At 66.5% G+C, this 57671-nt stretch carries 44 protein-coding genes (2 of these 44 only partly in view); 21 read left to right on the forward strand and 23 right to left on the reverse strand.

The window, feature by feature from the left end; all coding sequences use genetic code 11:
• Together AB3147_RS01285 and msuE are read right to left on the reverse strand one after the other, a co-directional pair.
• On the reverse strand, positions 1–250 hold the 5' end (the start) of the coding sequence (locus AB3147_RS01285; RefSeq protein ID WP_218342345.1) for a DUF1852 domain-containing protein. 737 nt of this gene lie to the left of the window's left edge; only the first 250 of its 987 coding nucleotides appear in the window; the start codon lies at positions 248–250; its stop codon lies off the left edge, out of view.
• A gap of 110 nt (positions 251–360) precedes the next feature.
• Positions 361–942: an FMN reductase gene (gene msuE / locus AB3147_RS01290; RefSeq protein ID WP_175123853.1), complete on the reverse strand. Its 582-nt coding sequence runs from the start codon at positions 940–942 to the stop codon at positions 361–363.
• A gap of 172 nt (positions 943–1114) precedes the next feature.
• On the opposite strand from msuE, the gene AB3147_RS01295 reads away from it, so the two are divergent.
• On the forward strand, positions 1115–2026 hold the full coding sequence (locus AB3147_RS01295; RefSeq protein ID WP_239216540.1) for a LysR family transcriptional regulator: 912 nt from the start codon (positions 1115–1117) through the stop codon (positions 2024–2026).
• Positions 2027–2242: 216 nt separating this feature from the next.
• Positions 2243–2926: a response regulator transcription factor gene (locus AB3147_RS01300; protein WP_239216539.1), complete on the forward strand. Its 684-nt coding sequence runs from the start codon at positions 2243–2245 to the stop codon at positions 2924–2926.
• A gap of 1 nt (position 2927) precedes the next feature.
• Here AB3147_RS01300 and AB3147_RS01305 read toward each other — a convergent pair whose 3' ends face one another.
• The 6 genes from AB3147_RS01305 to AB3147_RS01330 all read right to left on the reverse strand — a co-directional run bounded on the left by AB3147_RS01305 (position 2928) and on the right by AB3147_RS01330 (position 14156).
• On the reverse strand, positions 2928–8387 hold the full coding sequence (locus AB3147_RS01305) for a trifunctional serine/threonine-protein kinase/ATP-binding protein/sensor histidine kinase (RefSeq protein ID WP_367351266.1): 5460 nt from the start codon (positions 8385–8387) through the stop codon (positions 2928–2930).
• Between the two features lie 125 nt (positions 8388–8512).
• Positions 8513–10120, reverse strand: coding sequence for an MFS transporter (locus tag AB3147_RS01310; protein WP_367351267.1), 1608 nt, complete (start codon positions 10118–10120; stop codon positions 8513–8515).
• A gap of 71 nt (positions 10121–10191) precedes the next feature.
• Positions 10192–10890: a hydrolase gene (locus AB3147_RS01315; RefSeq protein ID WP_218342340.1), complete on the reverse strand. Its 699-nt coding sequence runs from the start codon at positions 10888–10890 to the stop codon at positions 10192–10194.
• A gap of 169 nt (positions 10891–11059) precedes the next feature.
• The gene (locus AB3147_RS01320) at positions 11060–11743 is read right to left on the reverse strand and encodes a YoaK family protein (protein WP_367351268.1); all 684 of its coding nucleotides are present in this window, start codon (positions 11741–11743) and stop codon (positions 11060–11062) included.
• 82 nt (positions 11744–11825) lie between these two features.
• The gene (locus AB3147_RS01325) at positions 11826–12254 is read right to left on the reverse strand and encodes a DoxX family protein (RefSeq protein WP_367351269.1); all 429 of its coding nucleotides are present in this window, start codon (positions 12252–12254) and stop codon (positions 11826–11828) included.
• Positions 12255–12266: 12 nt separating this feature from the next.
• Complete coding sequence (locus AB3147_RS01330) at positions 12267–14156, reverse strand: amidohydrolase (protein ID WP_367353507.1); 1890 nt, start codon at positions 14154–14156, stop codon at positions 12267–12269.
• A gap of 343 nt (positions 14157–14499) precedes the next feature.
• On the opposite strand from AB3147_RS01330, the gene AB3147_RS01335 reads away from it, so the two are divergent.
• The 5 genes from AB3147_RS01335 to AB3147_RS01355 all read left to right on the forward strand — a co-directional run bounded on the left by AB3147_RS01335 (position 14500) and on the right by AB3147_RS01355 (position 23299).
• Positions 14500–15609: a porin gene (locus AB3147_RS01335; RefSeq protein ID WP_175137106.1), complete on the forward strand. Its 1110-nt coding sequence runs from the start codon at positions 14500–14502 to the stop codon at positions 15607–15609.
• Between the two features lie 156 nt (positions 15610–15765).
• Positions 15766–17388: a methyl-accepting chemotaxis protein gene (locus tag AB3147_RS01340; RefSeq protein WP_367351270.1), complete on the forward strand. Its 1623-nt coding sequence runs from the start codon at positions 15766–15768 to the stop codon at positions 17386–17388.
• Between the two features lie 87 nt (positions 17389–17475).
• Positions 17476–18141 (forward strand): response regulator transcription factor, encoded by a 666-nt coding sequence (locus AB3147_RS01345; protein ID WP_279975800.1) that lies wholly within the window; start codon positions 17476–17478, stop codon positions 18139–18141.
• Entirely contained in the window at positions 18141–19523 is a 1383-nt protein-coding gene (locus AB3147_RS01350) for a sensor histidine kinase (RefSeq protein WP_367351271.1), read from the forward strand. The genes AB3147_RS01345 and AB3147_RS01350 overlap by 1 nt, the downstream gene beginning before the upstream one ends.
• A gap of 704 nt (positions 19524–20227) precedes the next feature.
• On the forward strand, positions 20228–23299 hold the full coding sequence (locus tag AB3147_RS01355) for an autotransporter outer membrane beta-barrel domain-containing protein (protein ID WP_367351272.1): 3072 nt from the start codon (positions 20228–20230) through the stop codon (positions 23297–23299).
• Positions 23300–23413: 114 nt separating this feature from the next.
• Here the strand turns inward: AB3147_RS01355 and AB3147_RS01360 are convergent, their stop codons facing one another.
• Both AB3147_RS01360 and AB3147_RS01365 read right to left on the reverse strand, forming a co-directional pair.
• Complete coding sequence (locus tag AB3147_RS01360) at positions 23414–24394, reverse strand: MerR family transcriptional regulator (protein WP_367351273.1); 981 nt, start codon at positions 24392–24394, stop codon at positions 23414–23416.
• Between the two features lie 48 nt (positions 24395–24442).
• Positions 24443–24568, reverse strand: coding sequence for a hypothetical protein (locus AB3147_RS01365; RefSeq protein ID WP_263597313.1), 126 nt, complete (start codon positions 24566–24568; stop codon positions 24443–24445).
• Here AB3147_RS01365 and AB3147_RS01370 point away from each other — a divergent pair.
• Positions 24567–25022, forward strand: a complete 456-nt coding sequence (locus tag AB3147_RS01370; protein WP_056565359.1) for a fasciclin domain-containing protein — start codon at positions 24567–24569, stop codon at positions 25020–25022. The two genes, AB3147_RS01365 and AB3147_RS01370, sit on opposite strands and share 2 nt — an antisense overlap.
• A 195-nt stretch (positions 25023–25217) precedes the next feature.
• Here AB3147_RS01370 and AB3147_RS01375 read toward each other — a convergent pair whose 3' ends face one another.
• The gene (locus tag AB3147_RS01375) at positions 25218–26030 is read right to left on the reverse strand and encodes a hypothetical protein (RefSeq protein WP_343738114.1); all 813 of its coding nucleotides are present in this window, start codon (positions 26028–26030) and stop codon (positions 25218–25220) included.
• 220 nt (positions 26031–26250) lie between these two features.
• Between AB3147_RS01375 and AB3147_RS01380 the strand changes: the two genes are divergently transcribed.
• Positions 26251–27288, forward strand: coding sequence for an alpha/beta fold hydrolase (locus AB3147_RS01380; RefSeq protein ID WP_367351274.1), 1038 nt, complete (start codon positions 26251–26253; stop codon positions 27286–27288).
• A gap of 46 nt (positions 27289–27334) precedes the next feature.
• On the opposite strand, the gene AB3147_RS01385 is transcribed toward AB3147_RS01380, so the two are convergent.
• Positions 27335–28132 carry an alpha/beta fold hydrolase gene (locus tag AB3147_RS01385; protein ID WP_343738113.1) on the reverse strand — a complete coding sequence of 266 codons (798 nt, stop codon included), beginning with the start codon at positions 28130–28132 and terminating at the stop codon, positions 27335–27337.
• Between the two features lie 724 nt (positions 28133–28856).
• Here AB3147_RS01385 and AB3147_RS01390 point away from each other — a divergent pair.
• A complete protein-coding gene (locus tag AB3147_RS01390) occupies positions 28857–29336 on the forward strand; it encodes a DUF2501 domain-containing protein (RefSeq protein ID WP_367351275.1) in 480 nt (159 codons plus the stop codon).
• A gap of 41 nt (positions 29337–29377) precedes the next feature.
• Here AB3147_RS01390 and nhaR read toward each other — a convergent pair whose 3' ends face one another.
• Positions 29378–30286, reverse strand: coding sequence for a transcriptional activator NhaR (gene nhaR / locus AB3147_RS01395; RefSeq protein WP_367351276.1), 909 nt, complete (start codon positions 30284–30286; stop codon positions 29378–29380).
• 148 nt (positions 30287–30434) lie between these two features.
• Between nhaR and AB3147_RS01400 the strand changes: the two genes are divergently transcribed.
• The 3 genes from AB3147_RS01400 to AB3147_RS01410 all read left to right on the forward strand — a co-directional run bounded on the left by AB3147_RS01400 (position 30435) and on the right by AB3147_RS01410 (position 32754).
• Positions 30435–31427 carry a TerC family protein gene (locus AB3147_RS01400; protein ID WP_367351277.1) on the forward strand — a complete coding sequence of 331 codons (993 nt, stop codon included), beginning with the start codon at positions 30435–30437 and terminating at the stop codon, positions 31425–31427.
• 14 nt (positions 31428–31441) lie between these two features.
• On the forward strand, positions 31442–31861 hold the full coding sequence (locus AB3147_RS01405) for a universal stress protein (protein ID WP_175123803.1): 420 nt from the start codon (positions 31442–31444) through the stop codon (positions 31859–31861).
• Positions 31862–31977: 116 nt separating this feature from the next.
• Complete coding sequence (locus tag AB3147_RS01410; protein ID WP_175185614.1) at positions 31978–32754, forward strand: fused MFS/spermidine synthase; 777 nt, start codon at positions 31978–31980, stop codon at positions 32752–32754.
• A gap of 13 nt (positions 32755–32767) precedes the next feature.
• Here the strand turns inward: AB3147_RS01410 and AB3147_RS01415 are convergent, their stop codons facing one another.
• The 7 genes from AB3147_RS01415 to AB3147_RS01445 all read right to left on the reverse strand — a co-directional run bounded on the left by AB3147_RS01415 (position 32768) and on the right by AB3147_RS01445 (position 45970).
• Complete coding sequence (locus AB3147_RS01415; RefSeq protein ID WP_367351278.1) at positions 32768–34093, reverse strand: hypothetical protein; 1326 nt, start codon at positions 34091–34093, stop codon at positions 32768–32770.
• Positions 34094–34126: 33 nt separating this feature from the next.
• The gene (locus tag AB3147_RS01420; RefSeq protein ID WP_367351279.1) at positions 34127–35791 is read right to left on the reverse strand and encodes a CHAT domain-containing protein; all 1665 of its coding nucleotides are present in this window, start codon (positions 35789–35791) and stop codon (positions 34127–34129) included.
• Positions 35792–35817: 26 nt separating this feature from the next.
• On the reverse strand, positions 35818–38637 hold the full coding sequence (locus AB3147_RS01425; protein ID WP_367351280.1) for a PAS domain-containing protein: 2820 nt from the start codon (positions 38635–38637) through the stop codon (positions 35818–35820).
• A 22-nt stretch (positions 38638–38659) separates the two neighbouring features.
• Positions 38660–40684 carry a C1 family peptidase gene (locus tag AB3147_RS01430; protein ID WP_367351281.1) on the reverse strand — a complete coding sequence of 675 codons (2025 nt, stop codon included), beginning with the start codon at positions 40682–40684 and terminating at the stop codon, positions 38660–38662.
• Between the two features lie 26 nt (positions 40685–40710).
• Complete coding sequence (locus AB3147_RS01435) at positions 40711–42165, reverse strand: peptidoglycan recognition protein family protein (RefSeq protein ID WP_239215255.1); 1455 nt, start codon at positions 42163–42165, stop codon at positions 40711–40713.
• Positions 42166–42382: 217 nt separating this feature from the next.
• Positions 42383–44650: an FdhF/YdeP family oxidoreductase gene (locus AB3147_RS01440; protein ID WP_367351282.1), complete on the reverse strand. Its 2268-nt coding sequence runs from the start codon at positions 44648–44650 to the stop codon at positions 42383–42385.
• A gap of 15 nt (positions 44651–44665) precedes the next feature.
• On the reverse strand, positions 44666–45970 hold the full coding sequence (locus AB3147_RS01445; protein WP_367351283.1) for a chloride channel protein: 1305 nt from the start codon (positions 45968–45970) through the stop codon (positions 44666–44668).
• Between the two features lie 295 nt (positions 45971–46265).
• Between AB3147_RS01445 and AB3147_RS01450 the strand changes: the two genes are divergently transcribed.
• From AB3147_RS01450 to AB3147_RS01460, 3 genes are read left to right on the forward strand one after another with little or no spacing between them, the layout of a single operon-like run.
• Positions 46266–46943 carry a CsgG/HfaB family protein gene (locus tag AB3147_RS01450; RefSeq protein ID WP_175123795.1) on the forward strand — a complete coding sequence of 226 codons (678 nt, stop codon included), beginning with the start codon at positions 46266–46268 and terminating at the stop codon, positions 46941–46943.
• Between the two features lie 11 nt (positions 46944–46954).
• On the forward strand, positions 46955–47536 hold the full coding sequence (locus tag AB3147_RS01455; protein WP_367351284.1) for a DUF4810 domain-containing protein: 582 nt from the start codon (positions 46955–46957) through the stop codon (positions 47534–47536).
• A complete protein-coding gene (locus AB3147_RS01460) occupies positions 47536–48192 on the forward strand; it encodes a DUF799 domain-containing protein (RefSeq protein ID WP_175123793.1) in 657 nt (218 codons plus the stop codon). Before AB3147_RS01455 ends, AB3147_RS01460 begins: the two co-directional genes overlap by 1 nt.
• Positions 48193–48265: 73 nt before the next feature.
• Here AB3147_RS01460 and AB3147_RS01465 read toward each other — a convergent pair whose 3' ends face one another.
• Both AB3147_RS01465 and dkgB read right to left on the reverse strand, forming a co-directional pair.
• Positions 48266–49375, reverse strand: coding sequence for an alkene reductase (locus AB3147_RS01465; protein ID WP_367351285.1), 1110 nt, complete (start codon positions 49373–49375; stop codon positions 48266–48268).
• Between the two features lie 48 nt (positions 49376–49423).
• Positions 49424–50227, reverse strand: coding sequence for a 2,5-didehydrogluconate reductase DkgB (gene dkgB / locus AB3147_RS01470; RefSeq protein ID WP_367351286.1), 804 nt, complete (start codon positions 50225–50227; stop codon positions 49424–49426).
• A 122-nt stretch (positions 50228–50349) separates the two neighbouring features.
• Here dkgB and AB3147_RS01475 point away from each other — a divergent pair, with 122 nt between their 5' ends.
• Both AB3147_RS01475 and AB3147_RS01480 read left to right on the forward strand, forming a co-directional pair.
• Positions 50350–51252: a LysR substrate-binding domain-containing protein gene (locus AB3147_RS01475; protein ID WP_367351287.1), complete on the forward strand. Its 903-nt coding sequence runs from the start codon at positions 50350–50352 to the stop codon at positions 51250–51252.
• A 97-nt stretch (positions 51253–51349) separates the two neighbouring features.
• Complete coding sequence (locus AB3147_RS01480; protein WP_367351288.1) at positions 51350–52261, forward strand: DUF4261 domain-containing protein; 912 nt, start codon at positions 51350–51352, stop codon at positions 52259–52261.
• 120 nt (positions 52262–52381) lie between these two features.
• On the opposite strand, the gene AB3147_RS01485 is transcribed toward AB3147_RS01480, so the two are convergent.
• Positions 52382–55075, reverse strand: coding sequence for a LuxR C-terminal-related transcriptional regulator (locus AB3147_RS01485; RefSeq protein WP_367351289.1), 2694 nt, complete (start codon positions 55073–55075; stop codon positions 52382–52384).
• A 180-nt stretch (positions 55076–55255) separates the two neighbouring features.
• On the opposite strand from AB3147_RS01485, the gene AB3147_RS01490 reads away from it, so the two are divergent.
• The 3 genes in view from AB3147_RS01490 to AB3147_RS01500 are tightly spaced (each overlapping or abutting the next) and all read left to right on the forward strand, a layout consistent with a single transcriptional unit that may run on beyond the window.
• Positions 55256–56482, forward strand: coding sequence for an ABC transporter substrate-binding protein (locus tag AB3147_RS01490; protein ID WP_175185624.1), 1227 nt, complete (start codon positions 55256–55258; stop codon positions 56480–56482).
• A complete protein-coding gene (locus AB3147_RS01495; protein ID WP_367351290.1) occupies positions 56479–57591 on the forward strand; it encodes an alcohol dehydrogenase in 1113 nt (370 codons plus the stop codon). Before AB3147_RS01490 ends, AB3147_RS01495 begins: the two co-directional genes overlap by 4 nt.
• Positions 57588–57671, forward strand: the 5' portion of a protein-coding gene (locus tag AB3147_RS01500) for an aldehyde dehydrogenase family protein (RefSeq protein WP_367351291.1). It continues 1338 nt past the right edge of the window; the window shows 84 of its 1422 coding nt (coding positions 1–84); its start codon is at positions 57588–57590; the stop codon falls past the right edge of the window. Before AB3147_RS01495 ends, AB3147_RS01500 begins: the two co-directional genes overlap by 4 nt.

Below are 57671 nucleotides of genomic sequence, written 5' to 3' on the forward strand. Positions count from 1 at the left end.
TTGCGCCCAGCGTCATCTCGGCGGTGATGATGTCAAGCTCAACGGAATAACGATCGCCCGTGGGGTTGTCCCAATGCGCCAGGTCATTGAAACGGCTGTCGATCATCTTCAGCGTGTTGCGCAGATTCTGCTCGCGGCTTTCGCCTCGGGCCAGATTGGCGAAGTTGGTCGTGATGCGCGTGCTGTCCGACGGCTGATAGTTTTCATCGAAGCGAAGGCTTTTGATGCTGAAGGTGAAGTCTTTGTTCATGATGGTCGGATGCAAAAGTGCTGCGATAAGCGTGAATTCAGGGTGAACGGGGCCGGCGTTCGCGGAGGCGTTTCTGCGCGGCTTGCTGTGAAAGCCGCTGGGCCTGGGCTTCAGGCCGCGATGGCTTCCACGGCCGCGGCAGATCGCATCTGCCGGGTCAGTTCGACCAGCGGCAGTGCGCGTTGGACGGCCAGTCCGGCACGCTCAATCAGCGCGTCGTTCTTAAGCCGGTAGTCGACGAAGTCCTCGTCGGTGGCGTAGATGCCGAGCGGCAGCGTGCGCGCCTGAAAGAAGCTGAACAACGGCCGCAACTGGTGGTCGATGATCAGCGCATGGCGTTGGCTGCCGCCGGTGGCGGCCAGGAGGACCGGCTTGTCGATCAGCGCGTCCTGATGAATGAAATCGAAGAAATGCTTGAACAGGCCGGTATAAGAGCCGCGATAGACGGGCGTTGCCACCACCAGGACATCGGCTTGCTCCACCGCGGTCAACTCGCGCTCGACCGAGTCGGGCAAGTTCGAGCGCCACGTCGCGCCGGCAAGCTGCGGGGCGATCCGGCCCATTTCGACCAGGCGGGGTTCGCAGGGAATTTCATTGGCGATCAGCGTCAGCAGTTCCTCTGCCAGGGCGGTGGTCCTGGAGGGACGTTGCATGCCGCCGGAAACGGCGACCAAGCGTAGGGGGTGTGTCATCTTTGCTTCCATGAAGCCAATCGGCGCGGAGGGAGTCGACTTGCCATGGAACGTGCGTGTTGATCTGGTCAACGTGCGGAACACAGCGGCAAACAAGAACGCAATGCTAAATATCAAAATCCATGACGTAAAATGGTTTTATTTCACAAATCCATGAATCTAGATCATAAGAATGCTTGAACGTATCCATCTGAGCATCGTCCAGCAGGTCGAAAAACAGGGTTCGTTGACGGCCGCGGCTGGCGTGCTGAACCTGACCCAGTCGGCGCTGAGCCACAGCATGAAGAAGCTGGAGGTGCAGCTCGGCACCGATATCTGGCTGCGTGAGGGAAGACGTTTGCGCCTGACGCAGGCGGGCCAATATCTGCTGGCGGTGGCGAACCGGGTGCTGCCGCAGCTGGACCTGGCCGAAGAGCGGCTGGGCCAGTTTGCCCAGGGCGAACGCGGCGCGCTGCGCATCGGCATGGAATGCCACCCATGCTATCAGTGGCTGCTCAAGGTGGTGGCGCCGTATCTGGCCGCGTGGCCGGACGTGGATGTGGACGTCAAACAGAAGTTCCAATTCGGCGGCATTGGCGCGCTCTTCGGCTACGAGATCGACCTGCTGGTCACCCCCGATCCGCTGTTCAAGCCGGGGCTGAAGTTCGAACCCGTGTTTGATTACGAGCAGGTGCTGGTCGTGGCCAAGGGCCATCCGCTGGCGTCGGTTTCCTACGTGAAGCCCGAGCAACTGACGCAGGAAGTGCTCATCAGCTATCCCGTCGATATCGAACGGCTGGACATCTACAACCAGTTCCTCTTGAAGGCCGGCGTCACGCCCAAGCGGCACAAGGCGATCGAGACCACCGACATCATGCTGCAGATGGTGGCCAGCGGCCGCGGCGTGGCCGCGCTGCCGCGTTGGCTGGTCGAGGAGTACGCCGTCAAGATGGATCTGGTGCCGGTGCGCTTGGGTCCGCGCGGTATTCCCAAGCAGATCTTCCTGGGGTCGCGCGAGGCGGACGACGCCCTGGATTACCAGCGGGCGTTTATCGAGATGGCGCGTCAGCCTGCCGCAGCGAAGGCCGTCACGCCGGACATCTAACGGGGACACATGAGCGGGTGGGCTTGGCATCCCTTCATCTCCTTAGCGAAAAGAAGAAGTGAGGCTCCTGGCGGGAAAATCTGCAGGGCGGCTCCGGCCGCCCGCAGTTAAAGGGGACAAATCTCAACGCTTAAACTCGCAGCATTTGTATCTGGTGGCTGCCCTATGAGGCATGCGACGCAAGCATTGCGCCGCGCCCCGCAAGGAGTCATAGCGTTGAACATTCAAAAATCCGGCGCGCCCTCTGCGATTGTGTACATCGTGGACGATCACGCCGAGGTCAGCGACTCGCTGTTTCGCTTGCTGTCGTCCATCGGGATCTACGCCGAAACCTTCGACTCGATCAGTGCCTTTCAGGCGGCGGCGCGGCCGCCGGTGCCTTCCTGTCTGATTCTGGATCTGCAATTGTCGGATGGTGACGGCCTGGCATTGCAGGCGCGTATGCGTGAACTGGGCGATCACATTCCCATCGTGGTGGTCACGGGCTTTGGCGATATCCGCCAGACAGTCAAGGCCATGAAGGCCGGCGCCATCGATTTCCTGGAAAAGCCCATTTCCGAGCAGCGGCTGCTGGATTCCGTGCACCGCGCACTGGAGTCGGACGTCGCACGCCGCGCAAAGGAGCAGGAGTTCGAAAAGGTCATGGCGCTTTATCGCTCGTTGACCGCGCGCGAGCAGCAGGTGATCGAGTTGATCGCGTCCGGCTGCCTGAACAAGGAAGTCGCCGAGCAGTTGGGGATCAGCGAAGTGACGGTCAAGGCGCACCGGGCCAGCGCGTACCGGAAGATGCAGGCGCGCAGCTTTGCCCAGCTGGTGCAGATGATCATGAAGGTCAATCCGCGCGTCGCCGCGCACGCGCCGGCCTCGCGCGACGATGCCGAGGCGGGCGACGGCGAATGACTCAAGCCTGCGCGGGCAGCGAAAAATAGAACACCGCGCCCGCCGGGCTGTTGGGCCGCGCCCACATCTGGCCGTGATGCAGCTGGATGATCTCGCGGCAGATGGCAAGACCCATTCCCAGGCCCTTTGTCTTGGTGGTGAAGAAGGGATCGAACAGTTTCTTCACCGACGCCGCGTCGATGCCGCTGCCGGTATCCAGCACCTCCACAAGCACTTCGTCGTCTGAGGTAAGCCGGGTGACGACAGTCAGTTGCCGCGCAGAGGGCTCGTGCTTCATGGCGTCGACCGCGTTGACATACAGGTTGAGCAGGACCTGCTGCAGCTGAACGCGGTCCCCGGACGTGTGCAGCGCTCCATCAGCCAGGTCCAGGATCACTTGGACGTCGCTGCAATCGAGCTCGCTGCGCAGCAGCGTCAGCGTTTCCTTCACGAGCCCGTTCAGTTCGATCGGACCAAAGGCCGCCGGCGCCTTCTTGATCAGCGCGCGTACCCCCGAAATGATTGAACCGGCACGTTGGCCGCTGCGTACGATGCGGCGCAGGGACTCGGCGACTTCTTCGGTGTTGGGCGGGGTGCGCGCAATCCAGTTCAGCGCGGCCTGCGCTTCTGTCAACACGGCCGACACCGGCTGGCTGACATCGTGCGCGATGGATGCCGTCATCGCGCTGACGGTAGTCATGCGCGTGACGTGCGCGAGATCCGATTGAATCTGCTGCATCTTGGCCTCTGCCGCCTTGCGTTCGGACAGGTCCAGGACAAACGACACGCCCTGGTTGTCGTCGGCGGCGAACCGGGCGGAGCCCAGCAGCACGGGCACGCGGCGGCCATCCTTGCGGATCAGTTCGGTCTCGACCGGCTCGGCGGTCTCGCGCAGCAACAGTTCATGCAGCGACACAGCGCCGCTGCGTGACACCAGCGCCGTCCATCGCAGCCGGCCCGCGCCCACGTCCTCGCGGTCGTAGCCGGTCATGGACAGGAACAGGTCATTGGCTTCCAGCACTTGTCCGTCGTCGCGCCAGAACCAGATGCCGATGATGTTGGCTTCGACCAACCGCTGTATCCGGGCCTCGCGCTGCGCCAGATCGCGATACAGGCGCGCGCGTTCGATGGCAATGGCGGCTTGCGATGCCAGCAGGCGCAGCACGGCGGTCCGGTGCGGCGCGAATACGCCGCGCGCCAGGGTGTTTTCCAGGTACAGCACGCCGATGGATTTGGACTGGGTGGTCAACGACAGGCACAACACGGACGGCAGCCGCGCGGCGCGCACGTACGGGTCGCCGGTGAACGCGCCCGTCGCCCACGCGTCGTCGAGGACGATGGTCTCGCCGGTCCGCCAGCCGTAGTTCACGATCTGCTGCGGCAGACCGGCTTCGTCCAGCGATTGGGCGCGCTGGCTGATCGTCACGGAATCGCCGGATGTGGTCGCGATGGCGCGGGCATACAGTTCGCCGTCGGATTGCAAGACAAGCACGCCACGCGTGGCGCCGGCTTGTTCCAGCGCGATCTTCATCAGCTTGTCCAGCAAGGTCTGCAAGTCCAGCGCGCTGGCCAGCGCGCGGGAGATGTCGATGACGGTGGCCAGATCCAGGCTTTCTACCGGGGTTTCGATGGTGGAGCCCTGCGCGGCGCTGCGGCGGTCCACGAACAGCGTGGGATACAGGGCGTCGATCTGCCTGACCTTGCCCGACGCGCCCCAGTGCTGGTAGCACGCGCGTGCATGTTGCAGATACGTGTGCGCAATGCGCTGCTGGCCGCGGCCCTCGAAAAAGCGCGCGGCGCATTCATTGGCCAGTCCTTCGACGTGCACGAGGCCGTGGTCGCTGGCGCAGTGGATGGCGTCGTCGTAGCGTTGCATCGCGTCCAGCACGTCGCCATTCAGTCGCGCGACTTCGGCGTCGATCAGCAGTTGCTGGCTCTGGAAGTTGGACGGGCTGGATGCGGCCCACGGACGGAGCTTCTCAAGATGGACCTTTACGGCGGCCAGCGCCGCGGCGCGTTCCGAAGGACACGCCGGTACGGGACACCAGGCGCGGGCCAACGCGGAATAGAAGTGGAATTCCATCTCCTCGATGAACGCCAGCGACGTCCAGACGAACGCGGAGGCTTCCTGGCTGGCGCGCACGGCGCTGGTGAAATCGCCAGCGAAAACCCGGGCCTGAAGCTTGCGCAGGTAGTGCCAGCAGGCCGTGACGTTCCGGCCGGGCTCGGCCTGGATCTTCCGTTCGAATTCAGCCTCGCTGAAACCGGCGTCGTCCAGCGTGCCGAATTGCGTCGTGAGACCCTGCAGCATCTTGGTCAGCTGAAGCTGCGACGTATACCGGTCCAGGACTTCAAGACCCGCCTTGCGCGCGAAGGCGAGGCCGCGGCTGGCGTCGGCGCGGATGGTGTTCAGCGCGCCGCCGGTGGCCAGCATGTGCGTGACCATACTGTTCAGCGCGAAGGACGCATAGGTCCAGTCGCCCTGCAGGCTGGCCAGTTCGAAGGCGGTTTGCAGCAGGTCGCGCGCCTGGCTGACGGGCTGCGACCACGGCACGATCTGGCCGCCGAACACCTGATAGACCCGCGCGCTGAAACGGACCTGTCCGCGCTGCTGGACCAGATCGACGCCCAGCTTGCCGAAGGCGTAGCCGTCTGCGTAGTCGCCGGTGCGCGCGGCCAGGATCATGCCCAGCCACGCGTAACCCAGGCTGGATGCATCCGTATTGCCATGGCGCAGGCTCAGGTTGGCCATGCGCAGAATGACGCGCTCGCGCAGATTCGCAAAGAGCGTCCAGGCCGGGGGCAGCAGCGCGGTCAGGACGCCCATCGTGCCTTCCGCGTCGGCGTCCTGCATCTCTGGGAGGCCGAGCAGGGCAGCCGCAGGCCGGCCGTCGCGCAGCGTATTGAACTCGGCGTACTCGCTGGAGACGGCTTCATCGGACGGGCTATCCGTCCAGTCGATGCCGGCGCGGCGCAGGTAGTGCAGCCCGGCGTCAATGGCCTCGTGCCGCTCGCCTAGCGCCATGAATACTTCCACGCGCAACTGTGTCACGCGGGCCAGTTCCGGCAATGGCCCCTCGCGCTCTCCCAGCCGGGCCAGCCGATGCTTGGCGCTCGCCACCGCGCCCCTGCGGAACTCGCATTCCGCGCGGGTGATCTCGATGGTGAAGGCCAGCGCCGGTTGATGCTGCCTGCCGTCGTCGGACAGGAACGCCGAGGCGGCCTCCAGATATCGGATGGCCGCGGAATAGTCGGCGGTGTCCTTGGCCAGCGCGCCGGCCAGGGCGTTCAGATGGGCAAGCCGGACGCGTTCTTCCTGGCTGTGCACCAGTTGCCATGCCCGGTTGAACTGGTCGACCAGTTCAAATGCCTGCGCCTTCAGTTGTTCAGGTTCGAGGTCCTGCGCAAGCCGCCGGCCGATCGCCAGGTGCGTGGCCGCGCGCTGCCGTTCGGGAATCAGCGCATAGCTGGCCGCCTGCACGCGGTCGTGCGGAAAGCGGCACACGTCGCCGGTCCGGAACACGAGGCTCTGCCGCTCGCATTCGCGCATGGCGCTGGCCACGTCGAGTCGCGGCCAGTCCAGCGCGAGCGCAAGCTTGTCGAGCGACGTGTCATGTCCCAGGCAGGCCATGTGTTGAATGGCTTCGCGGCTGTCCGCCGGCAACCGCTCGACCTGCTGGATGATGATGCCGACCACGTTGTCGGTATAGGCCTGTTCGCGGATGGCGTCCGCATCCCAGATCCAGCGCTGGCGGCGCGGGTCGTAGTGCAGCAGTCCCTCGGCCGCAAGCGTGGCCAGGAAGCGAAGCATGAAGCACGGATTGCCGGCCGTCTTGGCCTGCACCAGGCTGACCAGCGGATCGATCCACGGCGACTTGCTTTGCAGCGCATCGGCGATCAGGCGGGCGGAATCGCGCTCGTGCAGGTTGGTGAGCGCAATCTCGGTCAGGGGAATCGTGTTGGCGCGCAGGCTGTCAATGAAGGCGGCGAGCGCGTGGCGCGGCGTTATGTCTTCGGCGCGGTACACGCCCACGACCAGGATGTTCTGCAGATCCATCTGCGCCAGCTGTTCAATGACGCGCAGCGTGGCGGCGTCGGTCGACTGCAGGTCGTCCAGGAACAGGATCAGCGGATGGCCTGGCGACGAGAACGCGCAGAACAGATGCTGAAAGGCCAGGCGCAACCGCGCCTTGGCGTCGCCTTCGGCCAGCAGGCCCGACGCGTCCGGCACGATCATCGCCAGTTCGGGAATCAACGCGAGCAAGCTGTCGCCGCCCGCGGAGACCACCACGCGCAGCTTTTCGCGCCACTCGCCCAGATCGCTCTCGTTCTTGGCAAGCACGGCCTGAAGCAGGCCTCGCGCCGCCTCGACCAGCGCGGCGTAGGGACCGGCGTGGCTGTGAGGATCGCCCTTGCCCTTGGCGAGCAGGGTGTACTGGCTGCCGACGACGCGATGCAGTTCTTCGATGAGGATGGACTTGCCGACGCCCGGTTCGCCGGAGATCAGCACCACTTCGGCGCGGCCCGATCCCGCCACCCGGCCCATGGCGCCGAGCAGGATGTCCAGCTCGGTGCCCCGGCCGTACAGCGTGGCCGGCACGCGCACGCGCCCGGGGTGATCGTAGCGGCCCAGCACGAAGTCCGGGGCGGCGCTGGGGCCGGCCGTCAGCGTGGTCAGGCAGCACTGCAGATCCGCGGCAAGCCCTTCCGCCGTCTGGTACCGGTCGTCCGCCGATTTCTCGAGCAGCTTCATGACGATGGCCGAGAGCTCGGCGCAGATGCCGGGGTTGCGTTCGGCGGGCGCCACGGGCAGGCGCGCCGTATGGCTGTGCAGCCAGGTCAGCGCCGATTCGGCTTGGAACGGAAGCTCGCCGGTCAAGGCTTCGTAGAAGACGACGCCCAGCGAATACAGATCGGATCGCGCGTCGGCGCGGTGGCCGGAGCGGCCGGACTGTTCGGGGGCCATGTAGGCCGGGGTGCCGACGATGTCGCCCGGCGTTGAGGCGGGCGCCGTCTGATAGGCGCCGAGTGGCGTGGAAAACGAAAAGCCGGTCAGGTGAGCGGCGCCGTCCTGCTCGTTGAACAGAATGTGCGCCGGCTTGAGATTCCGATGGATCAGCCCGGCGCTGTGCATCTTGCCCAGCGACATCGACACCGCGATGGCGAAGCGGAGAAATGCCGGGGCGGGCATCGCCCGCGAGTGGTGCATGGCCAGCGGTTGTCCGCCGGGATCCTGCAGGTACAGGACGGTGGAGCCGCCGACGCGCGCCAGCTCGGTCGGCACGGCCGCCCAGGCCGGATGCAGGTAGTCGCGCAGGCCGTATTCCTGTTCCAGGAGGTGCCGCGCGCACTCCGAGCTGTCGTTCGGCCTGAGCCAGACGGCCAGCTTCGAGGCGCCGCGCCCGAAGACCCGGTCGCCATCCACCCACAGAACCTCGAAGCGGGCTCCGTTGACTGCCTCGAAGCGAGGAGCGCTATCCATGTCACACCTAAGCCGCGGCCTCTCGGCGCGCGGCATCAAAATCCCTGTCGGCGCAATTCTAGTCAGGAATCATGCTTCGCTTGTAACGGTGTGTGCGGGCAGCGCCGGTCTCATCCTGCTGCCCGTTATTGCGGGATGGGGGCGACGAAGTGCGACACCCGCGGCGGGGTGTCGCCGATGTGGAAGGCGCGCACTTCCGCCTGCTGGTCCTCGTCGGCGTGGGTGACACGCTCGTGCTGGCGCAGGTGCTCCAGCCACGACATCACCAGAAAGTATTCCAGGTAGCGGCCGGGCTGGGCGGCGTCTTCAAAAATGCCCCATGCATACGCGCCGTCGCGGCGGCGTTCGGCGCCGGCATGCTGCATGGCCTGCACGAAGTCCGCGCCGCGTGCCGGATCGATCAGGTATTCCACGGTAATCATCACCGGGCCGCGATCATGCGTGACGTGCTGGCCGATCAGGGGCTCGGGCCAGTGCATCGACGGTGCGAGGTCCAGGTCGGCGCCCAACTGCAGCTTGGCCTTGCGGGTCAGCAGCATCGCCACGACCGAGCCCGCGGCCGCGATCAGCAGGGCCGTGGGAACGCCGGCGCGCACGGCGGTCTGCCCCCAGATCATGCTGCCGACGGTCATCGAGCCGAAGAACACCGTGACGAAGATCGCCAGCCCGCGTGCGCGCACCCAGTCGGGCAGCGCCACCTGGGCGGACACGTTGAGCGAGGTCAGCACCATGATCCACGACGCGCCCGCCAGAAAGCTGAACGCGCCGGCCACCACGGGATGCGGCACCACCGCAAACACCACCAGCGTAAGCGCCGTGCCCAGCGTGCCGGCCATGACGCTGCGGTCCGGGCCCAGCTTCTTGCGCAGCGGCGGCAGCACCATCGCACCGATCACGGCGCCCGCACCGACGCAGCCCAGGATGATGCCGTAGAGCAAGGCGCCACCCTGCAACACCTGACGCACGATGACCGGCAGCAAGGCCCAGTAGGCGCTGGCGAACAGGAAGAACGCGACGGCACGGACCAGCGTGGATTTGAGCGGCTTGCTGTGCAGCGCGAAACGCAGGCCAGCACGCATGGCATGAAACAGCTGCTCGCGCGGCAGGCGTTTTTCAGCGGCCGCGGGCGGCTTCCACCAGATCAGTGCGGCCACAACCACGATGAAGCTGACCGCGTTCACAAAAAACGGAATCGCCACGCCCAGGCTGGTGATCAGTACGCCGGCCAGCGCCGGACCAATGGCGCGGCTGACGTTGATGCCCACGCTGTTGGTGGCGATGGCCTGCTGCAGCGAAGGACGCGGCACCAGGCTGGGGACGATGGCCTGCCAGGCCGGCGCCGACAACGCGGTGCCGATGCCCATCAGCAGCGTGAAGCCCAACAGCACCCACGGCGTGGTCAGACCAAACCAGACGACCAGGCCCAGCGCCAGCGCGATGAAGCCCATCGCGATCTGCACCATCAGCAACAGCTTGCGGCGGTCCATCGTGTCGGCCAGCGCGCCGGCCAGGAGCGACAGCAGGAAGACCGGCAGCGCGCCCGCCGTCTGCACCAATGCCACGAACATCGGCGACGGCGACAGCGAGGTCATGAGCCAGCCCGCGCCCACGTCGTGCATCCAGGTGCCGATGTTCGACAGGACGGTAGCCACCCAGATCACCGTGAAGGCGGAGTAGGCGAAGGGAGAGGAAGGCGGGGCTGGGTCAGCGGGTCGGATGTCGGCGGTCGTCATGGCGGGCAGGCTGCGGAAGAAAGCAAAAAGGCCCGCGGCCGCTGCGAGAGCGGCTGCGGGCCCGTGGGGCATCAGCGGGCGATGACGGGCGCGGCGACGGGCGCGATGGCGTCGTGGGCGGTCTGCGTGCGCTGGCCGGCCTTGTGCACCATGGTGTAGGCGTAGTCCACGCCCATGCCGTAGGCGCCCGAGTGTTCCTTGACGATTTCCATCACGGCATCGTAGGAGTCACGGTGGGCCCAGTCGCGCTGCCATTCCAGCAGCACTTGCTGCCACGTCACCGGCACGACGCCAGCCTGAATCATGCGTTGCATGGCCATGTCATGCGCTTCCTTGGACGTGCCGCCCGACGCGTCCGAAACCATGTAGATCTCGTACTCGCCTTCCAGCATGGCGCACAGGGCGAACGTGGTGTTGCAGACTTCGGTCCACAGGCCGGCGACAACAACCTTCTTGCGGCCATTGGCGGCCAGCGCGTCACGTACCTTCTGGTCGTCCCACGAGTTCATCGAGGTGCGTTCCAGGACCTTCTGGTTGGGGAACACGTCCAGCAGTTCGGGGTAGGTGTAGCCCGAGAACGACTCGGTTTCGACGGTGGTGATGGTGGTCGGAACGCCGAAGACCTTGGCGGCCTTGGCCAGGCCGACGGTGTTGTTCTTCAGCGTCTGGCGGTCGATCGACTGCACGCCGAAGGCCATTTGCGGCTGGTGATCGATGAAGATGATCTGGCTGTTCTGCGGGGTCAGGACTTCGAGCTTTGCTTGGGACATGAAAATCACCTGGAAGATTGAATCAGAGGGGGGACGCATAGCGCCTGGCTGCATGAAGATGCCTCATTCGCCCGCTGTGCCGCGAGCTTTAACGAGAACGTCAGGATATGGGAAACGTTCGCATTTCGACATTGTTCGAAGGTATGGCGCGTCCCCCCTTCAGGTAGGGTCAGGCGGGGGCGCGCTTGATGCCCAGGGTGGCCAGGGCGGCGACGACGGGCGGCAGGACGAAACACCACATGAGCGACGCCCAGTACAACAACGCGGCGATGGCGCAGCCGGACGCAAAGGCCGCCAGGGCGGGCAGCATCTTGCGCAGGCGGCCGACGGCGGCCGTGCGGGCCTCGCCCGACACGCCCTTGCAGAGGTCGGCAAGGTCGATCATCACCTGCGTGGTGGTGCCGGTCATCAGCGTGGACGGCGGCGCGCTGCCCAGGTGCATGCGCTGGATCGCATTCTGGATGCCCATGGCCGCGACCAGCAGCATGCCGCCCATCACGGCAAAGGGCGCGTCGCTGTCGGAAAACGGGCCGTAGGCGATGAGGACGGCGGCCGCCGCAGCCAGCAGCAGCACCTTCGCGCACATGAGTTTCGACATGGCCGTGTCCGCGGCCGCGAGGCCGGACGCAAAGAGGCGCGTCAGGACGACGACGACACAGAAGAGCGGCAAGGCCAGGAGCTTGGCAAAGGCGCCGGTCGTGCCGTGGACGAAGGCGGCGCCCAGCGTGACGAAGTTGCCGGTCACGTGCGCCGTGAACAGGCCATTCAACGCCAGGAACCCCGCCGTATCGACGTATCCCGCGTTAAAGCCCAGGAGGCCGGTGAATCGGGGAGATACGGGTGTCTGTTCCATGATGTGCAAGGTAAGCGTGGAAGACGCAGTGCCCGTTGGACCGGCGGTGCGGCCAGCGCGGCGGGCACTGCGAAAGAGGTCGTTACCGCCGTTCGTTCAGGTCCTGCCAGATCACCAGCAGGAATCCGCCGACCAGCCCAAGGTGCTCGTAGAACGAGTTGGCGGCGAAGAAGCGCGCCTGGCCGGGCGGCATTTCCCAGAACTGCAGGGCGACGAAGGTGGCGAGGAGCGTGAAGATCGCCAGCGCCAGGGCGCCGATCCAGCGGTGCCAGCCGGTCAGGATCATGAGCGAGGCGATGATCTCCAGCGCGATCACGACCACGGCGAAGAACGGCGCGGGCGTGAGCCCGAAATGGGTCATTTCCGCGATGGCGCCCGGAAAGTCGGTCAGCTTGACCAGCCCGCCCTGCAGATACGCGGCGCACAAGCCCAGATAGGCGACAAAGCGGGCAACGCGGCCCCCAAGAACGGGGCGCGCGATGCCGGCCAGCGAGGTTGAAATGCTCGACATGGATTCAGTCCCTTACACGGCCCAGCACGAGCAGCCCAGCGCGCCGAAGAACGACTTCTGGTCGGAGGCCGGCACGCTGGACGCCCACGCATTGGCGTGGCTGTGGCCATGCAGGCCGCACGCGCTGGCGCAACCGCACGCGGCGGCAAAGCGCTTGTAGTCCAGCGAGTTGCGGCCCGCGCCTTCCGGGTCGCCCCAGGCGGCATAGCCGCCGAACAGGCGCGTGGGCGACCAGTCGGGCATGGCGGGCGGCGGCGCGTTCTCGTCGAGCTTGGCGAAGTCGCCCGCGCCGTAGACCACGCGCCCGCCGACCACGGTCAGGTCGGACGTCAGGAACGAAATCTCTTCGTCCGCCACCGTGAAGTAGTCCTGGGACGGGACCATCAGATCGGCGAATTGGCCCACCTGGATGCGGCCGCGCTTGCCTTCGTCGTTGGAGAACCACGCGACGTTCTCGGTCCACATGCGCAGCGCCGTCTCGCGGTCCAGCAGGTTTTCGTGCGGATACAGCGGCATGCCGCCCACGGTCTTGCCCGTGGTCATCCACGACAGCGAGATCCACGGGTTGTAGGACGCGACGCGCGTGGCGTCCGTACCGGCGGACGTCTTCACGCCCTTTTGCAGGATGCGCTTGACCGGGGGCGTGGCCTGCGCGGCCTTCGCGCCGTAGCGCTCGACAAAGTATTCGCCCTGGTAAGCCATGCGGTGCTGCACGGCAATGCCGCCGCCCAGCGCGGCGATCCGGTCGATCGACTTGTCCGAGATCGTCTCGGCGTGATCGAAGAACCAGTTGATGCCGGTGAGCGGCGTGTCGCGATGCACTTTCTCGAAGACGTCCAGCGCCCGCGAGATGGTTTCGTCGTACGTGGCGTGCAGGCGCCAGGGCCATTTGTTCTGGACCAGGACGCGCACGACCTCTTCCAGCTCGCCTTCCATTTCCGGCGGCATGTCCGGGCGTTCGACGCGGAAGTCCTCGAAGTCGGCGGCCGAGAACACCAGCATTTCACCCGCGCCGTTATGGCGGAAATAATCGTCGCCCTGCTTGTACTTGACCGAAGACGTCCAGTTCAGGAAGTCTTCCTTCTCGTGCTTGGGCTTTTGCGTGAAGAGGTTGTAGGCGAGGCGAACGGTCAACTGGTTGTCGTCGGCCAGCTTCTGGATGACGGCGTAATCGTCCGGATAGTTCTGATAGCCGCCGCCGGCGTCGATGACGCCCGTGACGCCCAGCCGGTTCAGCTCGCGCATGAATTGGCGCGTGGAGTTCAGCTGGTAGTCGAACGGCAGCTTCGGGCCCTTGGCCAGCGTGGAATACAGGATCGTGGCATTGGGCTTGGCCAGCAGCAGGCCCGTCGGATTGCCGTTCGAATCGCGGATGATCTGACCGCCTTCGGGGTCGGGCGTGTCCCGGGTGTAACCCACCACGCGCAGCGCCGCGGCGTTCAGCAGCGCGCGGTCGTACAGATGCAGCAGGAACACGGGGGTGTCCGGCGCAACCGCATTGATTTCCTCGATGGTCGGCAGGCGCTTTTCAATGAACTGGTGCTCGGTGAATCCGCCCACCACGCGCACCCATTGGGGCGCGGGCGTGTTGGCGACCTGGCGGCGCAGCATCTCCATGGCGTCCGCCAGGGACCGCACGCCGTCCCAGCGCAGCTCCATGTTGTAGTTCAGGCCGCCGCGCACGACGTGGGTGTGGTTGTCGTAGAGCCCGGGCAGGACGCTCTTCTTTTTCAGGTCCACCAGCCGGGTGTTCGATCCCGCCAGGCGCAGGACTTCCCGGTCGCTGCCCACCGCGACGAACTTGCCGGCCTTCACGGCGACGGCGCCCGCTTCCGGATTGGCGCGGTCCAGCGTGGTGAAACGGCCGTTGTAGAAGATCACTTCCGGGGGGCCGTCCGCCAGCGGCGTGCCGGTTTGGGACTGCGACCCGGCATTCGCCCGGCCTGCCCACATGCTGTTGAGCGCAAACGCTGAAGCCAGCGAAGACGCCGCTCCCAGGACTTGTCGACGCGAAGCCATGCCACTCTCCTCGATTAATTTCGCGGTGGCTAGGTTTTCATGGCGCCCGCCGGGGCGCAATCCGACATTAGGTTCGTCACCCTATACCATCGACGAATGGCGCTGGCACGGCATGCACGCGTATCGTCTTTCGGTTTGCGTGCTGCCTTGCAGTTCCGGGGTCGCTCGTATCCCGTGCCCATGGGTTCATCGCGCAGGATTCCCACGGAAAGCACAGGAGCATGAGATGAAGGTTGGCCGCGACGCGCGCAAACGGGTTCTGGTTGGTGGATGCGCGGTGGCCGCGCTGTGTGGCGCCGTGGGCAGCGCGACGGCGCAGTCATCCGTCACGCTATACGGCCGGCTGAACACCGCACTGGAATACGCCTGGATCAGCGGCGGCGACAATGCCGGCTCCGGCTCGCGCATGACGAACAACCGGTCGGTTTTCGGCCTGCGCGGCGAAGAGGACCTGGGCAATGGTCTCTCGGCAATCTTCCAGATCGAAAGCGGCATCGCGCTCAACACCGGGCAAGGCGAGATCGCCAGCCGGAACACGCGCCTCGGGCTGGCATCGCCCTACGGCACGTTCTTCCTGGGCAATTGGCACACGGCCTACACCGAGTCGACCATGAAAATGGACCCGTACTACCCGATGACGGCCGGGTACATGGCGCTGATGGGCAACGGTTCGGCCTCCAGCTCGGGCAACGTCGAGAACACCAGTTCGTTTGACCGGCGCCAGAAGAACTCGCTGCATTTCCGCTCGGCCGACTGGCATGGCCTGAGCGCGGGCTTCACTTGGGGTCTGCCGCAGGAGCGCATGACGACGCCGCGCAATCCCCAGCTCTTCTCGTGGTCCGCGGCCTACAAGGAAGGTCCGCTGGCGCTGGTGGCGGCCTATGAGCTGCACAGGAACTACCAGATGGCCGATTCGCACGACGATGCCATCAAGCTGGGCGCCTCGTATTCGTTCCCGACCACCACGATCAACCTCGTCGTCGAGCAGCTGCGCTACCAGACGCCCACCGGCGATCTGCGCCGCAAGGGTTACTACGTGTCGCTGGTGCAGAAGCTGGGTTCAGGCAGCCTCAACGCGTCCGTCGGCTACGCCGCCAACGGCACCGGGCCGTCCACGCAACAGGTGGGCTATGTCCGTAGCGGCGAGAACACCGGCGCGGTCCAATACACGCTCGGCTACGAGCAGCCCTTGTCCAAGCGCACGTCCGTGTATGCGTACTACTCGAAGATCAAGAACCGTTCGAACGCGGCCTACGATTTCGCCATCAATGAACTTGGCGTGACTGCCGGCGCCAGCCCGCAGACCATTGCGCTGGGGTTGCGGCACAGCTTCTAGCCTTGGCGAGGCTTAACGATTCATTAATTGTTGCATCGCTATAGTCGCGCTCGTCAGCCGGCGCGGCGCCCGTCAGTGGGGCCAGCGCTGCAATAGCGCGAGTAGTCATGAGCCGGTTGCCGATCACAACAAAGGCGAATGATGAATCTTGCAACCATGAAAGTGAGGTCTCGCCTCGCTATCGGTTTCCTCTTGCTTATCCTGGCGCTGCTGGTGCTTGGGGGCCTGTCCCTGTATGCCGTGCGGACGCTGGACAAGTCGATGTCCGACATCGTCAACGTGAACAACCAGCAGTTGAAGCTGGCGTTGCAGATGCGCGAGCTGGTGCAGGGCCGGGCCATCGTGGTGCGCAACATCGTGCTGTACACGGACCCGCAAGCCGTGGCAAATGAGATCAGCCGATCGGAAGACATGGCGACGCGCTATCGCCAAGCCAGCGAACAGCTTGCAAAGATGTTTGCCGAGGACGAAGGGACGCTGCCCGCCGAGACCGATCTGCTGGCCGCCGCGCAGCGTGCGCAGCAGGAAGCGACGCCCATCTACATGCGCGCCCTTGAAGCGGGACGGCAGAACAATGCGCAGGAAGCCGCCCGGATTCTGCGTGAAGAGCTGCGCGCCAAGCAGGACGCCTGGCTCGACCAGTTGATGGCGCTAGCCAACCTGGAAGCCAAACTCAGTGACGAATCGGCCGCAGAGGCCGCGCAGACGTCAGCGCGCCTGCGCAATGCAATCGTCGTGATCATGGCGATCGCCGTACTGGCCGGTGTGCTGTCGGCCTGGCTGATCACGCGCAGCATCCTGCGTCAGCTTGGCGGCGAGCCTGCCGATGCGCAGAAGCTGGCGGGCGCCATTGCAAGCGGCGATCTCACCACGGCGCTCACGCTGGACGGACGCGACAGGTCGAGCCTGATGTATTCGCTGGAGACGATGCGCATGCAACTGGCGACGACGGTGGGGACCATCATCAGCGCGGCGGAGTCCATCTCGACGGCGTCCGCCCAGATTGCAGAAGGCAACGCCGACCTGTCGCAGCGTACCGAGGAACAGGCCGCGTCGCTGGAGGAAACGGCCGCCAGCATCGAGGAAATGACCTCGACCGTGCGGATGAACCAGGACAACGCGGCCAGCGGCAGCAGTCTCGCCGTGGATTGCAGCCAGCTCACGGTTGAGGCGGGCCACGTGGTGGGCCAGGTGGTGGACGCGATCGGTGCGATCTCGACCGATGCCGAGCGCGTCGGCGAGATCGTCTCGGTGATCGACAGCATCGCGTTCCAGACGAACATTCTTGCGCTGAATGCGGCGGTGGAAGCCGCGCGGGCCGGCGAACAGGGCCGCGGCTTCGCAGTGGTGGCCACCGAAGTGCGCGCGCTGGCGCAACGCAGCGCGACGGCAGCAAAAGAGATCAAGGGCCTGATCGAGAATTCCAAGCGCGCGGTGCAAGGCGGCGAGTCGCTGGCGGCCACGGCGGGCGACCAGATGCAGAAGGTGCTGGACGCGGTGGCGCGCCTGAAAGAGGTGACGGTGGAAATCGCCTCGGCCTCGGCGGAGCAGACCAGCGGCATCGAACAGGTGAACGTGGCGGTGTCGCAGATGGACACGATGACGCAGCAGAACGCCGCGCTGGTCGAGGAATCGGCCGCGGCGGCAGGCGCAATGGCCACGCAGGCGAAGGAGCTGCTGCAGGCCGTGGCGCGCTTCAAGACGGAACGGCGAACCACTGCAGCGCATCCGGGCGCGCGCTACGAGCCGCTGGCGCTGGCCGCGCCCGGGCACGCCTGAGCCGGCGGCAGACCTTTATGATGCGGCATGCGCGGCAAGCCCGCCGCGCCGCGCAGAGGCTGCCAACGCCCACACAGGGGAACTGACATGCGGGTGCTGTTGGTCGAGGACGACGCGATGTTCGCGGACGCACTGACGCTGGCCCTCGAGGAGCTGGACTTTGCGGTGACGCTGGTGCAGGAAGTCGACGCCGCCAAGGTGCTGCTTCTGGAGCATGCCTTCACGATCGTGCTGCTCGATATCGGTCTGCATCGCGGGTCGGGGCTGGACGTGCTGCGCTTTCTGCGCCGGCGTGGCGACGCGGTGCCGGTGATCCTGATCACCGCGCGGGATGCCTTGAGCGACCGCATCAAGGGGCTGGATCTGGGCGCCGACGATTACGTCATCAAGCCGTTCGAGCCCACAGAGCTCTTTGCACGCATGCGCGCGCTGCTCCGGCGCAGCGGCGTGGCGGGCGACAAGGTGCTGGCCTGGCGTCATGTGAAGCTGGACCCGGGGCGCCGCGAGGCCTTTGTCGACGAGGCACCGACGCGCCTGTCCGAGCAGGAGTTCCGCACGCTGGAGATGCTGCTCAGGCATCCCGACCGGCTGGTGTCCACCGAAGAACTGCGCGCGCATCTCTACGGCGCCGACCGGCCCGGCGAAAGCAATACGATCGCCGTGTTCATTCACGCCCTGCGGCGCAAGCTGGGCAAGGACGCCATCGAGAACGTGCACGGCCAAGGCTATCGCCTCGCCCGGGACAGCAGCTGATGCGCCGGGTCACGAATTCGATGCGGGCGCAGATTCTGCTGGGCATCTTCAGCGCGCTGCTGGTGTCTTGGCTGGTGCAGTTCGGTCTGTACTGGAACAGCCTGACGCGGACCGAGTCCGGGGCGCGCGATCATGAGCTGAGGGCGGTAGTCGACAGCGTTGCGTTCTTTCTGGCGATGGTGCCGGTGACGCAGGACATCACCCGCGACCTGCCGGTGCCCCCCTTCCTGTTGCGCCAGTCCATCGGCAAGACCGAGATCCAGGTCTGGGACCGCGTGACGAACCGGCTGGTGCTGGCGTCGACGGACGCGCCGCGCACGCAGATGGCGCAGGTCGATTCCATCGGGTTCTCGTGCGTCCTCTTCGGCGGCGACACCTGGCGCGTTTATGCGGGACTGGACGAGACGGCCCGCTTCGAGATCGTTGCCGCGACGCCGACGCGCGCGTTCTACGCGGGGCTTGCCGACCGCTTCGAGTTGGGCTCGATCATCACGCTGCTGATGTTTGCGGGGATCGGCAGCGTCACGATGTTCGTGGTCTGCCGTTCGACGCGCAAGCTTGGCCGCGCCGGCCGGGAGATCGCGCAGGCCAGCGTGACCGACGGCGTGACGGTTGACGAACGCGCGGTGCCCGCCGAAGTGGGACCCCTGATACGCGCCATCAACGAGCGGCAGCGGCGGGTGCTGACGCTCGTCGAGAACGAGCGGCGATTCATCGGCGACGCCGCCCACGAGCTGCGCACGCCGTTGGCGGTGCTGGCCGTGTACGCGGACACGGCATATCGGGTCAACGATCCCGTCAAAGCGAAGATGCTGATGCAGAAGATCGCCGAGACGACCCGCCGCAGCGCGCGCATCGTCGAGCAGCTGCTGGACCTGGCGCGCACCGACAGGAACGACATCGTGCTCGAACCCGTGAATCTCGCTTCCGTCGTGGGCTTTGTCCTGCGGGACATGCAGGCGTCGTTTGTCCATCGCGGCCAGCAGCTCACCGTGGATGCCGTCCCGGGCCAGATCCTGGGTCAGGTCGACGCGCTGGGCATCCTGGTGCGCAACCTGCTGGACAACGCAGGCCGGTACAGCGGCGACGGCAGTTCGATCCGGGTAGCGGTGGAGCGGGCGGCCGACAGCGTCACGTTGGCGGTGTCGGACAACGGCCCGGGCATCGCACGGCCGCTGCGCGAGCGCATCTTCGACCCCTTCTACCGCGGGCCCGGTGCGCCAAGCCACGGCAGCGGATTGGGGCTGGCCCTGGTGGCAAGGATCGCCCGCTCGCACAATGCGCGCGTCACGTTGGAAGACGGCGCCGAGGGGCGTGGCGTGTGCTTAAGCGTGACGTTTCCGCTGCCGGACGCCGGGGCCGCCGCCTCACCCGCGGAATAGGCGGGTGGAGAGAACATGGATACGCCCGACTGCCGCAGTGAGACACGGCCACCGTTCGACGGGCTGCGCGCTTATCTGCGAGCCGTCCAAAGCCGGGACGACTTGCAGCGGATCCGGCAGCTTGAGCAGCGAAATGGTGGACTGAAGCGGTCCGTGGAACGCTTGATGGCGGGGCACGGCGTTGCCACGCGGTGTCCTGAATGCGGCTCCAGAACCGTGAGAATCCGTACAGCTTCTTCACCAGCGGCATTAATCAGCCGACTGAAACGCATTTTTAGCTTGGGCACGCAGCGCCGGCCGGATTAATCAAAAAAGTAATGGTCGACCGATCCGTCGTGTCATTTTGTTTCCGAAACGTATGTGAATCGCGTTCCGGTAATTGGCACAGGCAGGACGAAGGATGGTATCCAGATCAAACGTTATGCCGCGCAGAGATGGTATCCAATCAACGAATATAAATACTTTGGATAACCCGTCCGTCGTGGTTTCTACAAATATCGGTCGTATGCCGTAGACCTATTTTGATAATTAACGGGTTATAACCCCGTTTATTAACGGGGACGTAAAAAGAACCGTTATACAGTGCCTCCTTTTTTCGAGAGCTGACCCTAGATTCACGCCGGCTGCATTATTACTTGCCGATACTTTTTAAACATATCGGCAATGTGTGAAAGGAAGCTCGATTAATCCGGAGGATTGAAGTTTTGGCATACGGCACAAAGAAGTGGCTGACGGCGACGCTCGCCCTGAGCGCGTCCTACGTGGGGAACGTCACCGCTGCGGATCTGACCATCGGGTCAGGTAATACGCAGGTGTTTGACGGGTCGGCCAACTTTCCCGGCGGCATTGATGTCAACGGCGGCACGGCGGTTATCGGCGGCAATGGCGGCGGTGCGGGCGTGGCGATCGGCGGCAACGTCAATGCCATGTCGAACGGCACGGTGGCGGGTTTCGGGTCGATTGGTGGCGACTTGAACGTGACGGGAGATTCCCGCGTTGCGCCGGGATACTGGGTGGACACGCCGACGGGCGTCTCCAACGGCAATCTCGTGGTGAACGGCAATCTGTCGATCAACAACGGCGTCTTTGATTTCGAAACCGGCTACGCCGGACTGCCCATCACGCAACCCGGCACGGGCGACAACATCAAGGTGGGCGGCAACGTTGCCCTGAACAACGCGACGCTGAACGTGAAGGTCAGCACGCACGGGGTCAACGCGGGCTTTTACCGCATCATGTCGTACGGCGGCACGTTGAGTGGCGGCCTGACGCTGGGCACGGTCTCCGGCGACTCGGCGCCGGCCGCGACGATCCAGACGTTGACGGGCGACAAGCACATCAACCTGGTCCTGGGTCCCAGCACCACCAATCTGTGGAACGGCAATGGCGCGGCCTCCGCGGCCACTGCGGGCGGCGGCAGCGGCACGTGGACCGCGGCGAGCGGCAACTGGAGCAGCCCGACCAACGCCACGGGCGCCCTGCCCAGCGGCGGCTACGCGATCTTCACGGGCGCGGCGGGCACGGTCACCGTGGACGGCAGCGCCGGTCCGGTGCGTGCGTCGGGCTTGCAGTTCGCCACGGATCGCTATCGCCTGCAAGGCGCGCCGATCACGCTGGCGGGCACGGGCGGCAACCCGCCCGTCATCGTCGTCGGCGACGGCACGTATGCGGCGGGCCAGTTCGTCGACATCATCGACAACCCGCTGCAAGGCACGGAAGGCTTTGTGAAGACGGGCGTCGGCTCGATCATCCTGAACGGCGACAGCAGCAACCTGACGGGCCCCATCTTCATCGCCGACGGCGCGCTGGAGATCAACGGCAAGCTGAACGGCCCGATGGACATCGGCCGCGAGGTGGTGCTGGCAGGCGTCGGCCAAGTCGGCAGCACGACGCTGTACCCGACGGCGGTGATTTCGCCGGGTAACGACGGCACGCCGATGGGCACGCTGACGGTCAACGGCAATCTCAACTTCGGCCAGGACACGATCTATCGCGTGCACGCCGATCCGACCAGCACGCTGAGCGACCGCATCCATGTGACCGGCGTCGCCACGCTGGACGGCACGGTCGCGCATGTGGGGCCCAATGGCAACTACGCGCCGCGCACGACGTACAACATCCTGACCGCGGACGGCGGCATTCAAGGCCGGTTCACGGGCGTGTCGAGCAACTACGCGTTCCTGACGCCGTCGCTCAGCTATGACGCGAAGAATGCTTTCATGACGCTCTCGCGTAACGACGTGCCGATCGGCAGCGTGGGCGGTTCGGAGAACGAAACGAACGTGGGCGGTGCGCTGGATCAGGAAGCGCCGCCTGCGAGCGGCAATGGGTCGGCCTCGGCGGGCAATGGTTCCGCATCGACGGGCAATGGCTCGGCGTCGGCGGGCGACGGCTCTGTATCGGCGGGCAACGGATCCGCATCGGCGGGCAACGGATCCGCATCGACGGGCGATGGCTCGGCATCGGCGGGCAACGGATCCGCATCGACGGGCGATGGCTCGGCATCGACGGGGAACGGCTCGGCATCGACGGGCAACGGCTCGGCATCGACCGGCAACGGTTCCGCAACGACGGGCAGTGGCTCGGCGGCGACAGGCACCGGCAACGGCAATGAATCCGCCCCGGTCGTCACCACGCCCGTCACGCCCGGCGCCGACTCGTCGCTGATCGCCAGCGGCAATAGCGCAGGCAAGACGACGGGTGCAAGCCAGGTGACGGCGGCCGTGCTGGCCATGTCTCCCGCGCAAGCGCGCGCGGCCCTGAAGCAACTGTCCGGCGAAGCGTACGCCAGCACCGGCAGCGTGCTGCAGGCCCAGGGCGACGCGGTGACCACCCTGCCGCTGTCGCATCTGCGCGGCAACCTCGACGCGCCGATGCGCGCGGGCCGGCCGACGGCGCAGCTGGGCGCGTCGTCGTCCGACGCCTTGCCGCAAAGCGGCGCATCGCCGATCTGGGCGCAGGCCTTCGGCAACTGGAGCACCTTCCGTGGCGACGGCAATGCATCCACCGTGCATCAGTCCGCGGGCGGTCTCTTTGTCGGCGGCGACGGCGACGTGGGCGGCGGTTGGCGTCTGGGCGGCGCGGTCGGGTACACCGGCAGCCACAACTCGATCTCCGACGTGTCGTCGCGCATGAGCGTGGACAGCTACACGGCCACGGTCTTCGGCGGCAAGAATTTCGAAGCCGGTCCCGGACATGTGCGCTTCATGGTGGGCGCGGCCTACACCTGGCACGAGATCGATTCCAAGCGCAATATTGCGGCCGGCAGCCTGAACCAGCGCCTCGAGTCGTCGTATAACGCGTCGTCGACGCAGGTGTTCACGGAACTGGGCTACAAGCTGCCGCTGGGCGACGCCTACGCCATCGAACCCTTTGCCGGCGTGGCATGGAACCAGGTCCGCACGCGCGATTTCCAGGAAACGGGCGGCAGCGCGGCCCTGCGCGGCGAGGGCAGCAAGGACGATGTGACGAGCACCACGCTGGGCTTGCGCGGCGCCATGCTGATCGGCACGGATGACGCGCCGGGCCGCCTGACGGCAACGGTGGGCTGGCGCCATGCGATGGGCGATGTCAAACCCACGCAGAAGCTGGCTTTCGAGGGCGGCAGCACCTTCACGGTGTCGGGCGTTCCCATTGCGCAGAACGCGGCCGTGCTGGGCCTGGGCGCAGAAGTGGCGATCACGCGCAACACGACGGCTGGCGTGGCGTACGACGCGCAGTTTGGCGGCGGCAATCGCCAGCAGTCGGGCATGTTCAAGCTGATGACGCGCTTCTAAGGTGCAGGGAGCGCGGCCGGTTCAATGCCGATGCCTGAACGGCAACGGGCTGGAATCCGGGTTCGTTCCTTTGCATGCGCGACGCGCTGAGGGCAGGGTGTTACGGCCCTGCCCTCAGCGCGTTTTCTTTTGGGTTTCCGTCTTCGGCATCCCGGCGGGCAACGGCAGCCCTTCGGCTCTGGCCAGGCGTTCCATCGCAACCTCCAGGATGGCGCGTGCCTGCCCGGCTGCGCGTCCGAGTTCGCTGTGCAGTTGCGCGTCGTCTTCGTTGCGGGACGCGCACTGGACGCTATAGCGTTCAAAGCTGCCCACCATCAGCAACAGGTCGGCCAGGTGCTTCGGGCATTCGCAGGCAAGGCCGCTACCGGAAGCCATGATGGTCAGGAGCGCATGCTCGTCAAAGCGCAGCTCCAGCGTCGGATGCTGCGGTGCGGTCGGCAGCCGCTCGCCCGCCAGCGCGGACCGGCACAACTGCAGCAGCTCGCCGGTGTCGGCGGGAACGCGGGCGGCCAGGCAGCCGTGCGCGCGCAACGCGCGGATGGTCGCGCTGGCGCAGAACCGGTACAGCACCACGACGGCCGCTTGGCCGCATGCTTGCGCAGCGGCCACGATCAGCGGCAAGGCGCTCTCGTGCAACTCGGACTGTTCGATCACCAGAACCTCGACGCCGGTGTCCTGCGGCGTGAGCGCGACCTGTTCAAGGTGGGGCCAGCTATGTTGGACGATCACGTCCAGGCCATCGCGTCCGCTGCCGGCAATGCGCCGCGCCAGGTTGGCGCCGACCACGCCCAGCCTCAACGGCCCGTGCGCCTTGGGCTGGTGCGCGGCGGCGCCCGCCAGTTCCTGCAACTGATCCACGGACATGGGTGCAAGCACGCCGATGGCGTGACCTTGATCGACCAGCTGCTTGAGCAGGCTGAGCCGTCGCACCTGCTCGGCGGAATAGAGCCGCTGGCCACGCGCCGAGCGTTCCGCGCCCGACAGGTTGTAGCGGCGTTCCCAGACGCGCAGGGTTTCGGGCGACAGTCCCGCCAGCCGCGCCGCCACGCCGCTGCGGTAGGTGATGCGGCCGTCATCCGGTTGCTTGGATTCCATGGTTTTAGTTGACCCGATATTGAACCGATAAGTTTGAATAGTAGCGGTTCAAAACATGGACGAGAAGCCGTCCGACGCGTAAATTTTCTCCTCAAGCGGTTCACTTTCGATCTCAACGCCGCTTTGCGCAAACCCCGCTTTTCGCGGATGTTCACGGGACAAGGAGTCAATCATGAAACGTCTTCTGGCAGGTATTTCGCTCACCCTGGCGCTGGGCACGGCGCAGGCCGCCGACATCGTCGACACCGCCAAATCCGCGGGGTCGTTCAACACCCTGGTGACCGCCGTGCAGGCCGCCGGATTGGTGGACACGCTGAAGGGCCCGGGGCCGTTCACCGTGTTTGCGCCGACCGATGAGGCTTTCGCCAAGGTGCCGAAGGACAAGCTCGACGCGCTGTTGAAGGACAAGGCGGCGCTGACCAAGGTCCTGACCTATCACGTCGTGCCGGGCAAGGTCATGGCCAAGGACGTGAAGGCAGGCCAGGTGAAGACCGTTCAAGGCAGCCCGCTGACGGTGACGGTCAATGGCGGGACGGTCATGGTGGATAACGCGAAGGTCGTGAAGACGGACGTGGTGGCGGATAACGGCGTTATCCACGTCATCGACACCGTGCTGATGCCGAAGTAATTGGGCTGCAACGAAAGGGCTGCAATGCGCGGCCTGCAATGCGCAGGCTGCAACGATGTCGGCCTTGGTAGGCCACCGTGACGGTGCGTGGCCTACCTTTTTTGCTTTAGTCCGTATGCCGGTCCAGCGACATCGTCAGCCGGATATTGGGGCGTATCAGACGACAGCGTGGATCGCGCTGCAAGCGCTAACGGTTCAGGCCGGCGGGTACGGGCGGACGGTTGCATCCGCCTCGCGCTTGCGATGCGCGAAGTTCAGCGTCACCATCAGCCCCGCCACCATCGAAAACAGGTGCTTGAGCGTGTGGCCGCTGAGGAACGTGAACGTGTCGTAAATCTGATGGTCGAGCAGCTCGGCAGCCTTGGCCAGCACGTAGAACCCGATCGCCGCGCCAAAGTACAGCCGTTCCCGCATGGGTGTGCCGTTGCGCCATTGCAGCAGCGGCACCAGCACCAGCGGCATGAACTGCACGAAAAGGTACGGACGCAGATCGCCCGTCGACGTGTGATCGGTGTACCACCACCACGCCACGCTGCCCACCGCCAGCGTGGTCCACAGCACATCGACCCAGCGGCCGTCGCCCACGGTTTCGCGCCACACGGCGGACAGGATGCCGGCGCACAGCAGCGCAATGGGCAGGCGGTCCCAGATCAGCCGTGCGTTGTCCGGCACCAGGTGATACCAGCCGGACCCGAACGCGGTCAGCAAGAGCGCAAGGAAAAACACCGTGTAGCCAGGCCGGATCGCATCGAGCGCAGGGTGCCGGCGCGAGTGCAGCACCAGCGCCAGGCCATACCACCCGACCACCGCAAAACCCAGGTTGGACAGCACATCGCCTGCGTTGGGAATGCCCAGCCACGAGCGCTTGTCCGCAAAGTCGTGATAGTGCTCGAGCTGCGGAATCGGCCCGTAGAGCGCCAGGCCCAGCGCCACCAGGATCACCACCGTCCACGGCAGCACGCGGCGCGAGCGGGGGGAGGACATCGTTGCAGCAGATCGAGTGCTCATGCGGATTCATCCCCGGCAGGCGGGTGTGCCGGCTAGCAGTGATAGTAAAGGTGCAGCCAGGCCGCCTCCAGCCCTTCCAGGGCCCGTCCTTCAGCTTTTTTATGTCCTTGTGTATCCGCCCGCGCGGCGCGTACATGCCGACACCCAACGCCCGGCGGCCTGCGCCACAGTGACGTCCAGCAGTCATGTCCCCTTCAACACGACTTTCTGGAGCATCACCATGTCGGAACCGGTAAACGTCCAGCGGCGCCGCCTGCTGGGTACCACTTCTTCGCTGGCGGGCGCCAGCCTGCTGGGCCTCGCGCTCGGCGGCAACGCGATCGCCAAGTCCGTGGCGCAAGCCCCGCAAGGCCTCGTCCCCACGTTCAACAACATCCGGCAGATCCGCGCCGGCACGCTCGACGTGGGCTACGTGGACGCCGGCCCCGCCGACGGCCCCGTCGCCATCCTGCTGCACGGCTGGCCCTATGACATCCACAGCTTCATCGACGTCGTGCCGCGCCTGACCGCCGCCGGTTACCGCGTCATCGTGCCCCATCTGCGCGGCTACGGCACCACCCGGATCGTGTCGCCCGACACCCCGCGCAACGGCGAACAGGCCGTCGTCGCCGTCGACATGATTGCGCTGATGGACGCCCTCAAGATCCGCAAGGCCGTCGTCGCCGGCTTCGACTGGGGCGCGCGCACCGCCTGCATCATGGCCGCGCTGTGGCCTGAGCGCTGCGAAGCGCTGGTGTCCGTCAGCGGCTACCTCATCGGCAGCCAGGAAGGCAACCGCAAACCGCTGCCGCCGCAGGCCGAACTGCAATGGTGGTACCAGTTCTACTTCGCCACCGAGCGCGGCGCCGCCGGCTACGCCGCCAACGTCGACAGCTTCAACAAGCTGATCTGGCAACTGGCCTCGCCCCAATGGCGCTTTGACGACGCAACGTTTGCGCGATCCGCACGCGCCTTCAACAACCCCGACCACGTCGAGATCGTCGTGCACAACTACCGCTGGCGTCTGGGGCTGGCGCAGGGCGAAGCGCAATACGACGCGCTCGAGACGCGCCTTGCGCAGCTGCCCAAGATCGGCATACCGACCATCACGATGGAAGGCGACGCCAACGGCGCCCCGCATCCGCCACCCGCCGCCTACGCCGGCCAGTTCACCGGCAAATACCAGCACATCGACGTCGGCACCGGCATCGGCCACAACCTCCCGCAAGAGGCGCCCAAAGCGTTTGCCGACGCCGTGCTCCGCGTCACGCGCCTGTAGCGCAGAAACGCGTCACACCGCATCACACCGCGACACCACGCGCCGCTCAGCCGGCGCGCGGCAGCCAGTCCGACACCGTCGCAAGCACCTGCTCGGGCATCTCGCGGTGCGGCACATGGCCGCAGTTCTCGAAGATAACCGGCCGCGCGCCCGCCAATTGCGCAATGCGCTCGGCGTGCACCGTGGACCCGTATTCATCGTTGTCGCCATGCAGCGCCAGCGCCGGACACTTCACCTGCGCCAACTGCGGATCCAGCGTCCAGTCCGCGAAGTCTGGCGACAGCCACGTGTCGATCCACGCGCTCAGCACCCAGGCCGCCTTCTCGCCGTGATACTTCTTCAGGCGGTCCAGCTGTCCCGGCTGCGCGAAAGACTCGCGCGCCTGGCGGATCCCTTCCAACGTGCGTTCCTCGGCATAAACCTGCGCCGACTCGGTAATCAGCGCGCGGCAAGACTGCGGATAAGCCGCAGCGCTGGCAATCGCCATCCCCCCGCCCACGCTGTGCCCGAACGCCGCGAACTCTTCCAGTTCAAGCGCCTCGCGCACGGCGCGAAATCCCTCGATAGCCTCGCGCACCACAAAGTCCACGCCCAGCGTGCCCTTGTACGGATCGGACCGGCCGAACCCCAGCCGGTCGTAGGCAATGACCTCGCGGCCCGTTGCGCCCGCCAACCGCTCCGGAAAGTCGCGCCACAACTCCACGCATCCAAGAGAGTCGTGCATCAGCACGATCGGCACGCCGTTGTCGGGAGACGAACCGGACGCAGCGGGCGTCCAGCGCCGCACGAAAAGCTGGCCGCCGGCGGCGGGGACGAAGACATCTTGGGGTTCGACGGAAGACATCAAGGATTCTCACGAAGTAGATGGCACGGGACACGTCAAGAATGCGGCGGCGCTACGCCAGCCGCCTCCCGGGGACAGTGCGAAATAGTAGCGTAGCCAAACGCAGCAGATACTCTTCGCGGGCGTCAGGCACCTGATCGAAGCGCGCCACCCCGCCAGCGCGCAGCGCACACCGCCACGACGCCCCACGAACCCGATGCCGGGTTGCCGCCGTCCGGGCGGCAGCAACCCGGCGGCCCCGCAGATTTCCTGCCCTGAACACAGGTCTTGTAGCGCCCATACCAAAGACCCTGGCAGCACGGCGTCGTGGTCACCGGGGAGGCGAGCGCCGTCGATGCGCCCGAGGGAATCGGAAGGCAGTCGCCGGAGGCGACAACGACGATGACGACGGGGGGGGCCGCCTAGGCAAGTCCGGAGCGAAGGCTCCGGACCGCAATCGTGGGCGATCGCCTCCCCGGTGACCGCGGCGTCGGGCGACCTACGAAGATCCTCGTGGCAACAGGATCACCAACCGCAAAGCCCCCACACGCCCGTCCGACGTTCAACATCCTCACCCCTAACACCGGTATCAAACCCGTGACGTTACGAATGCAATTGCTACGGTCCCACGGCGCACGGTATGCCCATGCTCATCATTTGTCGCATTACCCGCCCCGCCCGCACGCCGATCCGCGCCACCGCGCCGCTACGATGGCCGCACTCACCACCGCACCAGGAGCAAGTCATGAAGATCCCTTTCCGCCACCTAGCCGTCGCCGCAGCCCTCATCGCGGCGCAGTGCTACGCAGGCGCCGCCAGCGCCCAGTGGCTCGATGCCGTAAAGGGACAGATGGAGAGCCAAGGCAGCTCAACCCAAAGCGGTACAACCCAAGGCGGCATCCTGCAAGGCCTAGGCAACAGCCTGCCGCTCTCTTCGCTTACCCCCGCCTCAGCCGGCAACGCAGCCGGCGTGCTCGAGTTCTGCATGAAAAACAACTACCTGGCCGGCGGCGATGCCCAGGCCCTGAAAGACAAACTGATGGGCAAGGTCGGCGCCGGCTCAACGCAGAAAGCCAAATCGGATTCCGGATACCTAGCCGGCCTGCAAGGCCTGCTAAACGGCAGCGACGGCAAATCGGTCGACCTGAGCGGCGGCGGACTGAAAGAGGAACTCACTCGCAAGGCCTGCGATCAGGTCCTCAAACACGCGAAGTCGTTCCTGTAATCAGCCGCACACAGCGGTGCGCCAGCCTTCGCGCGCCGCCGTTACGTCACCGCCCCAAAAATATCCTCCCGCGCCGCACGGCTCAACGCCACCACCGCCGGATGCTCCAGCCGCTGGTCGGTCGTGATCGCGTAGAACTGCTCCTTCACGTCCGCCGCGTGCCCGATCACACGCACCCGATACTGCTTGCACAGATAGGCCGCCGTCGCCGTCGGCGCAACAAACAGCCCCGTTCCCGTCTGCCCGAAAGAATTCATCAGCGCACTATCGTCGAATTCGCCCACGATACGCGGCCGGATGTCATGCTCATCGAACCATTGCAACAGCCGCGGCCGGATCGCGGCGTCTTCGCCCGGCAAGAGGAACGGCGCCTGGTCCAGCAGCGCCGGAAACGTCCCCGTCAGACTGTCCAGCAACGGCGGCGATCCAAAGAACGTCAGCCCGCATTCCCCCAGCAAATGGCTGAACCCCCGCACATTCAGATTGTTCGGCATCGGCCGATCCGCGATCACCATATCGAAGCGATGCACCGCCAGATCCGCCAGCAAATAAGGCAACCGTCCTTCGCGGCAGATCAGCCGCACGTCCTGGTCCAGATGCAATGCCGGCTCGATCATCCGATACACCATGGCCTTGGGCATCCCCTCCGCCACACCCACCTTGAACTCCAGCGCACGCTGCGCCGGACGCTCGCGCAGGTCGTCCAGCAGTTCGTCGCCCATCGTGAAAATGCGATCCGCATACAGCAGCGCATGGCGGCCGACATCGGTCAGTTCCAGACCGCGCCCCGCGCGCCGGAACAGTTCCGTGCCGAGTGTGGATTCCAGCTCCTGGATCTGGCCGCTGATCGATTGCGGCGTGCGCTGAAGCTGCTGTGCCGCGCGGGCGATGCTGCCCGCCTTCGCGACCGTCCAGAAATAGCGCAGATGCTTGTAGTTGAGAGTGACCATGGCTGATCAATCCAAAAAATCTGACTATCGGGTCATCATAATGCGGATTGTTGGAGGAATCGCCCCGCACTAGACTGGCCTCGTGCGATTGCAGTACCTGTTTTCCCATTGCGTGGCGCACGCGGCGCGATGGAAGGAGGCGCCTCTCATGAACCGGGTCGAAACCTTTGCCACGCTGCCGATGTGGGCGGGGTTCGTGGGATTCGTGCTGATCGTGCTGGCGCTCGACCTCTATGCGTTCGGCGGACGCCGCGCCCACCGCGTGTCCTCGCGCGAGGCGCTCTGCTGGGTGGGCGCGTGGATAACGCTTGCCACGCTGTTCGGCGGCCTGATGTGGTGGTATCTGGACGCCACCCTGGGCCGGGCGGTCGCGCATCAGAAGGCGCTGGAGTTCTACACCGGCTACCTCATCGAACTGTCCCTCTCCGTGGACAACATGTTCGTCTTCTCGCTGATCTTCACGTACTTCGCCGTGCCGCTGGAATTGCAGCGGCGCGTGCTGCTGTACGGCGTGCTCGGCGCCATCGTCATGCGGATCAGCATGATCCTGGCCGGCGTGTGGCTGCTGTCCCAGTTCGCGTGGCTGTTCTATGTGCTGGGCGCCTTCCTGATCTTCACCGGGCTGAAGATGCTGTTCACCGCGGGCCGCCAGCCCGACATCGCCCGCAATCCGCTGGTGCGCTTTCTGCGATCCACCATGCGGATCACCAAGGACTATCACGGCCAGTCGTTCTTCGTACGCATCGACGGGTTGCGCTACGCGACGCCGATGTTCGTGGTGCTGATTGTCATCGAAGCGACGGACGTGGTGTTTGCCGTGGACAGCATCCCCGCCATCTTTGCCGTGACGACCGATCCGTTCATCGTCTTCACATCCAACATTTTTGCCATCATGGGCCTGCGGGCGCTGTATTTCCTGCTGGCGGACATGGTGGCGCGGTTTCACTATCTCAAGTATGGCCTTGCGTCGGTGCTGGTCATCATTGGCGGCAAGATGCTTGCCGAACAATGGGTCCACGTGCCGGTGCACTGGTCGCTTGGGGTGGTGGGCGTGATCCTGCTGGCGTCGGTGGGCGCAAGCTGGGTGATGCCCGGAAGGGGCGCGCACAAGCCCGCGCGCAACGAAGCCAGGAAGTCATGAACCGGAGGTCTGCCATGAACACGATCATTCTTGCCACCGACGGCTCGCTGCACAGCGATGCGGCGGCCCGATTTCTGGTGGAAAGTCCCTTGCTGAACCGCGATTTCGTCGTGCACGTGGTGCACTGCGAGCCCGATGTGGCGGGTGACGTGAAGTCCTTCATCGGCAAGGCGGACATCGACGCGTGGCACCACGAGGAAAGCGGCAAGGCGATGCAATCGGTGGTCGGCATCCTGACCGCCGCCAACGTCGGCCACGAATGCCACGAGCTTGTCGGCTTCACGCCGGAGAAAATTGTCGAGTATGCAAAGCAGATCGATGCCGGGGCGATCGTGATCGGCTCGCATCATCACAGCCCGCTGATCAACGCCATCCGCGGCTCGGTCAGCGGGCGGATCCTGGCGCACTCGCCCTGTCCGGTGATGCTGGTCTGAGGCGGCGGCACGTCTCGGAGCGCCGGCCTGTTTGACACGCCGATCCCGCGGCGCGGGCCGCGGGGGGGCGTGGCAGTGGTATCTTCTGCGAATCTTTCGCTTTGCACCCTGCGCCCATGTCCGACGTACCCGTTCCCGCCGATTCGCCCGTTTCCGACGGGCCGGCGGCCCCCCACCGGCCCTTCATCCAGAATGCCGGCACCCGGCGCACCCTGCATTTCACGCAGCAGGAGATCCAGAGCAGCATGTCGCTGCTGAATCCGGATGCGCTCGAAATCGAATACACGCGGATGATGATGGGCTTCGTGCTGTTCAAGCCGGAGCCGGCGGACATCCTGATGGTGGGCCTGGGCGGCGGATCGCTGCCCAAGTTCTGCCACCGTTATCTGACGGGGGCGCGCGTTACGGTGGTGGAAATCGATCCCGCCGTCATCGCGCTGCGCGACGCCTTCATGGTGCCGCCGGACAGCGCGCGCTTTCAGGTCATCCAGGCCGATGCGGCGCAGCATCTTGCCGGGCTGACGGACGCCGCCGATGTAATCCTGCTGGACGGATTCGTGGCCGGCGGCATTCCGGATGCCCTGTGTTCCGCCGGCTTCTACGCCGACTGCCATCGCGCCCTGCGCGACGACGGCATCCTGGTGATCAACTTCCACGTCAACCACCCCATGCATCACGAATACCTGGACCGCGTGCGCGACGCGTTCGGCTCGTCGATGTTCGAGGTGGTCGACGACGACATGACCAACAGCATCGTGTTCGCCTGCAAGGGCAACCTGCTGGACAACCCGGCGGCCGCGCAACTCACGCGGCCAGCCACGATGCCCAAGGATGCCTGGCGCCAGCTCATGCCGACGATGCGCGTGATCGGGGCGACGCTGGAACTGCGCTGATTCTGGCGTTGCGCTATGCCGGATCGCTCAGCATGATGGAAAGCAGCTCCCGGGTGGCGCGCGACAGGGCGCCGGGCGTCTGCGCGCCACCTTTCTCGCCGAGTGTTTTCGTCAGGTTCGACACCGTCTGCGCGACAGCGTCGTCGTCCAGCACCTTGGGTCCGGTTTCTTCTGTTGGGACGGGCGGCGGCGTGATGTGTTTTTTGGCCGCCTTCAGCAGCTCTGCCACCGGGTCGGCCTTGCCCCGCGCGTTGACGCGGTCCGTCATCGCAGTGGCCAGACTTTTGCCGCCGCTGCGGGTTCGCAGGCCCGACCGCTCGCTGGCGGCTTCCCACGCGCCGCGCTGCGCGGCATAGGCCGTCAGCAGCGCGAAGCGGTCCGCGTCGATGAGCAGCGGCGATTCCGCCACCGCGATCAGCAGGGACTGGTACGCGGCGCTGGCGGCCGTGGCGTCGTTGCCGATCAGCGCCTTGGAGACGTCCTTCCACAGATGATGGAACGGCAGCGTGGTGGCCGCGGCGAACATGTCCGCGCCCAGCGTCGCGCGCTGCTCAAAGGCCAGGACCAGATAGTCGACGTCGTTGACCGGCTCCGGTTTGCCTGCGCCGTTCTGGCGGTGCAGCACGCCATCGACGAGTTGCAACCCCGACAGCTTGTCCTGCGAATCCGCGCCCGCCAGGACGCGGTAGCCGCTGCGCCGCAATGCGTCGCCATCGTAGACGCCAAAGCGCACGCTGACGCCGTCGGTGCCGAACAGTTTGGCAAGCGGCGTGAGCAGGCTTTCGCCTGTCTTGACGATCGCCCCGCCGACCGGGCCGCCCAGCATCGTGACCGCGGTGGACACGAAATCCAGGATGCCGCGCGACAGGCTGTTGTCGGCGAAACGGCACAGCGCCGCGTACATCTCCAGTCCATCGCTGGCGTACGGGACGTTGCGCGCAACATAGACATCCCGAAAGGCGACACGGCGCACCCCGGCGTCGGGCGCCGCCTCGCCCAGCGCCTGCTGGATGAGGTCGTAGCCGACGATGTAGGGAATCTCGCGCCGCGTGCCGTCAGCGCCGTAGCGCAAGAAGAACGTGCACAGCGGCAGGAACTGGCTGAGATAGTTGCCCGCGTCGCACAGGCGCATTTCGACCAGCCGGACGCTGAAGTAGCACTGGCCGGGCACGAAGGCGGCGCCGTCCATGCCCGCAGCCAGCGCGGGCGTGCCGCCGGGCGGCTCGATCTCCGCGTAGAAGTTGCGTCCCGCAGGCACGGTCGGCAGCAGCGCGCCCGCGCCGTCGCCGCCAGCCGCCTTGCCGCCGATGCCGCGCAGCATGCCGAATATTCCGTCCATGTCAGCTCCTTGTGCCGCGGGACCGCTGCCCGCTCAGTCGCGCACGATGGCCATTGCCGATGCCCACGTCGGCAGGTCGCCCGCGTCGCCCTGCGCGGCCTTGCACGCATAGCGGTAGGCCTCCGCCAGGTCCTTGGGCTGCGTCGCATCCAGGTACACGTCGTAAAAGCGCTGGATGTAGCGGGCGCAGGATTCTTCCTCGACCTGCCAGCGAAAGGCCAGCACGCCGGCCGCGCCCGCGCGCATGACCTCCAGCGCGGTGCGCACCGACGCGCCGCTGCACGAAGACAGCACCAGCAGCTTGCACTTGCCCGCCTCCATCCACTGCCCGATCAGCCGGATCGACAATTGCCAGGCCTCGCCGTCCTCGCCGGGCAGCACCAGCATCGTGCTTTCGCCTTCGGATACCGAATGGCCGGCAAAGTGGAAGATGTCGTAGTTGCCCGTCCGCAGACGCTCTTCGATGCGGCGCTGCAGGTCCGCACCCACGAGCCCCGCTTCATCGGCGGCACGCACGTGGTCGATGATCAGGTGCCCCGGCGCGCGCGCGGCCAGTTCCGCAAGGTGCTCGCGCTCCTTGGCCACGGATTGCAGCGGCCCGAACTCCATCGCCGGCAGCGCGGGCCCGCCGTCCTCGCGCCGGAAGGTGACGGTGCCAAACACCGAACTGGCGTCCATGAACAGCATCCGCACCGGCTGGCCGGGCGTGCGCGCGTCCGGCTCCCAGCGCGGCGCGGGCGCCGTGCCGTCCAGATGCAGGCGCCGCGCCATCGGCAGTTCCAAACACAGGTAACGCCCGCTGTCGGCGCCGAACTCGCGGCCCATCTCGAAGGGCAGGTTGAACAGGCGCGACACCTCCTGGCTGGCCAGGTTGAATTCAAAGCGCAGGTCCAGACCCGCGAAGGCCCCTGCGCCCGGCGACACTTCCTCGTCGCGCGCCCGCTGGATCAGCTTGGCGACCGGGGCGCCCAGGCTGTGGGTCACCATGGCGCTGAAGACATCCTCGCCCACGCCGCTCAGGTCTTTCAGCCATTGCGGCGCCTTGGTTTCGCCCAGATAGGGACTGAAGGTCTCGATACGGCCCACCAGCGCGGAGATGCGGTCGCGCTCCTTGTACGGCATGTCCTGCGACGAATACTCGTGGCGTCCCATCTGGATGCGGTAGGTGATCGAATGCTCGCCCACGCGAATGATCAGCCGCCGCCGGCGCTTGGGCGCAAGCGGCGTCAGGCAGGTGAGCACGGTGGCGACTTCCGCGCCGCTGTTGACGTTGGTCTTGGCATCGTTGGTCCACATGAAGACCTGTGGACGTTCCAGCACATAGCGCTGCACCAGTTCGGGCGGGTCGACCGCCAGCACCAGCAGCGGGACCGACGAGCGCGCGGCGATCCATTCCAGCAGTTCCACGGCTGCCGCGCCGGGCTTGCCGCGTTTGCTGGCCGTGGAGCCGAGCCGGGCGTCGATGATGACGAGCCGGGGTTCGATGCGGGGTGTGGACATGTCCCACGATTCGAGCTGCGTCTTGGCGCTTTCGAGCGACGTGCGGCGGCGCAGCTCCGCGCCGACGAACGGCGCAATCGCGGGGTACTGCTGCACAAGGCGATGCAACTGGGCAAGGTTGTTGGCCCAGTCGTCCTCGTGCTCGTCGTTCATGCTGGCCAGCAGAATGAAATTCGGTCCGGCGGCGTCTTGTTCCATGATGGCGATTCCATGATCCCGATGGCCTAGCCGGCCCGCAGCGGCAGGATCAGCGTGAACGCGCGCCACGGCGGCGTGACGGACTCGTAGGCCTGCGGCGGCGCATCCGATAGCGGCGGGTCGGTGACAAGCGCGCCGCCGTGGTCGATCACCGTTTCCTGGATCTGCGTGATGGCGATGCTGGCGCCGTCGTGCGCCGCGCGTTCGGCGTTGAGCAGCGCGTCGTCGGGCACGGCGTGCACCGGCGGGTCGGACTCCCACACCTGCTCCTCGCTCAGGCCAAAGCGGATCTCGCAGCCGTCCGGCCCGGTGTCCAGGTCGATCGTGACGCGGGCGTCGTCCGCGTTGCGACAGCGCAGCAGGTAATCGATCATCGACCGGAAGGCCGCGGACAGCGCCTGCGCATCGCCCGACACGGTCGGACCGTCGCGCGAGGGCGAGTGGTTCGTGAACGCGATCCGGCGCTGATCGCGCGCGGGCAAGGCGGTCACCACCTCCTGCAGGCGCGCGCCCAGTTCCACGTCGCTATGCATGGCGCGCGTGCGCCGCCGCGATTCGCTGGCGCCGGCCAGCCGCTCGAACGTAATGTCGGCCTTGCCGATCTCGGCCACGATGCGTTGGCTCAGATCCTGCGCCTGCGCCGCAACGACGTCCGCCGGCGTGCCCTGGCGGGCGTCGTCGTGCAGCAGCACGGTCTGCGACGTCAGGCTGCACGCCAGCGACAACGAGGTGCGTGTCTGCCGGGCCACTTCGGCCACGGTCTCGCGCAGATAACGCAGGTCGCGCGCCCAGCCCAGATCCGCGATGTCGGTGAAGAACCAGATCGACATGTCCAGACTGGGATCCAGGTCGGTCCGCGTGGCCAGCACGGAGCGCGGCTGGCCGGTGCTGTCCAGCAGCTCGATGCGCTCGCGCTTGACGGTGAAGGTGGAGGTCAAAACGCCCAGCGTCGCTTCGTCGCCCGCGATAGCGTAGTCGGTGATCGACGGCGATTCGGTCTGGCTGCGTCCGCGCCGCGGTTCCGCGCCCAGCATGTCGGTCGCCACGCGGTTCATCTCGATGACGGCGCCCTCGCGTCCCACAAACACCACCGCCTGCTCGGTTTCCGCCATCAGGCTTTGCTTGGTCTGGCTGAGCAGATGCTGGGCCAGGCCTTCTTCCAGCGACGCGATGATCTGCATCAGGTCGTCGATATCCGGGCCCTTGAACGCATGCGACACCGAGGACTCCACGTCCAGCAGCCACCGTATCCGGCCGTTCAGATGGATGGGGACGGTCATGGCCGAGCGCAGCGGCCGTTTCGGGCCGCCATAGCCGTGCTGCGCGTAGATGGGGTTGCCGATGTCGTCCACCGCCAGCAGGCACCCCTGCGCCAGCGTCGCGCCCAGCATGCCCTTGTCGGCGGGTTGCTGATAACCGGGCGGCAGCGCGTAGGCTGGCGCCAGGCTGTGCTGCGTGACGACTTCGAACCGGTTCTCCTGGCGGTTGACGCGGTACAGCGCCACGTGGTCCCACGAGAAATGCTGTGCGAGCTGGACGATGATCTCGTCGGCCGCCTGGCGCAGCGACGCAGCGGCCATCACCTTGCGCCGCAGGGAATCCGCGAACTCGGCGCGCTCGTCGTCACGTTCCTTTTCAAAGCGCATCAGCACGGGTTCAAGGTCCAGGGTGCGCAGCATTTCCAGATGCCGCTCGCCATACGCGCCCGGCTGCCGCGAGCACAGGCTGAGCGCCGAGCTGTAGCCGTCCGCGCGTGTTACGGGCAGCGTGACCGAGGCCTCGATGCCCAGGTCCTGGTAGCAGCGCACGACCTCGTTGCCGGGCTCGGGCATGTTCTCCCGGACGAACGCGCCGATCTCGTCGACCCACGTTCGCCCGGAATCCAGGAACGCACGTATCGTGGGCGGCAGGTCCATCCAGCGCGCGGGCCAAAGCTCCACGCCTTCCGGGCGCACCGCGATCGCGCGAAACAGCGACACGTCGTTGCCATAGATGCCGAACACCGCGTGTTCGAACGGGATAAGACGCCGAATCTGCTCCAGGATGCGGTCCAGCTTGGCGCGCCAGCCGCCAATTGCCGGGTCCAGCGCGATGCGCCGGATCTCGTCGCGGGCGGATTCCAGCGTGCGCGACTGGATGACGGCAATCACGCCCAGCAACTGGCCGTTCGGCGCGGGATCGGGCGTCATGACCAGCTCGAACTGCCGGTCGGCGTCGTCCGGGACGGGAATGGCGATGGTCACGGCGACCATGGCATCGCCTTCCGTGTCCTCGATGCAGCGCAGGATGGCGCGCTGCACCGGTCCGCCGTCGGACGGCCGGAAATGCGCCGCCAGCCGGGTGCCGCACAGCGCGTCGCGCGGCAGGCCCAGCGTGCGCGCCGCTTCGGGGTTGGCAAAACGGATCACGCCGTGAATGTCCAGCCGGAACACCGCGTAGGGCGTGCGCTCGAACCGGTGGGCCTCGGCGTCGCGGAACGGCGAGCCGTCATTGACCAGCACGATGAGTTCGCCGCTGTCCAGCGTGCACAGCGGGATGAGCTGCGCGGGCATGCGCGCGCCGCCGGGGCGCCGATACACGACGTCGACGGCGCCGTCGCCCATGCGCAGCGGTTTGGCAAGGCCGTAGACCTGGCTGACGTGGCGGCCGACGAGCGCATCGCGCGCCAGCGGCAGGACGCTGCTGGCAGCCACGATCTCGCCGGTGGCGGCCAGCACGAGGCAAGGCACGCCGACCTGGGACAGCACGCGGGCAACCTCCGCGGGCTCGCCAAACAGGGAAAACTCGCGCAGCGCCGCGTCCCGGGGAAGCGCCGGGGCGTCGCGATAGGGTTCCATCTCTGTCATGACAAGACCTCTTCACCTGCCGTCACCGTTTGATGAACGCGATGACCTGCTGTTGCGTGCCCTTGTCGTTGTCGAATCCGCCGTGTGTGCTGGACGCCACCGGCGCCACGCGGGCGGTGGCGGACGGGCTGCCGGCCGGCGAGACGTGGACCGCATCGCACGGAATGGCGGCCTCGCGAAAGTAGCGTTCCATGCCCAGCAGCGGCGTGGTGGTGCCGCCTTCGAACGATTCGCTGACCAGGTACAGCAGCGAGCGCCGGTACGGTCCGCAGGTCGGGTCATCCTCTTCGGCGCGATCCGACAGATGGAATTGCTGATAGCGCTTCACGCGGCTGCCCAGGTGCGGCACGACCAGGTCCTGGAAGGTCTTCATCGTGACGGCGGGCGCCATCAGGCTCAGCGATTCCAGTTCCCCGCCGTCGGCGGTCAGGCGCTTGACGAAGTGGCTGGCGACGATGGCGCCCGCCGAATGGCCCACGATGTGCAGCCGCACGCGGCCACGTGCGACGTGCGTCTTGAAATGCTTGTACAGCAGGATCATCGCGGCCTCTTCGCCGCCGTTGATGGCCGGCTCGCTCATGGCTTCGGCGTTCTGCTTCATCTCGCCCCAGATCACCGTGCCGGGGCGCGCCAGCCAACGCTCAAGCCGCTGGTTCCACCAGCGTTCCAGCCGCTCGCCGATGCCGCCGGTGGTGCGCGGCACATTGCTCGCCGCGTCGCGGATGATGTTCTTCACGGTGCTGATGAAGTCCGTTTCCCACATCAGGAAGACGGGGAAGATCTGGTTGTCATACAGCAGCGGAATCCATTCGGCGGCGGCTTCGGCCGCGTCGTTCTCGCCGACCAGGCCGCCGTGCGCGTAGACGCAGACATCCATCGGCTTGTCCTTCAGATTCCAGCGTTCGCGCGCGGCGCCCATGTGCACGTCCACGATGGCGCGCAGGTCGTCCTGTGTGGTGCGAAAGGCCCCGCTATTGCTGAGCTTGCCGTTGTTGCCGACGTTGACGATGAAGGGCGTGAGCTCGCGGTCGCGCAGCACCTTGCCCGCCGCCAGCGTCACCTTTTGACCCTCCGTGCGCAGGCTGATGCTGTTGGCGATCCGCTCGTGCTCGTGCGTGACCACGCCCAGTTGCACGACCCAGCAGTCCATTGCGTTGCGCAGCCAGTCGTCATAGGTCAGCACGGCCATGCCGTGCGTGCCCCATTCCTCGCCCCACGAGTTCTGGATCAGAAAGCCGTCCTGCGTGTAGCCGACGATGACGAAGGCGTGGCCCTGCATCGCCATGTCCTGGCCGGTGGCCGGAATGACCCAGAACGGCCGGGTGACGGGCGTGGGCTCGTCGTCGTGCGGCGTGACGCCGTGGCCGTCGTCCCAGCCGTCGTGGCAGCCCGCGCTGGCGTACAGGATGCCGACCTCGTTCAGCGCGGCGTGCATTTCCACGATGCTGCGCGTGTCGATCCGGTAGTAGGCGCCCAGCGGCCGCTTCACGGCGTCCAGCCACCAGTCGTCTTCGGGGCGCTTGGCCGCCGGCGGCATGTCGATGGTGGGAAACAGGCCCTGCGCGCAGGCGCCGTGCCGGAACCAGCCCTTCAACGCGCCGCGCAGGCTGGAGCCGCTGTCGTCGACCGATCCCGGAAACTCGTCATAGCGCCGGGCCATGGAATACAGCATGTAGGGCGAAATGGCAGGGCGCGAGTCGCGCTCGGACTTGCGCAACAGGTATTCGACCACCGTGGACAGCGCAAAGCCGGTGCAGGCCGACGTTTCGCCCTGGTGCTTCACTGTCAGTCCCATCACGGGAATCATCTCTGCCTTGGGCGTGACGGAAATGTTGGGCCGGAACAGGATGTCGCGCGCGTCGAAGGCATCGGGCTTGGCGGACCGCTCAAATAGCCGCGCGGCCGGGGCGTCATCCTGTTTGCGGCGCTTGCGGGCCTTCGCGGGCGGATCTTCCGGCGCCGGGGCGGACGCTTGCGTCACGCGTTTGGGCTTTTTCTTTGCCGCGGGCTTGGCCGCCGTGCGCGCTGCCGCCTTTCGGGTCGCCATGTCGTTCTCCCAATGCCGGCGGCCGGCTAGGACGCCAGCTTCAAGCTGGCGATGTAGCGCGGCGCGTCGGCGGCCAGCTTGGCCTCTACGTCGTCGCGCAGCTGTTCATACAGGGCGGCGTTCAGCGTCAGGCGCTGCGCGCAGGCCCAGAAGTTCACCTGGCGCGCGCCCCACTGCGCAAACAGGAAACGCTTGCGGCTGTCCACGGCGCGAAAGTAGTAGGCGCCCAGCGCCATCGACAGCCCGCCGCCGCGATCGCGCTGCACCGCGCCCAGCTGGAAGTTGCCGCCCGACTGCGACGACGCGTGAAAGTCGAAGAGCTTCACGGTGTCGTCGTCTTCGGCCAGCTGGCCCAGCGCGGTCACGGCCTGGTCCAGCACCGCCAGCTGATCCCGCCGCGCGACGGCCAGCAGCAGGTCGACGGCCACCTGGTCCATGCGGAACTCGCGCTCGTCTTCCTCGTGATGGGTGAAACTCATCTGTCCGCTGGTCCACCCCAGGTTCTCCAGCACTTCCACGTAGGTCTGATACCAAGCCTGCGACTGGGTGAATCTGTCATGCGCGGCGCTGGCCGCGCGTTGCGCCAGTTGCAGCGAATACAGCACGTCGCCGCGTTCCTGCTCCTGCAGGCCCGCCGCAAACGACAGCACGCTGCCGGCGTTGATGCTGGCCTGCGGCGCCTGCCGTGCGGTCTTGCCCGCGGCGCCGGCACGCAAGACGGCGCCAGAACGTTTGGCGGGCGCGCGCCGCCGCGCGACGGGCATGCCGGGCGGCTCCAGCGTCTGCACCGCCAGATCGTTCAGGTAGCCGTGGATACCAACCGCGTTGACGCCGTGGTCCGGCATGGTCGAGGTGGGCGCGGCGCTTTTGGATGCACGGCGCGCGGCCGGACGCGGCGGCGGGGCGGGCGACACCAGCGCGCCGTCCTCGGAAAACGTGGCGGCCAGGATGAAGTCCGCTTCCGCCGCGGAATAAGCGGGGTCCCAGTGCGAGTTTTCGGGGACGTGGCAGTGGCCGAAATGCCCGCTGGCCGAATCCCAGATGGCGGGGTCGCGGTTGTGGCCGCCGGGATCCTTGCCGTTCTTGGCTGGCAGCGGGCGGCCAGACGGCCACTTGCGGGGGATGCCGTGCTGTTCCTCGATCCAGCGGCACAGGCGCGCCACATTGGTGAGCGCGCGGCTGTCCTTGGGCAGATGCGCGAATCCCACCAGCTCGATCTGCACCGCCGAATCGCGATTGGTCTGCACGCCGCCCGCATCGTTGCGCAGCGCTCGCGCGCCTTCGGCGGTGTCGACGTGCTGGAAGATAGTGGTGGCGTCGACCGTGAAGTGGGGGTCGGAGCGGTTGCGGCGGAACGCGTCCATCGCACCCTGCGCGGTGCTGCCCTCGGTGGTGTGATGGACGATCTTGAAGGGGCCGCCAAGATGAGGCCCGCACGAACCCGATATAGGCCGCCACGTCGCAAAAGGACATCGTGCCATCGATGGTCTCCTGGGAACGGGCGCGGGTGTTCTTGGCAAGACGACATGACGACGATGATGCGGCGCCCATTGCAGGGATATATATGCGGACCTCATCCGCCTTGCTAGTAGCCGAAAGTATTAATCCTTGAATTTGCAATGGTGCTTACGCATCATCCGGCCCCGCTTGCGCTCATCCAGAGGAATGATGGGCGGCGGCCGGGGCATGCGGCGGCGCTCAGGCCGCTTTCTGGATCCGCACCGGAATCGACTTGTAGCTGGGTGTGCCGCTTGCCGTGTCCTGGTAATCCAACGGGCACAGGTTGTTGGCTTCCGGGTAGTACGCGCCCACTGACCCCGCCGCGATGTCATGCTGGATGGCCGTCAGCCGCAGCCGCCGGTGCGTCTGGCCGGGCAGGCTGGTGACGATGTCGACCTCGTCGCCGTGCGCAATGCCGTAGCGCGCCAGGTCGGCGGCATTCATGAACAGCACGTCGCGCCGGCCGAACACGCCGCGATAACGGTCGTCCATGCCGTAGATCGTCGTGTTGTACTGGTCGTGGCTGCGCAGCGTGGTGAGCCGCAGGATGTTGCCTTCGACGATATCCGGATCTTCGCGCAAGCCCGCGAACGGAATGAATTCCGCCTTGCCCGACGCCGTCTTCCAGATGCGCTCGGTGGGCGGCAGCGGCAGCCGGAAGCCGCCGGGAATGCGGATTCGTGCGTTGTAGTCGCGGAAATCCGGATAGATCTTTTCGATCAGGTCGCGGATGCGGTCGTAGTCCTCGATCAGGTGCGCCCAGTTGACGCGGCTGTTCGGCAGCGTCGCCTGCGCCATGCCGGCGATGATGGCCGGTTCCGAACGCAGGTGCGGTGAGGCGGGCGCCAGCTTGCCGCGCGAGGCATGCACCATCGACATCGAATCCTCGACCGTGACCGATTGCGCGCCGCCGGCCTGCACGTCGCTCTCCGTGCGGCCCAGCACCGGCAGGATGATCGACGCCTTGCCGATCAACAGGTGCGAGCGGTTCAGCTTGGTGTTCAGATGCACCGCCAGATCCAGTTGCCGCATGCCGCGCTCGCAGGCCTCGGTATCGGGCAGCGCAATCGCAAAGTTGCCGCCCAGGCAGATCAGCGCCTTGGCGCGGCCCGCGGCCATCGCCTTCATGGCTTCGACCGCATCATGGCCGGTGCGGTTGGGAGGCCGGAAGCCGAAGGTCTGCTCGACGTGGTCGAACATGGTGTTGTCGATCTTCTCGGTGATGCCCACCGTGCGGTTGCCCTGCACGTTGGAGTGCCCGCGCAGGGGACAGATGCCTGCGCCCGGCTTGCCGAAGTTGCCGCGCATCAAGAGCAGCGCGGCGATCTGCTGCACGTTGCTCGTGCCTTTTTCGTGCTGCGTGATGCCCATGCCGTACGTGACGATGGTGGCGTTGGAACGCGCATAGGCCTCGGCCACCAGCTCCAGGTCGCGCCGGCGCAGTCCGCTGGCCTGTTCGATGTCGGTCCAGCTCGTGGCGTCCAGGTCCTGCGCGAAGGCCTCGTAGCCGTTCGTGTGCCTCGAAATGAATTCGTGGTCGAGCGTGTTGCGCCCGTCGCGGTCCGCGTCCATCAGCGCCTTCATGATGCCCTTGAGCGCGGCGGCGTCGCCGCCGACCTTGACCTGGTAGTACGTGGAGGCGATGGCCGTGGAGCCGAAGGTGCCCATCTCGATCGGGTCCTGCGGATCGGCAAAGCGCTCCAGCGAACGCTCGCGCAGCGGGTTGAACACGATGATGGGCACGCCGCGGCGCGCGCATTCATGCAGGGTGCCCATCATGCGCGGATGGTTGGTGCCGGGGTTGTGCCCCATCGAGATGATGAGGTCGCACTTGTCGAAGTCGTCCAGCGACACCGTGCCCTTGCCGATGCCGATGGCCTTGGGCAGCCCGACGCTGGTGGCCTCGTGGCACATGTTGGAGCAGTCGGGGAAATTGTTGGTGCCGAATTCGCGGGCGTACAGGCTGAAGAGAAACGCGGCCTCGTTGGATGCGCGGCCCGACGTATAGAACTCGGCCATGTCCGGGTCCGGCAGGCTGGCCAGCGTCTGGCCGATGCGTGCAAAGGCGGCGTCCCATTCGATGGGCTGGTAAGTGTCGCTGGCGGCGTCGTAGGCCAGCGGATGGGTCAGGCGGCCTGCGTTCTCCAGGTCGTGATCGGTCCAGGTCAGCAGTTCGGTCACCGTGTGCGCGGCAAAGAACTCGGGCGTCACGCGCTTGCGGGTGGCTTCCCACGTGACGGCCTTTGCGCCGTTTTCGCAGAACTGGAACGTGGACGTATGCGCCTTGTCGGGCCAGGCGCAGCCGGGGCAGTCGAACCCGTCGGGCTTGTTGGTGCGCAAGAGCAGCACGGGCGCTTCGGCAATGCGCATCTGGTTGGCCACCGCCTGCGCGGTCGCCTTCAACGCGCCCCAGCCGCCCGCCGGGGCGTCGTAGCGGTGGATGCCAGTGGGTTTGCCTTGGGACATGCGGATCTCCGGATTTCAGGAAGCGGTGCGCGCGGCGGCGGGGGCGTCGGCAAGCCGCGCGCCGCGGGCGGCGAAGTAGCGGCTGGTCAGGACCGAGCCGGCCACGGCCACGATGATGGGGACAAGAAAGGCCTGGTCGACCCGGGTGAATTCCAGGATCAGCACCACCGCGGTGAGCGGCATGCGCATCGACGAGGCCAGAAAGGCGGCCGCGCCCACGACGGCAAACGCGCCGGGCGGCGAATCGGGCCAGGCCAGGCTCCATAGGCCGCCCAGCACGACGGCCATTGATGCGCCGACGGCGATGGCGGGGGTGAGCAGGCCGCCCTCCGCGCCCGCGCGCAGCGTGCAGGCGACCACAACCACCTTCATCACGGCCAGCGTGGCGGCCAGGGCGATGGTCAGTTCATTGTCGAAACTCAGTTGCGCCGGCCCCTTGCCGTTGCCCAGCAGCGCGGGAAGATAGATGGCAAGCAGGCCGATCAGTGTGAAATTGACCAGGCAGGCCACGGGCAATTGCCAGCCCCGGGCGGCCTGGGCGCGCGCCGCGGCGGTCAGCCGCTGCCAGCCGTGGGCCGCGCATCCGAACAGCGGCCCGGCGGCGATCGCCCAAACCACGAGGCTGGCGTTGATCTGCATGGCGGGTACGGCGTACTGGATGTCGTTGCCCAATCCCGCCCAGGCCACCACGGCGCCAATGCAGCAGGCAATGAGCGCCGCGACGACAGCGGGCCAGGCGAACGAGCCCAGCAGGACTTCCAGCACGAAGAGCGCTGCGCCGAGCGGCACGTTGTAGACGGCGGCCAATCCCGCGCCGGCGCCACAGGCGATGACGATCCGGTGCTGCGCGGGGGCAAGCCGCAGCAGCGCGGCCAGCCGGCCGCCCGCCAGCGCGCCGACTTCGCGCGGCGCCACCTCGCGTCCCAGCGGCGATCCCAGGCCCACCGTGATGATCTGCAGGATGGCGTGCGCCATCGTTGTCGCCGGGGGCATGGCTTGCGTGGGGTCTGACACCGCGTTCTTGACGCTGACCAGGGGACGGCCATAGCGATAGATCAGCCACCATCCGCCGCCGGCCGCCAGGCCGCAGGGCACCAGCGCCAGCACGCGGCGCGGGCCGCTGGCGGCCTGCACGCCTTCAAGAAAGGATTCGTGGCTGATGATGTGGCCGCCGCCGTAGCCGTACGCCAGGTGCTGGACGGCGTGCAGCAACATGCCGAGCAGCATGCCGCCCAGACCGGCGAACAGGCCGGTCAGGACGACCGCCAGGAGAAACCGCGGGCGCAGCCAGAAGGGATCGTCGGGCGTTGGATCGTTCATACCAGGAGGGGCTCCCGTCGTTGGCGCGCTGACCGAACGGCCGTGCAAAGGCTGGCGCGCGCTGCGATGAGGCAGTGTATGGCCCGGCGCCGCCGCGCTGGGCGTCCGGCGCCCGAAAACCATACTTATTGGTTAGGCGGTAATCCGCAGTTTCCTTGTTGAGCGTCAAAAAGGACCGGAATTTGGGCTTTATTTCAAATAGTATCTAAGTAATTCAGTACATATACTCCGGGTTCAATTCAATGGACGGATGCCGCCCGCCGCAAATGGCGCCAGGAGCGGCCTGGAGAAAAAGATGTTGAACAAGGTTGTAAAGATCGGGGCATTGGCCTTGCTGTCCACCGTGGTGGCAGGTTGCGCCACCGAGCGTTCCCAAGCCGTGGCCGTGCCGGCCGTCGCGGCGGCCAGCAAGCCGTACGCGGGCGTGCGCAGCCCCATTTCCGTCGGCAAGTTCGACAACCGCACCAATTACCTGCGCGGCGTGTTCTCGGACGGCGTGGACCGCCTGGGCGGCCAAGCCAAGACGATCCTGGTCAGCCACCTGCAGCGCAGCGGCCGATTCCAGGTGATGGACCGCGACAACCTGTCCGAAATCGCCCAGGAGGCCGCGTTCAACAAGAAGGCCGCCCAGATCAAGGGCGCGCGCTACGTCGTCACGGGCGACGTGACGGCCTTCGGCCGCAAGGTCACCGGCGACCAGCAACTGTTCGGCATTCTGGGCCGCGGCAAGGAACAGGTGGCCTATGCCAAGGTCGACCTGAACGTGGTGGATGCCACGACCTCGGAAGTGGTCTATTCCGCGTCCGGCGCCGGCGAATACAGCCTGTCCAACCGCGAAGTCGTGGGCTTTGGCGGCACCGCCGGCTACGACTCCACGCTGAACGGCAAGGTGCTGGACCTGGCCATCCGTGAAGCCGTGGACCGCCTGGTTGACGGCATCGAACAGGGCGCCTGGCAGCCCGCCCGCAACTGACGGAGGCCGGGATGACCATTCATACCCACCAACCCCGCACGGGCGCCGCGCGCGCGGGCCGCGCACTGGCGATCGCCGCCCTTGCGGGCGTGCTGTCGGCCTGCGTGCAGCAGCCCAAGTCCATGTATAGCTGGCAGTCCTATCAGGGCTCGGTCTATTCCTACCTGAAGGACGACGGCGGCGATTACGCGACCCAGACGCTCGCCATGGAACAGAACATCGAGACGGCGCGCGCGTCCAACGCCGAACTGCCGCCCGGTTTCCGTGCGCATCTGGGCATGCTCTACATGAAGATGGGCGACGGCGACAAGGGCGTCGAGCAGATGCAGGGCGAGAAGGCGGCCTTCCCGGAAGCCGCGCCGTTCATGGACTTCCTGCTGCGCAACGCGGGCAAGCTGCAGACGGTTGCCGCGCAGGCGGCAGGTACGGTGGCTGCGGGTTCGCCCGCCGCGGGATCGCCCGCCGCAGGTTCGCCTGCCGCGGGATCGCCCGCCGCGGGATCGCCTGCCGCAGGTTCGCCCGCTTCGGTCAAACCCGCTGCCGCCGCGCCGGCCGCGCCCGCCGAGGCCGGCACGTTGAAGAAGGGATCGTGATGATGAACAAACTCATGCGCGCCGGGCTCGTGGCCATCGTGGCGCTGCTGACCGGCTGCGTGGCGCCGCCCCAGAACAACGTCGACTACACCGCGTTTCGCGAAAGCAAGCCGGCGTCGATCCTGGTGCTGCCGCCGCTGAATACGTCGGTCGACGTGTCGGCTACCGCGGCCGTGCTGTCGCAGGCCACGCGCCCGCTCGCCGAATCCGGCTACTACGTGATTCCGGTTGGCGTCATGGAAGAAACGTTCAAGCAGAACGGCCTGACTTCGCCCGACGACATCCACGAGCTGCCCGCCGTGAAGCTGCGCGAGATCTTCGGCGCCGATGCGGCGCTGTACATGACGGTCAAGCAGTACGGCGCCAGCTACGCCGTCCTGGCCAGCACCGTTACGGTCTCGATCGACGCTGAACTGCTCGACCTGCGCAACGGCGCCAAGCTCTGGAGCGGTTCCAAGCAGGTGGTGCATGCCAACAACAACAGCAACGGCGGCCTTATCGGCATGCTGGTGCAGGCGGTGGTGGATCAGGTGGTCAACAACCTGACGGACCGCAGCTACAGTGTGGCCGGCATGACGAACGCGCAACTGCTCAGCGCCGGCACACCTGGCGGCATGCTGTACGGGCCGCGCTCGCCGCGCTACGAAGCCCAGTAAACCGGCCGGATGACGGCTTACCGCCCGCGCGCCAATTCTGGCGCGAGGGCGGCTTCGTTTGGGGCGTGTGGATTTACCGCGCCCCGGACACCGGATAGTCCGTCAACCCGCGCGCATCGCCGCCGAACAATGTGTTCCTGTCATGCTCGGCCAGCGGTACGTCGTTGCGCAGGCGGTCGGGGAGGTCCGGGTTCGCCACGAACGGCCGGCCGAAGGCGATCAGATCCGCCCAGCCCGCTTGCAGCGCATCGCGTGCGCGCTCGGCCGTGTACTTGCCGGCGTAGATCAGCACGCCGGGATACGCGCGGCGCAGCGCCGCTTTGAAAGACAGCGGCATGTCGGGGGCGTCGTCCCAGTCGGCTTCGGCGATGTGGATGTAGCCCACGCCGATCTCGCCCAGGCGCTTGGCGGCTGCGGTGTACGTGGCGACGGGGTCCGCATCCACGCAGCCGTTCAGCGTCGTGAGCGGCGCCAGACGGATGCCGACGCGGGCCGGATCGCCCAGCGTCTCGACCAGCGCGCGCGCCACCTCGTCCAGGAAGCGGATGCGGTTTTCCAGCGAGCCGCCGTACGCGTCGGTGCGGTTGTTGGCCTCGGAATCCAGGAACTGGTTGACCAGATAGCCGTTGGCCGCGTGCAGCTCCACACCGTCAAACCCCGCGGCAATGGCGTTGCGCGCGGCCTGGCGGTATTCCTCGACGATGGCCTGGATTTCCGCGACCGACAGCGCGCGCGGCGCCGAGGCCTGCACGAAGTTGGGGCTGCCGTCTTCGTTCTGGATGAAGACGTTGACGCCCTCTGCCTGAATCGCAGACGACGACACCGGCGCCTGTCCGCCCAGCAGGCTGGTGTGGCTCAGCCGGCCCACGTGCCAGAGCTGGGCGTAGATGCGACCGCCGGCGGCGTGGACGGCGTCGGTCACGCCGCGCCAGCCGGCCACCTGGGCGGTCGTGCATAGGCCGGGCGTGCCGGCGTAGCCCTTGCCCATCGGCGAAATGTACGTGCCCTCGCTGACGATGAGGCCGGCGCCGGCGCGCTGCGCGTAATAGCGCGCCATCAGCGCGTTGGCGCAATCGCCGGGCTGCGTGGCGCGCGAGCGTGTCATCGGCGGCATGACGATGCGGTTGGGCAGTGTCAGGCTGCCCAGCGCCAGCGGTTGGAACAGCGGATCAGTCGTGTGCATGGTTGAATTCCGTTCAGTTCAGTCGCGTTCGGTTCTGTCCGCTTCGGGTTAATCCCATTCCGCGGCCAACCCTTCCGGGCTGACTTCGCGGCCGTTGCGTTCCAGCGCGGCGATCTGCGCCATGTCTTCGTCCGTCAGGCGCAGGTCCTGGGCGAGCAGGTTGCTGGCCAGGTTGTCGCGCTTGGTCGACGACGGGATCACGGCATAGCCCAGTTGCAGGGCCCAGGCCAGCGCGACCTGCGCGGGCGTGGCTTCGTGGCGCTGCGCGATCTGGCCGATGACCGGATCCTTGAGCACCTTGCCGTATGCCAGCGTCATGTACGAGGTGACGTGAATGCCCTGTTCCTTCAGGAAAGCGGTCAGCGTGCGGTTCTGCAGGTAGGGGCTGAGCTCGATCTGGTTGGTGGCGATCTCTTCGCGGCCGACGGCGGCGATGGCGGCGCGCGTTTGTGCGATGGGGAAGTTGGAAATGCCGATCTGGCGGGTCAGACCTTGCGCCTTGGCGTCGGCCAGCGCGGTCATGAATTCGTCGACGGAAACGCCGTTGTCCGGCGCGGGCCAGTGGATCAGCGTCAGGTCCACGTAGTCGGTGCGCAGCTTGGCCAGGCTGTCCTTCAGGCTGGGGACGAGCTTGTCCTTCGCGTAATTGGGCACCCAGATCTTGGTGGTGATGAACAGGTCTTCGCGGGCCACGTTGGACTCGGCGATGGCCTGGCCGACGTCGGCTTCGTTCTCGTAGATCTGCGCGGTGTCGATGGCGCGGTAACCGACGTCCAGCGCGTTGCGCACGGAATTGATGACGGTCTGGCCTTGCAGACGGAAGGTGCCGACGCCAAAGGCGGGGATGCTCATGTAAAACTCCTGGGGGTGTGCGTGGCCGAACGTGCAGTGTTCGGGAATGGACGTAGTGTGCCCGCCGTATCCTTGCGGAAAAATACCGGTATCGGCGAAATACTTTTGATAAAACGTCAAATATGAAAACCACCCTCGACGAAATGCAGGTCTTCATCGCCATCGTGGACAGCGGCTCCATCACCGCCGCCGCCGACGTGCTGGGCCAGACCATCTCCGCCACCAGCCGCACCATGAGCCGGCTGGAAGAAAAGCTGCAGACCACGCTGATGCGGCGCACGACAAGGCGGCTGGCGCTGACCGAAGAAGGCAAGGCCTACCTGGAGCAGGCGCGGCGGATCATCGCGTCGGTCGAGGAGGCCGAAGAGCTGATGAACCTGCGCCGCAACCAGCCCGCGGGCCTTTTGCGCGTAGATGCGGCGTCACCCTTCATGCTGCACGTCATCGCGCCGCTGGTGCCGGCCTATCGCAAGCGCTATCCGCAGGTGGAGCTGGAACTCACCAGCAACGAAGGCAACATCGACCTCTTGGAGCGGCGCACCGATCTGGCGTTTCGCATCGGGCGTCTGAAGGACTCGTCGCTGCACGCGGTGGCGCTGGGCACGAGCCGCGTGCGCGTACTGGCCAGCCCGGGTTATCTGGCGCGGTACGGCACGCCGCGGCGCGCAGCGGATCTGGCCTCGCACGTGCTGCTGGGCTTTGCCCAACTGGAGCCGCTGAACGAATGGCCGCTGCTGGACGCGGACGGGCAGCCGGTGCATATCAAGCCGCAGGTGCGCGCCCAAAGCGGCGAGACGCTGCGCCAGCTGGCGCTGAACGATGGCGGCATCGTGTGCCTGTCCGACTTCATGACGCGCGGCGACCGCGCAAGCGGCGCGTTGCAGCCGCTGTTTGTGAAGCAGTTGCTGGAAGTGCGGCAGCCGATCAACGCGGTGTACTACCGGAATACCGCGATCTCGTCGCGCATCAAGTCCTTCATTGATTTCGTGGTCGAGACGGTGGGGACGCGCGGATTCGAGGAGTAGCGGGCGCGCGAAGATGTATCCAATGGCGACCTCGGCGATGCATGCGCCAGCGGGATCCTTATACTGTCCCCGTTTTTATTTTGAACCTTGGACACGCATGAGCCTCTTCTCCCGTTTCTTCGGCCGCAAGGAAGCCTCCACCGACGTCGCTGATCCCGCGGATTCCAACGCCCTGCTGGCGAATCCGGACATCGCGCAGCCGTTGAGCCTGCAGGTCCTGTTCGCCGCGCCGCTGGCGATTTCCGAGGCGGCGCTGACCGATGCGCTGCGCGCGTATCACCCGACGATGCAACAGGCGCGCGCCGAAATCGCGCCCGACATGCCGGAATTCCTGGGCATGGTCGGCTGGGACAAGCACGTCGTGCGGCTGGTGGGCTTCAATGCGCCCTACCCCAAGGACGCGCTGGAAACCTGCGTGGCGCCGTCGCACTATCCGGCCACGGTGAAGGACGAGGTCCGCGCGCACGTGAGCCACATCATCCTGTATTACGCGGGCTACGAGACCGATCCGCTGGAGCAGTACGTGGCGATGGCCGCGGTGGCGGGCGCCTTGGCTAATTTCAAGGCGCTGGCGGTGCTGAACGAGCATGCGCATACGTCGCTGCCGGCCGGCGTGTTTGCCGACGAGTCGCTGGGCGACGAAAGCATGGACCTCCTGCGCACGCTCCCGCTGAACATGCTGTATTGCGGCTTCGTGAAGTATGAAGTGGAAGGCGTGCAGGGCGTGTGGATGCGCACCTATGGCGGCGATGCGTTCGGCCTGCCGGATTTCGCGGCGCTCGCGACGGGCCATGACGAGGGCGAGATGTACTCGACCATGTTCAACAACATCATGGGCTACATGCTGGAAAGCGGCGCTGAGCTGGCTGCCGGCCACACCATGCAGATCGGCGAGGATGCCTACATGAAGCTGCGCGAGCCGGCCAAGGAGGAGTATTACCTGGACGGTCCGGGGCAGGTGCTGGTGGCGGAGATCATCTCGGCGGATCAGATCAACACGCCGGAATAAGTCAGGTCCGCGCGTGCCGCGATTGGCGCGCCGCGATCGGATGGGCCGCGATCGGTCGGGCCGCGCCAGGCCGGGCCGCGTCAGGCCGGGCCGCGTTGGACCGAGTCACTCCCGGCTCGGTCAGAGCAGGCCCGCGCTGCGGGCCCGCGCCACTGCCTGCGTCCGGCTGTCTGCACTGAGCTTGACGTTCAGGTGGCGCAGATGCGTGCGCACGGTGCTCTCGGAAACGAAGAGCTGCCGCGCGATGGCGCTGTTGGAATGACCCTCGGCCAGCAGGCGCAGCACGCGCAGCTCCTTGGGCGTAAGGCCTTCCGCGCACGGCGATTCGGCGGCCGGCGTGATCGGAGCGGCTGCGTAGGGACCGACCTGCGCCAGGTAGCGCTGCCACCACGCACGCGCGCCTTCTGACGCCAACCACGCATTGCCGGCCGCTGACGTGGCATGGCGTTGCAACAGGCCGGCCAGCGCCGCGCCCTCATCCACCAGCACGCGGCACAGACCTTCGGATTGCGCCGTCTGCAACAGCGGCGCAAGCTGCGCCGCTGCCGCACCATCGTCCTGCATCCGCGACAGCGCCACCGCGCGAAACAACTGAAGCTTGTACGCGCGCCGCACGCGCCGCGCCGCCAACGCCTTTGCGATGTCCTGATCCAGTTCACGCAGCGCGGCGGCGGGATCGCCGTCATACGCCGCGCAACGCAAACGTCCCAGCCGCGGATACAACAGGTCGTTGGCCGGCAGCCGCAGCGCTTCCACGCGGCGCCACAGGTCGGCGTCATCGGCGCGCAGAAGTTCGTCGCGCGCGGCCTGAGGATGGCCCTGCATCAGCAGCACGCGCGCGCGCTCGACGCGGGCGCTGGCCGCGATGCGCGGCAAGCCGCGCTGGTGGCCCAGATACTCCAGTTCGCCCAGCAGGTAGAAGGTCTGTTCGGCATCGCCTTCATAGAACGCCACACGCGCCTGCATCAGGTAGCCCAGGATCAGGTGGTCCGGCAAGCCGACGTCGCGCCCCAGCGGCACATACACCTGCAGCAGCCGCGCAGCCTGCGCGAGGTCGCCGGTCTCATACACCCACGCGGCATACAGCACGCCGGCCCAGGCGTTGCCGTTGGCCTGTCCGTAGGCGCCCTTGCGCGTGGCGCGCACCGCCATGCGAAAGCGCGCGCCCGCCTGGCGCATGCGTCCTTCCTGCAGGTCGATGATGCCCTCGACCGCTTCCGAGTACATCAGGTTGAAGGTGCTGGCGCTGCGGCTTTGCGCGCGCCGCGCGGTGTCCAGCAGTGCGCGCGCCTCGTGGTAGCGGCCCAGGACGGCGCTGACGTTGGCCATGGCGTTGGCCAGCGCGGTATCGGTGAACGACAGGGCGTCGCCCAGCGAGGCGACGCTGGGCATCCCGGCGGCGTAGGCTTCTTCCTGGCGATCCATCATGGACAACAGCAGCGGCTGCAACGCGCGCACGTGTGCTTGCACCGCGGGATCGGCGCTGCCGGCCAGCTTCAGGTCCGCCATCAAGGCGGACGCCTCGCCGGGACCGCGCGTGAAACAGGTGGCCCATATCTGCATGGCCTGCAGCAGCGGCCGCGTGGCAAGCACGGCGGCGGGCAGCTGGCCCAGCCAGCGCGACAAGAGGCGCATCCGGCCCTCGGCCAGCAGCGGCTCGGCGTGCGTCTGCAAGAGCGCCAGCGCGCGGCCGAAGTCGCCGCCGTCGATGGCGTGGTCGATGGCCGGCACGGGCCGGCCCTGCGCCTCATACCAGCGCGAGGCCGCAAGGTGCAGGTGCGCGATGTCGCCCGGCGCCTGCGCGCGAAGCTGCGACTGCAGGTAGCTGGCGAAAAGGCTGTGATAGCGGTAATGACGTTCGTCGGTGGCGGTGCGCGTGAGCAGCACGTGGCCGTCTTCCAGTTGCTGCAGCAGGTCCGCGCAGTCCAGTTCGGGCACGAGGGCCTGGCACAGCGGCGCGCTGAGCTGCTTGAGGATGCTGGTGCGCAGCAGGAAGCGCCGCAGCGCGGGCGTCTGGCTGGCCAGCACGTCCTGCGCCAGATAGTCGGCCACGGACTGGTCGCTGCCGGAGAACCGTTCGACGAAGGCGGCGGCCGACGGCTGCCGCGCGAGCGAGGCGGACGCCAGGCACAGCGCGGCCGCCCAGCCCTCGGTCTTGCGATGCAGCAGCTCGACCTCGGCAGGCGTCAGCATGGGTTGGCGGCGCGCGAAGAACTGCGTGGCCTCGTCCACCGAAAAGCATAGTTGCGCGGCGTCGATCTCCAGCAGCTGATTGGCCGCGCGCAAGCGGCCCAGCGCCAGTCCGGGCGTGTGCCGCGAGCCGATCAACAGCCGGCCGTGCGCGGGCAGGCGCCCGATCAGGTCCTGCGCCAGGTCCAGCACTGCGGGGGCGGTGATGGCTTCGAACTCGTCCAGCACCAGGGCGAACGGCGCCTCGTGCGAGGCCACGGCCTCGACCAGCGCCAGCGCCAGCGTGTCCTCCGAATCGTGGGCGGCGAATGCCGCGCTGGCGTCGCCGGACAGCGCACCCAGCGCCGCCATCAGGCAACGCAGAAAGCGCGAAAGGTCGTTGTCGGCGCGGTCCAGCGTCAGCCAGGCGGTGCACATCGGCGCACTTTGCAGGCGCGCCTGGCATTGCGCCAGCAACGTGGTCTTGCCGTAGCCCGCAGGGCCGCGCGCCACCACCACCTTGGGTCCTTCCGGACGGCAGATCGCCTCGCACAGCGCAAGCCGGGCGACATGATCGCCATGCGCGGCCGGGGCATTGAGCTTGCCGCTGGCCAGCGCGTGTTCCATCGAGAACGAATGACGCATGGGCTGCCTGTTCGAGGACTGCGGTTTGCGGGGATCGTTGCGGGAAAACCCGCGATGCGCGCGAAAAATCGTCGCTTTGGACGAAGGCGAAATCGCGTGCCTACGATACAAAAGGACGCTCCCCGGAGCAATACGCACACCGCCGCAAAGACGGCGTAAACCGATAACGGAGACAAGTCCATGGCAATCCCCAAACTGACGCTCGCGCTGGCGGGCGCGATCCTGGCCGCAAGCGGCGCGCACGCGCAGAACGCGGCGGCTCCCGTGAAGATAGGCATCATGGCCGACATGAGTTCGGCGTACTCGGACATCGGCGGCAAGGGGCTGGTCGAGGCCGCGCGCATGGCGGTGCAGGACTTTGGCGGCTCGGTGCTGGGCAAGCCGATCGAGCTGGTCTTTACCGACGGGCAGAACAAGGTGGACGTGGCAAGCGCCGCCGCGCGCCGGTGGTTCGACCAGGACGGGGTGGACATGATCACCGACCTGCCGACGTCCGCGCTGGCGCTGGCGATCAGCGAACTGGGCCGCGAAAAGAAACGCGTCGTCATGGTGACCAGCGCGTCCACGTCCGAACTGACGGGCAAGGCGTGTTCGCCCTACACGGTGCACTGGACCTACGACACCTACGCCCTGGCCAACGGCACCGGTGCGGCCGTCACGGAACAGGGCGGCAAGAACTGGTTCTTCATGACGGCGGACTATTCGTTCGGCTACGCGTTGCAGGGCGATGCGTCGGCGGTGATCGAACGCAACGGCGGCAAGGTGCTGGGCGCGGTGCGCTCGCCGCTGAACACGCCCGACTTCAGCTCGTACCTGCTGCAGGCGCAAAGCTCCAAGGCCGGCATCATCGGCCTGGCGCTGGGCGGCAACGACGTCATCAGCGCGATCAAGCAGGCCGCGGACTTCGGCATCGGCCGGCCGGGCAGCTCGCAGCGGCTGGTGGCGCTGCTGGCCTTCCTGTCCGACGTCAAATCCATCGGCCTGCCGCTGGGCCAGGGGCTGCTGCTGACCGAAGCCTTCTACTGGGATCAGAACGACGCCACGCGCGCATGGTCGCAGCGCTTTCAGGACAAGGTTGGCCGCAAGCCCACCATGACGCAGGCGGGCACGTATGGCGCCGTCACGCACTACCTGAACGCGGTCAAGGCCGCGGGCACCAAGGACGCCGACGCCGTCATGGCGAAGATGCGCGAGATGCCGATCAACGACTTCATGACGAAGGACGGCAAGCTGCGCGTGGACGGCCGCGTGGTGCGCGACATGTACCTGTTTGAAGTGAAGAAGCCGGCGGACTCCAAGAGCGAGTGGGACCTGTACAAGCAGGTTGCGGTGATTCCCGGCAACGTGGCGTTCCGTCCGCTGGACAAGGGCGGCTGCGCGCTCGCCAAGTCCGGAGGCGCGGAATGATCAGCTATCAGGTCACGGCGTTTGGCGAACCGCTGACGCGCGCCGAACGCGCGACACCCGCGCCGCAGGGCAGCGAGGTGCTGCTGCGCGTGCTGGCCGCGGGCGTCTGCCACACCGACATCCACACCTGGGAAGGCTCGTACGACCTGGGCGGCAGCAAGCGCCTGAGCATGCAGCAGCGCGGCGTGACGCTGCCGCTGACGCTGGGCCACGAGACCGTGGGCGAAGTCGTTGCCACCGGGCCGGACGTGCCGGGGGACGTGCAGCCGGGGCAGCGTTACCTCGTCTATCCCTGGATCGGCTGCGGCGACTGCAAGGTGTGCCGACGCGGCCGCGAGAACCTGTGCGCGTCGCCGCGCTTTCTGGGCATCTTCCGCCCCGGCGGCTACAGCGATCACATCGTGGCCCCGCACGCGCGCTACCTGGTCGATATCGGCGAACTGCGGCCCGAGCAGGCCGCGCCCTACGCGTGCTCGGGCCTGACCACCTACAGCGCCATCCGCAAGATTCCCGAGGACGTGCTGGCCGAGGAATCGGTGGTGGTGATCGGCGCGGGCGGGCTGGGGCTGATGGGCGTCACGCTGCTGCGCGCGATGGGATGCGGCAACGTCGTCGTGGTGGAGCCGGACGGCGCGCGCCGGGGCGCGGCGCTCGCGGCAGGCGCGCATGCGGTCATCGACCCTGGCGCAGCCGATGCCGCCGCGCAGGTTCGGCAGGCGGCGGGCGCGGTGTGGGCCGTGATCGACTGCGTGGGCGCGGCCAGCACCGTGCAGCTGGGCCTGGACCTGCTGACCAAGGGCGGCCAGCTCATCCTGGTGGGCCTCTTTGGCGGCGAGCTGTCCCTGTCGCCCGCGCTGGTGCCCATGCGCGCCATCAGCATCGAGGGCTCATACATCGGCAACCTGGACGAACTGCGCGCGTTGATGGCGCTGGTGCGCGAACGCAAACCCATTGCGATTCCCACCGCGTGCCGCTGCCTGGATAACGCGCAGTCCGCGCTGGCGGATCTGGCCGCGGGCCGCGTGGTGGGCCGGCTGCTGCTCACGCCCACTGACGGCACGGTTCCTGAAGCATCCCCGGTCACTCTTGAACAGGCAACACAACCATGAGCATCAATCTGGATTCCGATTACACGATGACGGTGAACGGCCGCGCGGAGACGTCGCCGCAGACCTTCGACGTGCTCAAC

Origin of the sequence: Achromobacter animicus, from assembly GCF_040775605.1 — a bacterium.
Lineage (GTDB): Bacteria > Pseudomonadota > Gammaproteobacteria > Burkholderiales > Burkholderiaceae_B > Achromobacter > Achromobacter animicus.

What these genes read in the sequence shown, in the direction of transcription:
- msuE (WP_175123853.1), bottom strand. Translation starts at nt 942, where the DNA reads ATGACACACCCCCTACGCTTGGTCGCCGTTTCCGGCGGCATGCAACGT.
- AB3147_RS01295 (WP_239216540.1), top strand. Translation starts at nt 1,115, where the DNA reads ATGCTTGAACGTATCCATCTGAGCATCGTCCAGCAGGTCGAAAAACAG.
- AB3147_RS01305 (WP_367351266.1), bottom strand. Translation starts at nt 8,387, where the DNA reads ATGGATAGCGCTCCTCGCTTCGAGGCAGTCAACGGAGCCCGCTTCGAG.
- AB3147_RS01310 (WP_367351267.1), bottom strand. Translation starts at nt 10,120, where the DNA reads ATGACGACCGCCGACATCCGACCCGCTGACCCAGCCCCGCCTTCCTCT.
- AB3147_RS01315 (WP_218342340.1), bottom strand. Translation starts at nt 10,890, where the DNA reads ATGTCCCAAGCAAAGCTCGAAGTCCTGACCCCGCAGAACAGCCAGATC.
- AB3147_RS01320 (WP_367351268.1), bottom strand. Translation starts at nt 11,743, where the DNA reads ATGGAACAGACACCCGTATCTCCCCGATTCACCGGCCTCCTGGGCTTT.
- AB3147_RS01325 (WP_367351269.1), bottom strand. Translation starts at nt 12,254, where the DNA reads ATGTCGAGCATTTCAACCTCGCTGGCCGGCATCGCGCGCCCCGTTCTT.
- AB3147_RS01335 (WP_175137106.1), top strand. Translation starts at nt 14,500, where the DNA reads ATGAAGGTTGGCCGCGACGCGCGCAAACGGGTTCTGGTTGGTGGATGC.
- AB3147_RS01340 (WP_367351270.1), top strand. Translation starts at nt 15,766, where the DNA reads ATGAAAGTGAGGTCTCGCCTCGCTATCGGTTTCCTCTTGCTTATCCTG.
- AB3147_RS01345 (WP_279975800.1), top strand. Translation starts at nt 17,476, where the DNA reads ATGCGGGTGCTGTTGGTCGAGGACGACGCGATGTTCGCGGACGCACTG.
- AB3147_RS01350 (WP_367351271.1), top strand. Translation starts at nt 18,141, where the DNA reads ATGCGCCGGGTCACGAATTCGATGCGGGCGCAGATTCTGCTGGGCATC.
- AB3147_RS01360 (WP_367351273.1), bottom strand. Translation starts at nt 24,394, where the DNA reads ATGGAATCCAAGCAACCGGATGACGGCCGCATCACCTACCGCAGCGGC.
- AB3147_RS01370 (WP_056565359.1), top strand. Translation starts at nt 24,567, where the DNA reads ATGAAACGTCTTCTGGCAGGTATTTCGCTCACCCTGGCGCTGGGCACG.
- AB3147_RS01365 (WP_263597313.1), bottom strand. Translation starts at nt 24,568, where the DNA reads ATGATTGACTCCTTGTCCCGTGAACATCCGCGAAAAGCGGGGTTTGCG.
- AB3147_RS01375 (WP_343738114.1), bottom strand. Translation starts at nt 26,030, where the DNA reads ATGAGCACTCGATCTGCTGCAACGATGTCCTCCCCCCGCTCGCGCCGC.
- AB3147_RS01380 (WP_367351274.1), top strand. Translation starts at nt 26,251, where the DNA reads ATGTCGGAACCGGTAAACGTCCAGCGGCGCCGCCTGCTGGGTACCACT.
- AB3147_RS01385 (WP_343738113.1), bottom strand. Translation starts at nt 28,132, where the DNA reads ATGTCTTCCGTCGAACCCCAAGATGTCTTCGTCCCCGCCGCCGGCGGC.
- AB3147_RS01390 (WP_367351275.1), top strand. Translation starts at nt 28,857, where the DNA reads ATGAAGATCCCTTTCCGCCACCTAGCCGTCGCCGCAGCCCTCATCGCG.
- nhaR (WP_367351276.1), bottom strand. Translation starts at nt 30,286, where the DNA reads ATGGTCACTCTCAACTACAAGCATCTGCGCTATTTCTGGACGGTCGCG.
- AB3147_RS01400 (WP_367351277.1), top strand. Translation starts at nt 30,435, where the DNA reads ATGAACCGGGTCGAAACCTTTGCCACGCTGCCGATGTGGGCGGGGTTC.
- AB3147_RS01405 (WP_175123803.1), top strand. Translation starts at nt 31,442, where the DNA reads ATGAACACGATCATTCTTGCCACCGACGGCTCGCTGCACAGCGATGCG.
- AB3147_RS01410 (WP_175185614.1), top strand. Translation starts at nt 31,978, where the DNA reads ATGTCCGACGTACCCGTTCCCGCCGATTCGCCCGTTTCCGACGGGCCG.
- AB3147_RS01415 (WP_367351278.1), bottom strand. Translation starts at nt 34,093, where the DNA reads ATGGACGGAATATTCGGCATGCTGCGCGGCATCGGCGGCAAGGCGGCT.
- AB3147_RS01420 (WP_367351279.1), bottom strand. Translation starts at nt 35,791, where the DNA reads ATGGAACAAGACGCCGCCGGACCGAATTTCATTCTGCTGGCCAGCATG.
- AB3147_RS01425 (WP_367351280.1), bottom strand. Translation starts at nt 38,637, where the DNA reads ATGACAGAGATGGAACCCTATCGCGACGCCCCGGCGCTTCCCCGGGAC.
- AB3147_RS01430 (WP_367351281.1), bottom strand. Translation starts at nt 40,684, where the DNA reads ATGGCGACCCGAAAGGCGGCAGCGCGCACGGCGGCCAAGCCCGCGGCA.
- AB3147_RS01435 (WP_239215255.1), bottom strand. Translation starts at nt 42,165, where the DNA reads ATGGCACGATGTCCTTTTGCGACGTGGCGGCCTATATCGGGTTCGTGC.
- AB3147_RS01440 (WP_367351282.1), bottom strand. Translation starts at nt 44,650, where the DNA reads ATGTCCCAAGGCAAACCCACTGGCATCCACCGCTACGACGCCCCGGCG.
- AB3147_RS01445 (WP_367351283.1), bottom strand. Translation starts at nt 45,970, where the DNA reads ATGAACGATCCAACGCCCGACGATCCCTTCTGGCTGCGCCCGCGGTTT.
- AB3147_RS01450 (WP_175123795.1), top strand. Translation starts at nt 46,266, where the DNA reads ATGTTGAACAAGGTTGTAAAGATCGGGGCATTGGCCTTGCTGTCCACC.
- AB3147_RS01455 (WP_367351284.1), top strand. Translation starts at nt 46,955, where the DNA reads ATGACCATTCATACCCACCAACCCCGCACGGGCGCCGCGCGCGCGGGC.
- AB3147_RS01460 (WP_175123793.1), top strand. Translation starts at nt 47,536, where the DNA reads ATGATGAACAAACTCATGCGCGCCGGGCTCGTGGCCATCGTGGCGCTG.
- AB3147_RS01465 (WP_367351285.1), bottom strand. Translation starts at nt 49,375, where the DNA reads ATGCACACGACTGATCCGCTGTTCCAACCGCTGGCGCTGGGCAGCCTG.
- dkgB (WP_367351286.1), bottom strand. Translation starts at nt 50,227, where the DNA reads ATGAGCATCCCCGCCTTTGGCGTCGGCACCTTCCGTCTGCAAGGCCAG.
- AB3147_RS01475 (WP_367351287.1), top strand. Translation starts at nt 50,350, where the DNA reads ATGAAAACCACCCTCGACGAAATGCAGGTCTTCATCGCCATCGTGGAC.
- AB3147_RS01480 (WP_367351288.1), top strand. Translation starts at nt 51,350, where the DNA reads ATGAGCCTCTTCTCCCGTTTCTTCGGCCGCAAGGAAGCCTCCACCGAC.
- AB3147_RS01485 (WP_367351289.1), bottom strand. Translation starts at nt 55,075, where the DNA reads ATGCGTCATTCGTTCTCGATGGAACACGCGCTGGCCAGCGGCAAGCTC.
- AB3147_RS01490 (WP_175185624.1), top strand. Translation starts at nt 55,256, where the DNA reads ATGGCAATCCCCAAACTGACGCTCGCGCTGGCGGGCGCGATCCTGGCC.
- AB3147_RS01495 (WP_367351290.1), top strand. Translation starts at nt 56,479, where the DNA reads ATGATCAGCTATCAGGTCACGGCGTTTGGCGAACCGCTGACGCGCGCC.